The organism is Streptomyces sp. NPDC058653 (genome assembly GCF_042716895.1).
In the GTDB taxonomy this organism is placed as follows: Bacteria; Actinomycetota; Actinomycetes; order Streptomycetales; family Streptomycetaceae; genus Streptomyces.
In genome coordinates this window covers 1-57671 of the sequence record NZ_JBHXRM010000048.1, presented here as the reverse complement: position 1 = coordinate 57671, position 57671 = coordinate 1, and the positions used below count along the sequence as shown (strand labels likewise).

45 protein-coding genes and 1 tRNA gene (1 of these 46 running past the window's edge) are annotated in these 57671 nt (G+C 71.0%); 18 read left to right on the top strand and 28 right to left on the bottom strand.

Features of this window, described 5'->3' with window-relative positions; genetic code table 11:
- The 4 genes from ACFWU9_RS30800 to miaA all read right to left on the bottom strand — a co-directional run.
- A protein-coding gene (locus ACFWU9_RS30800) for a RelA/SpoT family protein (RefSeq protein WP_384324253.1) crosses the window boundary here: on the bottom strand, nt 1–325 show its start. It extends 1820 nt beyond the left edge of the window; only the first 325 of its 2145 coding nucleotides appear in the window; it begins with the start codon at nt 323–325; the stop codon falls past the left edge of the window.
- A 160-nt stretch (nt 326–485) separates the two neighbouring features.
- A complete protein-coding gene (gene dapF / locus ACFWU9_RS30795; protein ID WP_384324273.1) occupies nt 486–1466 on the bottom strand; it encodes a diaminopimelate epimerase in 981 nt (326 codons plus the stop codon).
- 87 nt (nt 1467–1553) lie between these two features.
- Nucleotides 1554–1991, bottom strand: coding sequence for a hypothetical protein (locus ACFWU9_RS30790; protein WP_384324251.1), 438 nt, complete (start codon nt 1989–1991; stop codon nt 1554–1556).
- Nucleotides 1992–2098: 107 nt separating this feature from the next.
- Nucleotides 2099–3037 carry a tRNA (adenosine(37)-N6)-dimethylallyltransferase MiaA gene (miaA, locus tag ACFWU9_RS30785; RefSeq protein ID WP_384324249.1) on the bottom strand — a complete coding sequence of 313 codons (939 nt, stop codon included), beginning with the start codon at nt 3035–3037 and terminating at the stop codon, nt 2099–2101.
- Nucleotides 3038–3403: 366 nt separating this feature from the next.
- Here miaA and ACFWU9_RS30780 point away from each other — a divergent pair, with 366 nt between their 5' ends.
- A complete protein-coding gene (locus tag ACFWU9_RS30780) occupies nt 3404–3667 on the top strand; it encodes an antitoxin (RefSeq protein WP_384324247.1) in 264 nt (87 codons plus the stop codon).
- A 153-nt stretch (nt 3668–3820) separates the two neighbouring features.
- Here the strand turns inward: ACFWU9_RS30780 and ACFWU9_RS30775 are convergent, their stop codons facing one another.
- The gene (locus tag ACFWU9_RS30775; RefSeq protein ID WP_384324245.1) at nt 3821–4555 is read right to left on the bottom strand and encodes a class III extradiol dioxygenase subunit B-like domain-containing protein; all 735 of its coding nucleotides are present in this window, start codon (nt 4553–4555) and stop codon (nt 3821–3823) included.
- 68 nt (nt 4556–4623) lie between these two features.
- Nucleotides 4624–6150 carry a tRNA (N6-isopentenyl adenosine(37)-C2)-methylthiotransferase MiaB gene (gene miaB / locus ACFWU9_RS30770; protein ID WP_384324243.1) on the bottom strand — a complete coding sequence of 509 codons (1527 nt, stop codon included), beginning with the start codon at nt 6148–6150 and terminating at the stop codon, nt 4624–4626.
- 471 nt (nt 6151–6621) lie between these two features.
- Here miaB and ACFWU9_RS30765 point away from each other — a divergent pair, with 471 nt between their 5' ends.
- Both ACFWU9_RS30765 and ACFWU9_RS30760 read left to right on the top strand, forming a co-directional pair.
- Nucleotides 6622–8349, top strand: a complete 1728-nt coding sequence (locus ACFWU9_RS30765) for an ATP-binding cassette domain-containing protein (RefSeq protein ID WP_384324271.1) — start codon at nt 6622–6624, stop codon at nt 8347–8349.
- 343 nt (nt 8350–8692) lie between these two features.
- Nucleotides 8693–9694, top strand: a complete 1002-nt coding sequence (locus tag ACFWU9_RS30760; RefSeq protein ID WP_384324241.1) for a TAXI family TRAP transporter solute-binding subunit — start codon at nt 8693–8695, stop codon at nt 9692–9694.
- A gap of 72 nt (nt 9695–9766) precedes the next feature.
- Here ACFWU9_RS30760 and ACFWU9_RS30755 read toward each other — a convergent pair whose 3' ends face one another.
- Together ACFWU9_RS30755 and ACFWU9_RS30750 are read right to left on the bottom strand one after the other, a co-directional pair.
- On the bottom strand, nt 9767–11194 hold the full coding sequence (locus tag ACFWU9_RS30755; protein WP_384324239.1) for an ATP-binding protein: 1428 nt from the start codon (nt 11192–11194) through the stop codon (nt 9767–9769).
- A gap of 6 nt (nt 11195–11200) precedes the next feature.
- On the bottom strand, nt 11201–11914 hold the full coding sequence (locus tag ACFWU9_RS30750) for a response regulator transcription factor (protein ID WP_384324237.1): 714 nt from the start codon (nt 11912–11914) through the stop codon (nt 11201–11203).
- 251 nt (nt 11915–12165) lie between these two features.
- Here ACFWU9_RS30750 and ACFWU9_RS30745 point away from each other — a divergent pair, with 251 nt between their 5' ends.
- From ACFWU9_RS30745 to ACFWU9_RS30710, 8 genes are all read left to right on the top strand, one after another.
- Entirely contained in the window at nt 12166–12951 is a 786-nt protein-coding gene (locus ACFWU9_RS30745) for an amino acid ABC transporter ATP-binding protein (RefSeq protein WP_384324235.1), read from the top strand.
- Between the two features lie 38 nt (nt 12952–12989).
- Nucleotides 12990–13832 (top strand): glutamate ABC transporter substrate-binding protein, encoded by an 843-nt coding sequence (locus ACFWU9_RS30740; RefSeq protein ID WP_384324233.1) that lies wholly within the window; start codon nt 12990–12992, stop codon nt 13830–13832.
- 97 nt (nt 13833–13929) lie between these two features.
- Entirely contained in the window at nt 13930–14598 is a 669-nt protein-coding gene (locus tag ACFWU9_RS30735; RefSeq protein ID WP_384324269.1) for an amino acid ABC transporter permease, read from the top strand.
- The gene (locus ACFWU9_RS30730) at nt 14595–15530 is read left to right on the top strand and encodes an amino acid ABC transporter permease (RefSeq protein ID WP_384324231.1); all 936 of its coding nucleotides are present in this window, start codon (nt 14595–14597) and stop codon (nt 15528–15530) included. The genes ACFWU9_RS30735 and ACFWU9_RS30730 overlap by 4 nt, the downstream gene beginning before the upstream one ends.
- Nucleotides 15531–15704: 174 nt before the next feature.
- Nucleotides 15705–17450 (top strand): FAD-dependent monooxygenase, encoded by a 1746-nt coding sequence (locus ACFWU9_RS30725; RefSeq protein ID WP_384324229.1) that lies wholly within the window; start codon nt 15705–15707, stop codon nt 17448–17450.
- Nucleotides 17451–17522: 72 nt separating this feature from the next.
- On the top strand, nt 17523–17570 hold the full coding sequence (locus tag ACFWU9_RS30720) for a hypothetical protein (protein ID WP_311314449.1): 48 nt from the start codon (nt 17523–17525) through the stop codon (nt 17568–17570).
- A 74-nt stretch (nt 17571–17644) separates the two neighbouring features.
- A complete protein-coding gene (locus tag ACFWU9_RS30715; RefSeq protein WP_384324227.1) occupies nt 17645–18238 on the top strand; it encodes a cysteine dioxygenase in 594 nt (197 codons plus the stop codon).
- A 38-nt stretch (nt 18239–18276) separates the two neighbouring features.
- The gene (locus ACFWU9_RS30710) at nt 18277–18684 is read left to right on the top strand and encodes a rhodanese-like domain-containing protein (RefSeq protein WP_384324267.1); all 408 of its coding nucleotides are present in this window, start codon (nt 18277–18279) and stop codon (nt 18682–18684) included.
- An 87-nt stretch (nt 18685–18771) separates the two neighbouring features.
- Here ACFWU9_RS30710 and recX read toward each other — a convergent pair whose 3' ends face one another.
- Together recX and recA are read right to left on the bottom strand one after the other, a co-directional pair.
- Entirely contained in the window at nt 18772–19356 is a 585-nt protein-coding gene (gene recX, locus ACFWU9_RS30705; RefSeq protein WP_384324225.1) for a recombination regulator RecX, read from the bottom strand.
- A gap of 9 nt (nt 19357–19365) precedes the next feature.
- Nucleotides 19366–20505: a recombinase RecA gene (gene recA / locus ACFWU9_RS30700; RefSeq protein WP_384324223.1), complete on the bottom strand. Its 1140-nt coding sequence runs from the start codon at nt 20503–20505 to the stop codon at nt 19366–19368.
- 345 nt (nt 20506–20850) lie between these two features.
- Between recA and ACFWU9_RS30695 the strand changes: the two genes are divergently transcribed.
- A complete protein-coding gene (locus tag ACFWU9_RS30695) occupies nt 20851–21306 on the top strand; it encodes a hypothetical protein (protein WP_384324221.1) in 456 nt (151 codons plus the stop codon).
- A gap of 57 nt (nt 21307–21363) precedes the next feature.
- On the opposite strand, the gene ACFWU9_RS30690 is transcribed toward ACFWU9_RS30695, so the two are convergent.
- Together ACFWU9_RS30690 and ACFWU9_RS30685 are read right to left on the bottom strand one after the other, a co-directional pair.
- Nucleotides 21364–23958 (bottom strand): FtsX-like permease family protein, encoded by a 2595-nt coding sequence (locus ACFWU9_RS30690; protein WP_384324219.1) that lies wholly within the window; start codon nt 23956–23958, stop codon nt 21364–21366.
- Nucleotides 23952–24677, bottom strand: coding sequence for an ABC transporter ATP-binding protein (locus ACFWU9_RS30685; RefSeq protein ID WP_384324265.1), 726 nt, complete (start codon nt 24675–24677; stop codon nt 23952–23954). The genes ACFWU9_RS30690 and ACFWU9_RS30685 overlap by 7 nt, the downstream gene beginning before the upstream one ends.
- A 294-nt stretch (nt 24678–24971) precedes the next feature.
- On the opposite strand from ACFWU9_RS30685, the gene ACFWU9_RS30680 reads away from it, so the two are divergent.
- Both ACFWU9_RS30680 and ACFWU9_RS30675 read left to right on the top strand, forming a co-directional pair.
- Nucleotides 24972–26339 (top strand): sensor histidine kinase, encoded by a 1368-nt coding sequence (locus ACFWU9_RS30680; protein WP_384324217.1) that lies wholly within the window; start codon nt 24972–24974, stop codon nt 26337–26339.
- Nucleotides 26339–26983: a response regulator gene (locus tag ACFWU9_RS30675; RefSeq protein WP_384324215.1), complete on the top strand. Its 645-nt coding sequence runs from the start codon at nt 26339–26341 to the stop codon at nt 26981–26983. The genes ACFWU9_RS30680 and ACFWU9_RS30675 overlap by 1 nt, the downstream gene beginning before the upstream one ends.
- 46 nt (nt 26984–27029) lie before the next feature.
- Here ACFWU9_RS30675 and ACFWU9_RS30670 read toward each other — a convergent pair whose 3' ends face one another.
- The 5 genes from ACFWU9_RS30670 to ACFWU9_RS30650 all read right to left on the bottom strand — a co-directional run bounded on the left by ACFWU9_RS30670 (nt 27030) and on the right by ACFWU9_RS30650 (nt 30880).
- The gene (locus tag ACFWU9_RS30670; protein WP_384324213.1) at nt 27030–28286 is read right to left on the bottom strand and encodes an AI-2E family transporter; all 1257 of its coding nucleotides are present in this window, start codon (nt 28284–28286) and stop codon (nt 27030–27032) included.
- Nucleotides 28287–28311: 25 nt separating this feature from the next.
- Nucleotides 28312–28506 carry a DUF3046 domain-containing protein gene (locus ACFWU9_RS30665; RefSeq protein WP_329380739.1) on the bottom strand — a complete coding sequence of 65 codons (195 nt, stop codon included), beginning with the start codon at nt 28504–28506 and terminating at the stop codon, nt 28312–28314.
- A 136-nt stretch (nt 28507–28642) separates the two neighbouring features.
- A complete protein-coding gene (locus ACFWU9_RS30660) occupies nt 28643–28954 on the bottom strand; it encodes an AzlD domain-containing protein (RefSeq protein ID WP_384324211.1) in 312 nt (103 codons plus the stop codon).
- The gene (locus tag ACFWU9_RS30655; protein ID WP_384324263.1) at nt 28951–29682 is read right to left on the bottom strand and encodes an AzlC family ABC transporter permease; all 732 of its coding nucleotides are present in this window, start codon (nt 29680–29682) and stop codon (nt 28951–28953) included. Before ACFWU9_RS30655 ends, ACFWU9_RS30660 begins: the two co-directional genes overlap by 4 nt.
- 247 nt (nt 29683–29929) lie before the next feature.
- On the bottom strand, nt 29930–30880 hold the full coding sequence (locus ACFWU9_RS30650) for a LysR family transcriptional regulator (protein ID WP_384324209.1): 951 nt from the start codon (nt 30878–30880) through the stop codon (nt 29930–29932).
- Between the two features lie 334 nt (nt 30881–31214).
- Here ACFWU9_RS30650 and ACFWU9_RS30645 point away from each other — a divergent pair, with 334 nt between their 5' ends.
- On the top strand, nt 31215–32369 hold the full coding sequence (locus ACFWU9_RS30645; protein ID WP_384324207.1) for an aldo/keto reductase: 1155 nt from the start codon (nt 31215–31217) through the stop codon (nt 32367–32369).
- A 26-nt stretch (nt 32370–32395) separates the two neighbouring features.
- Here the strand turns inward: ACFWU9_RS30645 and ACFWU9_RS30640 are convergent, their stop codons facing one another.
- The gene (locus tag ACFWU9_RS30640; protein ID WP_384324205.1) at nt 32396–33226 is read right to left on the bottom strand and encodes an AraC family transcriptional regulator; all 831 of its coding nucleotides are present in this window, start codon (nt 33224–33226) and stop codon (nt 32396–32398) included.
- A 202-nt stretch (nt 33227–33428) separates the two neighbouring features.
- On the opposite strand from ACFWU9_RS30640, the gene ACFWU9_RS30635 reads away from it, so the two are divergent.
- Together ACFWU9_RS30635 and ACFWU9_RS30630 are read left to right on the top strand one after the other, a co-directional pair.
- Nucleotides 33429–38129: an ATP-dependent helicase gene (locus ACFWU9_RS30635; RefSeq protein WP_384324203.1), complete on the top strand. Its 4701-nt coding sequence runs from the start codon at nt 33429–33431 to the stop codon at nt 38127–38129.
- 138 nt (nt 38130–38267) lie between these two features.
- Complete coding sequence (locus tag ACFWU9_RS30630; RefSeq protein ID WP_384324201.1) at nt 38268–39020, top strand: DNA-formamidopyrimidine glycosylase family protein; 753 nt, start codon at nt 38268–38270, stop codon at nt 39018–39020.
- A gap of 599 nt (nt 39021–39619) precedes the next feature.
- On the opposite strand, the gene ACFWU9_RS30625 is transcribed toward ACFWU9_RS30630, so the two are convergent.
- The 9 genes from ACFWU9_RS30625 to ACFWU9_RS30585 form a co-directional block, all read right to left on the bottom strand.
- On the bottom strand, nt 39620–40090 hold the full coding sequence (locus ACFWU9_RS30625) for a Dps family protein (RefSeq protein ID WP_384324199.1): 471 nt from the start codon (nt 40088–40090) through the stop codon (nt 39620–39622).
- Nucleotides 40091–40268: 178 nt separating this feature from the next.
- Complete coding sequence (locus ACFWU9_RS30620; protein WP_189108968.1) at nt 40269–40652, bottom strand: helix-turn-helix domain-containing protein; 384 nt, start codon at nt 40650–40652, stop codon at nt 40269–40271.
- 109 nt (nt 40653–40761) lie between these two features.
- Entirely contained in the window at nt 40762–41265 is a 504-nt protein-coding gene (locus ACFWU9_RS30615; protein ID WP_384324261.1) for a CinA family protein, read from the bottom strand.
- Nucleotides 41266–41312: 47 nt separating this feature from the next.
- Nucleotides 41313–41978, bottom strand: coding sequence for a CDP-diacylglycerol--glycerol-3-phosphate 3-phosphatidyltransferase (gene pgsA, locus ACFWU9_RS30610; RefSeq protein WP_384324197.1), 666 nt, complete (start codon nt 41976–41978; stop codon nt 41313–41315).
- On the bottom strand, nt 41975–43561 hold the full coding sequence (gene rimO, locus ACFWU9_RS30605; RefSeq protein WP_384324195.1) for a 30S ribosomal protein S12 methylthiotransferase RimO: 1587 nt from the start codon (nt 43559–43561) through the stop codon (nt 41975–41977). The genes pgsA and rimO overlap by 4 nt, the downstream gene beginning before the upstream one ends.
- A gap of 174 nt (nt 43562–43735) precedes the next feature.
- Nucleotides 43736–44590, bottom strand: a complete 855-nt coding sequence (locus tag ACFWU9_RS30600; protein ID WP_384324259.1) for a helix-turn-helix domain-containing protein — start codon at nt 44588–44590, stop codon at nt 43736–43738.
- A gap of 209 nt (nt 44591–44799) precedes the next feature.
- Complete coding sequence (locus ACFWU9_RS30595) at nt 44800–47727, bottom strand: DNA translocase FtsK (protein ID WP_384324193.1); 2928 nt, start codon at nt 47725–47727, stop codon at nt 44800–44802.
- 215 nt (nt 47728–47942) lie between these two features.
- Nucleotides 47943–48608 (bottom strand): response regulator, encoded by a 666-nt coding sequence (locus ACFWU9_RS30590; protein ID WP_356592002.1) that lies wholly within the window; start codon nt 48606–48608, stop codon nt 47943–47945.
- A gap of 279 nt (nt 48609–48887) precedes the next feature.
- Complete coding sequence (locus ACFWU9_RS30585; protein WP_384324191.1) at nt 48888–54437, bottom strand: HAMP domain-containing protein; 5550 nt, start codon at nt 54435–54437, stop codon at nt 48888–48890.
- A 280-nt stretch (nt 54438–54717) separates the two neighbouring features.
- On the opposite strand from ACFWU9_RS30585, the gene ACFWU9_RS30580 reads away from it, so the two are divergent.
- Nucleotides 54718–57369, top strand: coding sequence for a SpoIIE family protein phosphatase (locus tag ACFWU9_RS30580; protein ID WP_384324189.1), 2652 nt, complete (start codon nt 54718–54720; stop codon nt 57367–57369).
- Nucleotides 57370–57437: 68 nt separating this feature from the next.
- Here the strand turns inward: ACFWU9_RS30580 and ACFWU9_RS30575 are convergent.
- A tRNA-Thr gene (locus tag ACFWU9_RS30575) sits at nt 57438–57513 on the bottom strand.
- Nucleotides 57514–57671: the final 158 nt, after the last annotated feature.

The following is a 57671-nucleotide window of genomic DNA, read 5'->3' as shown; positions in this document are numbered from 1 at the left end:
GAGAGGCCGTCAAGGTCGTCGTCTCGGCGCCCAGTTCGGCGAGGATCAGGGTCACGGCCAGCGGATGGGTGATGTACGGCTCGCCGCTCTTGCGGAACTGGCCTCGGTGCGACATCTCCGCCAGCACGTACGCCTTGCCCAGCACGAGCAGGTCGGCGTCCGGATGGTGCGCGCGGTGCGCCTCGGCGACATGGCCGATCGCGTCCGGCAGCCGGTCTCTGGCCCCGGGCCCCAGCAGCGCGGCCTTGCCCAGTCGGCGCAGGTCAATGCTGGTACGGCCGCGCCTGCGGCTCCGGGCACCAGGGCTGTTCGCCTCCGGGCTCATGGGGCACCTCCGGCATCTTCGACCGGCGGTGGGAGGGACAGGAGCGCCCTCCCGGCCGGTGCTTGATGCTACCGACCCCACCACGTGCCTCTGTCCACCTCTCCCCCCGCGTGAACCGGATCACCCATTCGAGGGAATCCACAGGCGAGTTCGGCGGAGTTCAGAGCGTGTCGGGACGCTCCGTCCACTCCGCGTCGAGCACGCCTTCGGCGACGATGACGGCCGGGCCCGCCATCTCGATCTCGCCGTCGGGACGTTCGGTGATGACGAGTCGTCCGCCGGGCACGTCGACCGTGTACGTGACGGGCTCTCCGGTCACCGAGGGGTCGACGCCGTCCCTGCGGGCCGCCGCGACGGCGACGGCGCACGCGCCCGTACCGCAGGACCGCGTCTCGCCGGAGCCGCGTTCGTGGACGCGCATGGCGACGTGGCGCGGGCCGCGAGCGACGACGAACTCGACGTTCACACCGTCCGGATAGACGGACTCGGGGGTGACTGACGGCGCGGTGAACAGATTCCCCGCGTGGTCGAGATCGTCGACGAAGGCGACGGCGTGGGGATTGCCCATATTGACGTTACGCGCGGGCCAACCGCGCTCTCCCACAACGACGGTGACGTCGTCTTCGGTAAGGAGGGCGCGACCCATATGGCTGGTGATCGCTCCCGCGGCGGCCGCCGCGTCGTCGCTCGTCCCGGAGCCGGAGGCCTTTTCGCTCCCGGAGGCATCGGCGGTCTCGGAGTCCTTGGCGATGTGCACCTGCTTCACGCCCGCGCGCGTGGCCACGGCGAGGTCGCCCGCGTCGACGAGACCCGCGCGCCGCAGATACCGCGCGAAGACCCGGAGCCCGTTGCCGCACATCTCGGCGACGGACCCGTCGGAGTTGCGGTAGTCCATGAACCACTCGGCGCGCTCTGCCATCGACCGGGCGTCGGGGTGCGCGGCGGACCTCACGACGTGCAGCAGCCCGTCGCCGCCGATACCGGCCCGGCGGTCGCAGAGCTTCACGACGGCGGAGGCGGACAGGTCGAGGGCGTTGTCCGGGTCGGGGATGATCACGAAGTCGTTCTCGGTCCCGTGGCCCTTGAGGAAGGGGATCGGTGACGACTGCGCGGGGGGCCGGTAGGTACTCACGAGGTCAATCGTACGAGGTGGGACCGGCAGCGCGAACGCGGAGGCGGTCGGGCAGCCCAGGCCGGAGCGGACCGGACCGCGTCGGACCTGGTCGCCTCAGCGGAGGCGGGCGACGCGCCAGACGGCGAGCGCCACGAGGGCGGCGGCCCCGGCCACGTGCAGCGCGAGCACCCGCCAGTCGGGGCGCTCGCCCGACCCGCGGGCGGGCAGACCGGGCCACACGTGGCCGACGCGGCGCGCGGCCATCATGCCCCAGCCCGCGGCGCAGCAGCTGATCAGCAGACCGAGCATGGCGACGACCGCCCCGCCGTCACCGGTGCCGAAGGCGAGGGGGAAGGCGAACATCAGCGAGCCGATGGCGGCGAGCGTCACGATGGGCGCCAGCTGCCAGATCCGCAGACGTCGCTGCGGGCGCAGCTCGACCTCGACCTCGGGGGTCACCGCGTCTTCGTCGGGTCCGTCAGGACTCAGCCGCGGAGCTTCGTCCCGCGGGTCCTGAGTCCCCTGTTCTGTGTTGCGAGGGCCGGCCTCCATCGCCACGCGCCCTCCCAACTCGGACTCCACTGGTCGATCGATGCTCGATGATGGCACGGCCCCGGGCACCGGATTGACGGCCTGAGCGTCCCGATGCCATCACGTGATCAGGCTGTGACCGCTCGTTCGACCAACCTCAGCGCGAGGTGCGGGAGTTCCTCCCTGTCGGTGGCCGCGCCACTCAGCCAGTGCACGCGCGGGTCGCGGCGGAACCAGGAGTCCTGACGGCGCGCGAAGCGCTTCGTGGCGCGTACGGTCTCGGCGCGCGCCTCCTCCTCGGTGCGGTCCCCGGCGAGGGCCGAGAGCACCTGCTGGTAGCCGAGCGCGCGCGAGGCCGTACGGCCCTCACGCAGCCCGCGCGCCTCCAACTCGCGCACCTCGTCGACGAGCCCGGCCTCCCACATACGGTCCACGCGGAGGGCGATGCGCTCGTCGAGTTCGGGGCGCTCCACGTCGACGCCGATCTGCACCGTCTCGTACACGGCGTCATGGCCCGGCAGATTGGCGGTGAACGGCTTGCCCGTGATCTCGAACACCTCCAGCGCGCGGACGATACGGCGACCGTTGCTGGGGAGGATGGCGCGGCCGGCCGGCGGGTCGGCGGCGGCGAGCCGGGCGTGCAGGGCGCCGGAACCGCGCAGCCTCAGTTCGTCCTCCAGCCGGGCGCGTACCTCGGGGTCGGTGCCGGGGAAGTCGAGGGCGTCGATGGCGCCCCGTACGTAGAGGCCGGAGCCGCCGACGAGGACAGGTGTACGGCCCGCAGCGAGGAGCCGGTCGATCTCGATCCTGGCCAGCCGCTGGTACTCGGCGACGTTGGCCGCCTCGGTGACGTCCCAGATGTCGAGGAGGTGGTGCGGGACGCCGCGGCGCTCCTCGCTCGTCAGCTTGGCGGTTCCGATGTCCATCCCCCGGTAGAGCTGCATCGAGTCGGCGTTGACGACCTCACCGTCGAGTTGCCGGGCGAGATGGACGCCCAGGTCTGATTTGCCGGCCGCGGTGGGGCCGACGACGGCGATGACCCGCGGTGCGCTCGCTGCAATTCTCACGGCCCCAGTCTCGCAAACCCGGTGGCAGGTTCCCGAACGAGTTACGTGACGGGCCCCCTGCGGGGTCGTTGGCCGGTGCGAGATTCCGGCTGCCGGTTTTCGGGCCGGTGCCGTGGGGCAGCGCGGCGGGATGCTCAGGGCTACGCGGAATTTCGCCCGCACGAGTAGCATATGGAGTGGATATGGGTGCTTTTGAACTGCTTCGTCGGGAGTCCAAACGGACAACCGAGGAGGCCGGGCCGGTTTCCGCTCCGGCGAGCGGCCGATCAGCGGAAGGCGACGAAGGCGCCCGTAGGTGACAACCGCAGCCAGAAGTAAAACGGCAGCGAGCCGATCGCCCCGACGGGCGACGAGGGAAGGTGACCCATGAGCTTCCGTGACTCACTGAAGGCCAGGCTCTCCCCGGCCAAGGACAAAGTCTCCGACCTCGCGCAGCAGCACGGGGGAAGGATCGGAGAGGGCCTGGACAAGGCCGCGAAAACGGTCGACCAGCGGACCAAGGGCAGGTACAGCGAGAAGATCGAGTCCGGGACGGGCAAGGCCAAGGACGCTCTGGAGCGCATGGCCCACAAAGGCGGCGACGACATGGGCAGCCCGCCCTCGTCCCCTCCCCCGCCGCCCTCCTCCTGAGACCCGACGGCGACGACGGCCCGCGAGGCCCGAAAGGACACCTCGCGGGCGTCGACGTGCCTCGGGGGCTCTAGGTGTCCTGGCCGGCGGACGGAAGGATCTTCAGACCCTCGTCGGCGGTCCCGCAGAGACGCGGCGAGTCCCTCTGAGCCCCTACGACCAGGCCGCGACCAGGTACCCCACGCCGTACGGGGCCCCGTCGTAGAGCAGGGCGCCGTTCAGGCCCGCGCCCTCCGCCGCGCCCGCGAGGACCTGCCAGCACGCGCGGCCGGCCGCCTTCAGGTCGGTCGCGAGCGTCTCGTCCAGGGCGGCGAGCGCCTCCACGTCCGCCGTCGCCAGTGCCCGTGCGACCTCGGCGTCGAACGCGGCGGCGCGCGCGTCGAGATACCCGGGAGCCTTGAGCGTGCGGCACGCGCTGGCGTCGCCCATCACCAGCAGCGCCACCCGTTCGTCGGCGGTCGCGATGTCCCTTCCGGTTCTGATACACCGCTCGGCGGCGAGTGGTTCCCGAATGCCCAGGCCCTCGATCGGGGAGGCGGACCAGGCGACGCGCGCGAGGAGCCAGGCGGCGACGGCCAGCGAGGCGGGCAGTTCGTCACCGGTCCGCGCCTCGCGGTCCCCCGGTCCCGCCCGCGTCCCGTCGAGCGTGACGTCGAGATCCACCCCGTAGCCCCGGAAGGAGCCGTACGCGCCCTGCGGATACGGCTCCACGTCGCCCGGGCCCGCCGAGGGGCCGACGACCGCCAGCCGGTCCGGCCGGGATGCGGCGAGCACGCCGAGAGCGTCGGCGCACGCGTCCCGCGCGGCGTCGAGTTCGCCCGCGGCGCCGGCGGCCACGGCGGGGACGAGCAGAGGCGGACAGGGGCACACGGCGGCGGATACGAGCATGCTGCGCAGACTAGGCCCTGCCCGGGCACGGAGGGCGCTTGCGGGGACCGGCGCGAACGGCCGGCCCGTCAGACGGCCGAGCAGCCACCCGCCGGCTCGGGCAGCGGCGGCGGCACACCGATCGACGGCAGGCCGAGCAGCACACCGGCGGGCTGGGGCGGGGCGGCGTTGCGCCTCTCCCAGGCGTCACCCGCGCGGGTACGCCGTATCCGCGTCGTGGGCCCCTCGGCGAGCAGGTGGTGCGGGGCCGCGTATGTGATGTCGACGGTCACCACGTCGCCGGGCCGCACCTGCTCGTCGGGCGCGGTGAAGTGCACCAGCCGGTTGTCGGGGGCGCGGCCGGAGAGCCTGCGGGTGGCCCCGTCCTTCCGGCCCTCGCCTTCGGCGACCATGACGTCGAGCGTCCGGCCGACCTGCGTCTTGTTCTCGTCCCAGGAGATCTCCTCCTGGAGCGCGACGAGGCGCAGATAGCGCTCCTGCACGACCTCCTTGGGAATCTGCCCGTCCATGTCGGCGGCGGACGTTCCGGGGCGCTTGGAGTACTGGAAGGTGAAGGCGTTCGCGAAGCGCGCCTCACGCACGGTGTGCAGCGTCTGCTGGAAGTCCTCCTCGGTCTCACCGGGGAAGCCCACGATGATGTCGGTGGAGATGGCGGCGTGCGGGATGGCCGCGCGGACCTTGTCGATGATCCCGAGGAATCGCTCCTGCCGGTACGAGCGACGCATCGCCTTCAGGACGGTGTCCGAGCCGGACTGGAGGGGCATGTGGAGCTGCGGCATGACGTTGGGTGTCTCGGCCATCGCGGCGATGACGTCGTCGGTGAAGTCGCGCGGGTGCGGCGAGGTGAAGCGGACGCGCTCCAGGCCCTCGATCCTCCCGCAGGCCCGCAGGAGCTTGGAGAAGGCCTCGCGGTCGCCGATGTCGGAGCCGTACGCGTTGACGTTCTGGCCGAGCAGTGTGATCTCCGAGACGCCTTCGGCGACGAGCGCCTCGACCTCGGCGAGTACGTCGCCGGGGCGCCGGTCCTTCTCCTTGCCGCGCAGGGCGGGGACGATGCAGAAGGTGCAGGTGTTGTTGCAGCCCACGGAGATGGAGACCCACGCGGCGTAGGCGGACTCGCGGCGCGTCGGCAGCGTGGAGGGGAACGCCTCCAGCGACTCGGCGATCTCGACCTGTGCCTCTTCCTGTACGCGGGCGCGCTCCAGCAGGACGGGGAGCTTGCCGATGTTGTGCGTACCGAAGACGACGTCGACCCAGGGCGCCCTCTTGACGATGGTGTCGCGGTCCTTCTGCGCCAGGCAGCCGCCGACGGCGATCTGCATGCCGGGGCGCCGGGTCTTCATCGGGGCGAGCCGGCCGAGGTTGCCGTAGAGCTTGTTGTCCGCGTTCTCGCGAACGGCGCAGGTGTTGAAGACGACGACGTCGGCGTCGCCGTCGGCGTCGGCGGGGGCCCGGACATAGCCCGCGTCCTCCAGGAGACCGGACAATCGCTCGGAATCGTGGACGTTCATCTGGCACCCGTAGGTGCGTACCTCGTACGTCCGCTCGACACGCACTTCGTCCACGGCTCCGGCCCGGTCACTGCTGATGGTCACTCGTCAAGGGTACGGGGGTGCCCGAGGTGGCCCCGCCAGTGGCTTGCGCGGGTGCGCTCCGGAGCCCTGAGGCCCTGAATCCCGTCCGTCACTGGCGTATCGCCATCGGCGATTCGGACAGCGGCGGGCCGGGGGCCCTCCCGGCGCCCCAAGGGCCGAGCGATTCGACGCGCCGCGCGCACCGCGCCCCGTACGGAATCCGCTCCGTCTCAAACACGTGTGTTCGATATGGCGGCTCGTCTCGTTGAACCCGACGACAGCGACCGGACGGCACCGGACGCAGGCGACGAAACACGTAGGGGAGATCAGTTGACCTCGACAGAAAGCCGGTACAAGCGATCAGTGACACCACCGCCGCCGCCTCCCGCCGAGATCGTCTACTCCGGCGAGTACTCGGTGAATCCGCTCGGGGAGGTCTCCTTCGGCAAGCTGTGCGCCCAGCTCCCGTCGGTCCTGCGGCGTATCGCCTCCATGTCGTGGGCCATGGACCGCCGGGCCGTCGTGCTGCTCCTGGCCTGTCAGCTGGTGACGGGTGTGGCCGCGGCCGTCCTGCTGACCGCGACGGCCAGTGCCATGCGTCCGATCCTCGGCGGCGGCGCGGTCGCCGACCGGCTGGAGCAGGCGCTGCCGGCCCTTCTCGTCGTCGGCACGGCGACGGCACTGACCCGTGCCGCCTCCGCCGTGTCCATGTACGCGTCGCGACGTCTCACGCCCAAGCTGACGACCGCGACGGACACCGCCCTGGTGGAGGCGGTCTGCCGCGTCGAGGCGGCGGCGTACGCGGTGGACGGGTTCGCGGACCGCCAGGAGGCCGCGGAGATGGGGGTGGCGCGTACGCATGTGATGGTCACCGACGCCCAGCGGTTCATGTCGGCCCTCGTCAGGATGGTCACCGCCACCGCCGTCCTGTCGCTGCTGAACGTACTGATGCTGCCGCTGCTGCTCCTCGCGGTGCTCCCGGCCGGCGTGGGCGCGGTGCTCACCGCCCGCGTCGACTACGAGATCCACTACGCGAACGTCGCCGACCGCAATGTGCGGGGCATGATGCGCTGGTGGTCGACGACGCCCAAGTACGGCGACGAGGTCCGCGCCAACGGCATGACGGACTATCTGCTGTTCTGGTACCGATCGCTCTCCGAACGGGTCGACCGGCGCACGCTCGCCGCCGCCCCTCGAACGCTGCGGATCGCGCTGCTGTCCTCACTCGTGGGCGGGGTGTTCCTGGTCGCCACGTGGGCGGCCCTCGCCTGGCTGGCGGGAACGGGCAGGGTGGCGCTCGCCGTCGCGGCCACGGCCGTCGTCGCCGTGCAGACCACGCTGGCGGCCCTGTCGCAGGTGATCGTCAACGGCGCCGCCGTGTTCCATACGAGCCTCTATCTCAGCGACATGCAGGCGTTCCTCGACGACGCCGGGAAGCGCGCTCCGGAGCGTGGCGAGTTGTCGGTGAGCGCGCCGGTGGACGAGATCAGGCTGGAGGAGGTCAGCTACCACTACCCGGGCAAGGAGAAGCCGGCCGTCGACTCGCTCTCCCTGACCATGCGGCGCGGAGAGATCCTGGCGATCGTCGGTGTGAACGGCTCCGGCAAGTCGACCCTGACCCGTCTGATCACCGGCATCTACCTGGCCGACAAGGGCCGGGTCCTGTGGAACGGTGCGGACCTCGCCTCCGTGGACAGGTCCACCGTGTGGCGGTGCACCGGGCTGGTGCCGCAGATCTTCGCGCAGTGGCCGCTGCGCGTCCGCGAGAACGTGACGCTGGGTCAGCCCCGGACCTTCGACGACGGGCCTGTGTGGGAGGCGCTCGACGCGGTCGGCATGCGCGACGCCGTCGAGGAGCTGCCGAACGGTCTCGACACCCTCCTCGCGAGGGAGGTGTTCGGCGGGGCCGAGCTGTCCGGTGGACAGTGGCAGCGTCTGGCCTGTTCCAGAGCGCTGTACCGGCGCCCGCCACTGCTGATCCTTGACGAGCCCACCTCACAGATGGATCCGCGCGGCGAGCATCAGATCTTCGAGGAGATCAAGGCGATCGCCGGTGACCGCATCACCATCGTCGTGACGCACCGTCTGGAGAACACAAGGGTCGCCGATCACATCGTGGTGATGGAGCGGGGCCGGATCACCGAACAGGGCCGCTACGACGACCTCGTCCACGCGGGCGGCACCTTCGCCGAACTCCTCGCGCTCTCCCAGGACCGCTGACCGGTGGAGGCCCGTCGGGACAGGTCAGCCGGCGGGCCGGATCCGATCAGGTCCGACCGATCAGGCCCGCGGAATCCGGGGTGTTTGGCCTCCGAAGTCCTGGGTACGCGCTCCGGGCTGCGCCCGGCGCCAGGCCTGGGGAGGTCTGGGGCGCCGGTCAACCCGGTCCTCGATCCCGCGAAGGACGTGGACCGGGGCGCAGTCCACACGTCGCGGGCCTGCCCGACACCGGAGCGGAGGACGGCCCGGAACGATCGTCCCGGGCCCCGGCGTCGCCGGGGCGGAAGTCAAGCCGGGACTCCAGGCCTGGCCTTTACGGCGAGTGAGCTGGCAGGATCGCCACATGTTCCCCCTTCCGCCCCGTATGAGCCGTCGCACCGCCTTCGTAGGAGGCGTGGCCGCCCTGGTGGTGGCCGGGCTGCTGGCGTGGTGGCTGGTACCGCTCGGGGAGAAGGCTCCGAGCGGCTCCGTCAAGTTCAGTACGGGCGTGACGAGCGGGGTCTACGAACGCTACGGGTACCTCCTGAAGGAGGACCTCGCCAAGGATCTGCCCAATGTGTCGATAGGGCTTCTGACCAGCCAGGGATCGCAGGAGAACATCTCACGGGTGGCCACGGGGAAGGCCGACTTCACCATCGCCACCGCCGACGCCGTCGCGAAGTACCGGCGGGACAACGGACCCGGCGCCGACCGGCTGCGTGGTTGCGCACGGCTCTACGACGACTACGTACAGCTGATAGCGGCCAAGAGCTCCGGCATCAAGACGGCGCGGGATCTGCGCGGCAAGCGGGTCGGCGTGGGCCAGGAGGGCTCCGGCGTGCGGCTGATCGCCGACCGTCTGCTGACAGCCGCCGGGCTGCATCCCAAGAAGGCCGTCAGGTCGGTCTCCGCCGGCATCGACACCATGCCCGGCCTTCTGGAGTCGGGGGACCTCGACGCCTTCTTCTGGTCCGGCGGGCTGCCCACCGCCGCCGTGCAGCAGTTGTCGGAACGCTTCGACATCAGCCTGGTGCCCCTCGACGACGCCCTCGTCGACAGGCTGCACGACACGGCCCCCGTGGACACCCGCTACTACCGTTCGGCGATGATGCCGGCCGACGCGTACAAGAGGGCGCAGGACGGTACGGCGGTGCCGACGGTGGCCGTGGCGAACCTGCTGGTCACCACCGACCGGATCGACGCCGATCTGACCGAGGGCTTCACCCGCACCGTGATCAAGAGCCGCGACCGCATCGGTAAGAAGGTCCACCCGGCGCAGCTCGTGGATCTGCGGACGGCGATCTACACCGATCCGCTCCAACTGCACGACGGCGCGCTGCACTACTACCGTTCGGTCAAGCCGTAGGGGCCGCCGAGCCTCGTACCCCTCGGCCCTCACCCCTCAGCTCCGGGCGCCCCGGCCCCGAGCCCTCACCTCTCAAGAGGAGGCCGGTGAGGACCTCGGCACCGACAGCGTCACCCGCAGCCCGCGAGGCTCGGCCTGCTCGTACGCGATCGTCCCGCCGCCCGCCGCCAACAGCGCCCGCGAGATGGACAGACCGAGCCCCGACCCCTTCACGTTCTGGTGCCGGTTGCTGCGCCAGAAGCGGTCGCCGATCCGGTCCATCTCGTCGTCGGAGAGTCCGGGCCCCCCGTCGGTGACGGTGATGGTGGTGCGGTCGGAGCCGGCGCGTTCAACACGTACGTCCACCCCGCCGCCCTCCGGCGTGAACTTCAGGGCGTTGTCCACGACGGCGTCGAGCGCGCTGGAGAGCGCGACGGGGTCCGCCCAGCCGGTGACCGCGCCGGTGCTCTCGGTGAGCCGTACGCCCTTCTCCTCGGCGTACGCCCGCCACGCCGCCACGCGTTCGGACGCCAGCGCCCCGACGTCGGTGAGCCGCAGATCGGCGGGAGCGTGTTCGGCGAGGGCCAGGTCCAGCAGATCGTCCAGGACCTGGCCGAGCCGCTTGCCCTCCGTACGGACGGAGGCGATCTCCTCGTTCCCGGCGGGCAGTTCGAGTGCGAGCAGTTCGATCCGCAGCAGCAGTGCGGCGAGCGGGTTCCTCAACTGGTGGGAGGCGTCGGCGACAAAGGCGCGTTGCTGTTCGAGCACGTCCTCGACGTTGTCGGCCATCTCGTTGAAGGAGTGGGCCAGCCGCCGGAGTTCGGGCGGGCCGCCGGCGGCGGCCACACGGGACTTCATCCGCCCCGTCGCGATGTCGTGCGTGGCGGCGTCCAGCACCCGTACCGGACGCAGCACCCACCCCGTCAGCCGGAACGCCGCCCCCACGGCGAGCAGCATGGCGGCGGCCTCCCCGGCGGCGATGTACATCCAGCCTTCGAGGATCCGCGACCGCATCCGCCCGGTGGGCGAATCGGTCACCACGACCGCGACGACGTCGCCGTCCCGTACGACCGGGGACGCGACTATCAGCCTGCCGTGCCGCTGCCAGGGCCAGACCTGCTGGGGATCGTCGCTACGACGCCCCAGGAGGGCCTCCTGGAAGGCCAGGCGCCCCTCCCCCGTCCGGGGCACCGTCCAGCCCTCAGGGGCCCGCGCCATGGCCTCTCCGTCGCGGTAGAAGACGCCCGCCCGGATGCCGTACACCTTGAAGTAGCGCTTGAGCTCTTCCTCCAGCAGGGTGCCGCGCTCGTCGGAGCCGATGGCCGCGCCGGAGCTCGCGCCTCCGGTGTCGCCCTCGCTGACGAACTGCGCGAGGGCGGCGACGCGCGCCGTGTCGTCGATGCGGTCGACGACGACGTCCTGCTGCTGCGCCGAGGCCAGGCTCACGGCGAGCGGGAAGCCGAGCGCGAGGAGCACGCCCGCCATGAGGACGATCAGCAGGGGGAGAAGTCGGGTACTCACCGGGAGTTACGGTCCTTGATGAGCGGCGGGGGCGACGAGACGGTAGCCGACGCCCCGCACCGTCTCGATCAGGGCGGGCATCCGGAGCTTGGAACGCAGCGACGCCACATGCACTTCGAGCGTGCGCCCCGTCCCCTCCCAGCTGGTGCGCCACACCTCGCTGATGATCTGCTCCCGCCGGAAGACGACGCCGGGACGCTGCGCGAGGAGGGCGAGCAGGTCGAACTCCTTGCGGGTCAGCTGGATCGGGGCGTCGTCCACGGTGACGCGGCGGGTGGACAGTTCGATGGCGACCGGCCCGAGGCGCAGCGAGTCCCCGGCGCCCGCTCCGGCCTCCTCGCCGCCGACGCTGCGCCGGCTGACGGCGTGGATGCGGGCGAGCAACTCCCCCGTGTCGTAGGGCTTGGTGACGTAGTCGTCCGCGCCGAGGTTCAACCCATGGATCCGGGAACGGACATCGGCACGCGCCGTCACCATGATCACCGGGGTCGAGCAGAGTTTGCGGATCTTGCCGCAGACCGCGTAACCGTCCTGGTCGGGGAGTCCGAGGTCGAGGAGTACGACTCCGTAAGGAGACTTCGTCCCGTCGGTCACCGGGAGCAGCGCCTGGAGGGCCTCTTCGCCGCTGCGCGCGTGCGTGACGTCGAAGCCGTGCCTGGCCAGTACGGCGGCGAGGGCCGCCGCGACATGATCGTCGTCCTCGACGAGCAGCAGCCTCATGGCCCTCCTCCGTGGTGTGGCCGTCACAGTACGTACCAGGGCATCCACGCCCATGGCGGCCGCACCAGTCAAGCCACTTCCCGTTAAGGGACAGTTTCCGTTACCCACCCGGTACTCCGAACCGGCCAGCTTCACACGGTGTGTCCGGTTGCGGCCGGATCGTTATGCTCAATTTCCCCTCAGATGTAATGACGCTGGTCGCAGTGCGTGACTAAGGTCCTCCCAACCGAGGAGGACGGAGCAAGAAGCCGATGAGCGGAGTTTCAGTGACCAAGGAAACCGAGGGCGCCGGGCAGGCGTCGGGCGACCTGGTCGTGCTGAGCAACGTCAACAAGCACTTCGGCGCGCTGCATGTGCTCCAGGACATCGACCTGACCATCGCCCGTGGCGAGGTCGTCGTCGTGATCGGGCCCTCGGGGTCCGGCAAGTCCACACTGTGCCGCGCCATCAACCGTCTGGAGCCGATCGACTCAGGCAGCATTTCGCTCGACGGGAAGCCGCTGCCCGCCGAAGGCAAGGAGCTGGCCCGACTGCGCGCCGACGTCGGCATGGTCTTCCAGTCCTTCAACCTCTTCGCGCACAAGACCGTCCTGGAGAACGTCACTCTGGGGCAGATCAAGGTCCGCAAGAAGGACAAGCGGGCCGCGGACGAGTTCGCACGGACCCTGCTGGACCGAGTCGGTGTGGCCAACCAGGCGGACAAGTACCCCGCTCAGCTCTCCGGTGGTCAGCAGCAGCGCGTCGCGATCGCCCGCGCGCTGGCCATGGAGCCCAAGGTGATGCTCTTCGACGAGCCGACCTCGGCGCTCGACCCGGAAATGATCAACGAGGTGCTCGAAGTCATGCAGCAGCTCGCACGTGACGGCATGACCATGGTCGTGGTCACCCACGAGATGGGCTTCGCGCGGTCCGCCGCGAATCGGGTCGTCTTCATGGCGGACGGCCAGATCGTCGAAGAGGCGACGCCGGAGCAATTCTTCACGAACCCTCGCAGCGACCGGGCCAAGGACTTCCTGTCAAAGATCCTGCACCACTGAGCTGCCCGTAACTTTCGAGACAACGAAGGATGTTGACCATGAATCTCCGTAAAGCAAGCGCTGCCGCCGCCGCCGTACTGGCCCTTTCACTGACCGCGACCGCGTGCGGTTCCGACGACGGCGACTCGTCGAGCGAGGGTGACAGCGGCGGCAAGAAGGTCACCGTCGGTATCAAGTTCGACCAGCCCGGTATCGGTCTGAAGACGCCGGACGGTTCCTACACCGGCTTCGATGTCGACGTCGCGACGTACGTGGCGAAGGAACTCGGTTACGCCGAGGGCGACATCGAGTGGAAGGAGACCCCGAGCGCCGACCGTGAGACCGCTCTTGAGCGCGGCGACGTCGACTTCATCGTGGCCTCCTACTCGATCACCGACGAGCGCAAGGCGAAGGTCGACTTCGCCGGACCGTATCTGCTGGCCCACCAGGACCTGCTGATCCGCTCCGACGACAACATCGCCAAGGGCGCGGACCTGAACGGCAAGAAGCTCTGCTCGGTCGCGGGCTCCACCTCGGCGCAGAACGTGAGCGACGAGCTGGCTCCCAAGGCCCAGCTGAAGGAGTACGGCACGTACTCGGAGTGCATCGACGCCCTCGCCAGCGGCGCGGTCGACGCGCTGACCACCGACGACTCGATCCTCGCCGGTTACGCCTCGCAGGAGCAGAACAAGGGCAAGTTCAAGCTCGCCGGCCTCAGCCTGAGCAACGAGAACTACGGCATCGGTGTCAAGAAGGGCGACACCAAGATGGTCGACGACATCAACGCCGCTCTCGAGAAGATGGTCACCGACAAGGCCTGGGACAAGGCCGTGACGGACAACTTCGGCCCGGCCGACTACAAGAACGAGCCCGCCCCGAAGATCGGCAACATCGTCAGCTGAATCGGCACGGGCGTCAGCTCGTACGGCGCAGATGTGGCGCGCCGCCCCCTGAGGGTGGCGCGCCATGCCATCAACAAACGCGAGAGCGCGGGAGATCGTGTTCGACTTTCTTGAAGGTTACGACCTGCTCGGGGCGTTCTGGGTAACGGTGCAACTCGCCGTCTTCTCCGGAATCGGCTCCCTCATCCTGGGCACCATTCTTGCCGCGATGCGGGTGAGCCCGGTTCCGTTGATGCGCGGATTCGGCACGGTGTACGTCAACGTCGTCCGGAACATTCCGCTCACCGTCATCATCGTCTTCTCCTCCCTCGGTCTCGCCGATGTCTTCGGCATCACGCTGGGGGCGGCCGACGACTTCGACGCGCTGAGCTTCCGGCTGGCCATTCTCGGACTGACCGCCTATACGGCCGCGTTCGTCTGTGAGGCCATCCGGTCCGGCATCAACACGGTGCCCGTCGGGCAGGCGGAGGCCGCGCGGGCCATCGGGCTGAACTTCACCCAGGTCCTGACGCTCATAGTCCTTCCCCAGGCGTTCCGCTCCGTCATCGGGCCTCTCACCAACGTGCTGATCGCCCTGACGAAGAACACGACGGTGGCCGCGGCCATCGGTGTGGCGGAAGCAGCCCTCCTGATGAAGGAGATGATCGAGAACGAGTCGCAACTCATCCTCATCTCGGCGATCTTCGCCTTCGGGTTCGTGGTCCTGACACTGCCGACCGGTCTTCTCCTCGGCTGGGTCGCCAAGCGAGTGGCGGTGAAGCGATGACTTCCGTTCTGTACGACGCGCCGGGTCCCGGCGCCAAGCGGCGCAACATCGTCTACACGGTGCTGTTCCTGATCGTCCTGGCCCTCGGTGTGTGGTGGGTCTACTCCGCCATGGACGACAAGGGACAGCTGGAGTGGGCGAAGTGGAGCCCCTTCACCGAGTCCCAGGCATGGTCGACGTATCTCCTGCCGGGCCTCGCCAACACCGCCAAGGCCGCGGCGCTCGCGCTGGTCATCGCGCTGCCCCTGGGAGCGCTGTTCGGCATAGCCAGGCTCTCCGACCACCGCTGGATCAGGGTTCCCGCCGGTGTGGTCGTGGAGTTCTTCCGCGCGATCCCCGTGCTGATCCTCATGGTGTTCGCGAACCAGTTCTACGCGACGTCCACCGACATCAGTACGGAGACGCGCCCCCTGTACGCGGTCGTCACCGGCCTCGTGCTGTACAACGCGTCCGTGCTGGCCGAGGTCGTCCGCGCGGGCATCCTGTCCCTGCCCAGGGGACAGACGGAGGCCGCCAAGGCGATCGGTCTGCGCAAGGGCCAGACGATGCGGAGCATCCTGCTGCCGCAGTCGGTGACCGCGATGCTGCCGGCACTCGTGAGCCAGCTCGTCGTGATCGTGAAGGACACCGCGCTCGGCGGTGCCCTCCTCAGCTTCCCGGAGCTGCTCAACGCCCGGAAGACGCTGGCCGCGAACTACTCGAACGTCATCCCGAGCTTCATCGTCGTCGCGGTGATCTTCATCGTGCTGAACCTCCTGCTGACGACCTTCGCGTCCTGGCTGGAGAAGCGGCTGCGCCGCGCCAAGAGGAGCACCGGTGCGGTGCTGACCGGCGAGGCGATGGAGGACCTGACCCCGACGGGTACGCCGGAGAGGCTCACGGACGCCCGCAAGACGGACGGCGGGGGCGGCGGAAGCGGCGCGGTTCCCTAGCCGTGAGGGCCCCGCGAACGGGGCCGATGGACTCGACGGAGGCAGCGGCGCGCGGCGTCGCTGCCTCCGTCACTTGACGCAAGCACCCGCAGTAGGTTGCATACGTTCTGTGATCGCTCTCCGGGTTCCAACCGCCAATCGCCACCTGACCGTACGGGCCGGAGGGGTCGCGCCGTGGACCCGGTGATCGTCGTAGGCGCGGGCCCCGTGGGGCTCGCGCTCTCCCTCTGTCTCGCCACCCAGGGGGTTCCCGTCGTCGTGCTGGACGAGGGGGCGGGGAAGGACGAGCCGCGCCCGGCCCGCACGGCGGTGCTGCGGCCCGACACCGCCGCTCTGATGGCGCGGCTGGGCTGCTCCACGCTCCGTGACGAAGGTGCCTGGTGGGTCGGTTGGCGCCAGCTGCGACGCAAGCAGCAGATGCGACAGCTGCCGCTCGGTGATGCTGAGGAGGCGGGTGGCGCGAGTGGGGCCGGTGGTACGGGTGCCGGTGGTCCCGGCGCCGGTCCCGGTCCGGGCGGCGTCGGTGCGGGGGGCTCCGCCGGGGCCTGCGCCGGCGACGGGGACCGTGCCGAGCCGGTGTTCCCCTCCCCGTTACATCTCCCCCAGCACGCCCTCACGCGCGGTCTCAGGGACGCCGTGGCGCGCCACGGCCTCGTACGGCTGGTGACGGACAGCCGGCTCGACTCGCTGGAGCAGGACGCGCGGGGCGTCACGGTGCACACCCGGGGCCCCGGGGCAACCTGGTGGCGGGGGAGCCATGTGGTGGGCTGCGACGGCGCCAGGTCGACCGTCCGCAAGCTTCTGGGGGTCCGTTTCCCGGGCCGTACGGCGGTGGAGCGGCACGCGGTCGCCGCGCTCCGCGTCGAACTGCCCTGGCCCGGCGAGGCCGTGCTGCACCGTCAGCCGCCGTGGCGGGGCGGCGGCCAGGAGGTGTCCGCCAGGCCGCTCGCCGACGGTGTGTGGCGGCTGGACTGGCTGCTGCCCGCCCGGGGCGATCTGGTCACGCCGGAGGCGCTGTTGGCGCGGGTACGGGACACCCTGGCCGGGTGGTGCGGCGAGACGCCGCAGTACGACCTGCTCGACACCGGCGTGTACACGCTGCACCACCGGCTCGCGCGGCGCTGGCGCGTCGAGCGGGCCTTCCTCGCCGGCGACGCCGCGCATCTGCTGGGCGCGCTCGGTACGCAGGGCCTCGACGAGGGGCTGCGGGACGCCGACAATCTCGGCTGGAAGCTGGCGCACGCGTGGCACCACGGGGCGTCGGAGACGCTGCTCGACAGCTACCAGGCGGAACGCCGGACGGCGGTCGCCGCCCGGCTGCGCGCGGCGGACCAGTCGCTGACGATACTTCGCGGCGGCGGAGGGCTGCGTACGTATCTGGGCAGCGCGCGCGGCCACGACGCCCTGCTCGCCGACGGGCATCTGGGGCACGGGCCGCTGGGCGCGCCCCCCGCGTACCCGCACTCCCCCCTCGCGCCTCCGTACACCGAGGCGCACACGACGGTCGACACCCGGACGGGGGCCCCGGTCGAGGACGTGCTCGTGACGGCCCCCGACGGGACGACGGTGCGGCTGCGGGACCGGCTCGGCAGGGGCAGCATGCTGGTGGTGCTGGTCGCGCCGGGGACGGGCGTGTGGGACCGGCGGCACTGGCTGACCGCGGGCGTGATGCCTCGGCTAGCCGAGGCGGTGGCGGCGCTGCCGGCACCGGCCGAGCTGCTGGTCACCGAGAGCTACCCGGGGGCGTCCGCGCACTCGGTGCTGCTCGTACGGCCCGACGGGCATCTGGTCGCGGCCTTCGGCGGAGTACGCCCCGACGAGCTGTACGCGGCGGCCGACGCCGCACGTGGGGGTGTGCCCGAGTCCTCTCCGGCGAAAGATCGCTCCGACCGCACGGGTCGGACCGCGAACATCAATTGACCGTCGTCCTGATCACATGGTGTACTCCGGAGCGTGACTGACACGGATGTACGCCTGTGGCGGAGGGTCCATATGGACCTGCTCCGCTACGCGGGCTGCGTGTGTCGTCCGTCCTGTTGAATTCGCCCCCCTCTCTCAGCGCTCGTCGTGTCGGTAATGACGGCGCGCCTCCGCGAACTTCCAGGACGGTCCTCATGTCTCCCTCTCTCGACACCCCCACGCCCGCCGCCCCGGCGTCAACTGCCGCCGGTTCTCCGGCTGTTGACTCCACCGCTCCGGCGCCCACCACGTCGGGCGCTCCCACGCAGGCCGAACTGCTCGCCTTCGTACGACGCACGGCGGCCGACGCCGAACTCGTCTCCACCCTCCCCCTCGACCCCGAGGGCCGCACCTGGATCCGTCTCGACGGCCCCGCCGGCAGCGAGGCGTGGATCATCAGCTGGCCGCCCGGCACGGGGACCGGCTGGCACGACCACGGCGGCTCGTACGGCGCCTTCGCCACGGCGGCGGGTGCGCTCCAGGAGGACTCGCTGGCCGCCCGGCTGCCGACCGAGGGCTGGAAGACGCTGGAGCTGGCCGAAGGGGTGGACCGGGCACGGAAGTTGGCGAAGGGCGACGCCAGGGCGTTCGGCAGCCACCATGTGCACGAGGTGCGCAACGAGTCGGACGCGGAGCACGCCGTCTCGGTGCACGCCTACTATCCGCCGCTGCCGCTGATGCGCCGCTACAGCCGCACGGGTGCGGTGCTCCGCCTTGAGCAGGTCGAGCGTCCCCAGGAGTGGCAGTGAGCGGGCCGGGCGAACAGTCGGCGGAGAGCGCGCCGCCGGTGCCCGAGGCGCCGGTGGGGCCGGTCGCGCCGGTGGGGATCGACGAACTGCTCGACCGGGTCCGCGAGGGACTTGACCGATTCGGGCCGCGGGAGGCCTTTGCCGCGGCCGAGAACGGCGCGCTGCTGGTCGACATCCGCTACGCGGAGCTGCGAGAACGCGACGGGCTGATCCCCGGTGCGCTCGTCGTGGAGCGCAACGAGCTGGAGTGGCGCCTCGACCCGCAGGGCAGCCACCGGGCGCCGGAGGCCACCAGCCACGATCTGCGGGTCGTGGTGATCTGCAACGAGGGCTACGCGTCGAGTCTCGCGGCTGTCTCGCTGCGCCAGTTGGGGTTGCACCGCGCGACGGACCTTGTCGGCGGCTTCCAGGCATGGAAGGCGGAAGGCCTGCCGGTCTCGCACTGAGCCGGCTCCCGAGCCCGGCCGCCCCCGCGCGGGCCGGGTTCCGTTCACCGTTCCTTCGGCTGCCCTGTGCTCCCGGCTCCCCGGGCCTCAGTAGACGCTCTCCTCGTCCAGTCCCTCCGTGTCCTCGCCCTCGGCCTCCAGTGCCTGCTTGACCACCCGCATGGCCATTCCCTGTGGATACCCCTTGCGCGCCAGCATGCCCGCCAGCCTGCGCACCCTCCGGTCCCGATCCATCCCCCGGGTGGAACGGAGCCTTCGGGCGACCAACTCCCGTGCGGTCGCCTCCTCCTGGTCGGAGTCGAGCTGCCCCACCGCCTCGTCGATCAGGTCCGGGTCCACCCCCTTCGTACGCAGTTCATTCGCCAGCGCGCGCCGGGCCAGGCCCCGGCCGTGGTGCCGGGACTCCACCCATGCCCCGGCGAACGCGGCGTCGTTGATCAGTCCCACGTCTTCGAAGCGGGAGAGGACCTCCGCCGCGACATCCGCGGGGATGTCGCGCTTCTCCAACGCGTCCGCCAGCTGCTTCCGGGTGCGGGGTGTCCCGGTGAGCAGGCGCAGACAGATCCCCCGCGCCCGCTCCGCCGGATCCTGGGGCGGCAGCTCCTTCTCGGCCCTCGACGAGTCGGGGCTGCCGCCCGGCTTCTCAGTTCGCCGCCTCTTCGCATAGGGCACGGCGCCGAACTAGCTCTTTACCGCCGCCGCCTTGGCCGACTTGGCCTTGGTGGCGGGAGCGGGCACCGTCTTGGCCGTGTCCGCCGCCGGGGCACCGGCGGCGGCAGGGCCACCGGCCGCGTCCGCTCCGGGCTCGGCCGCGGGGTCCTCGGGCTTCACGCCGACACCCAGCTTCGTCAAGATCTTCTTCTCGATCTCGTCGGCGAGATCGGGGTTGTCCTTGAGGAAGTTGCGGGCGTTCTCCTTGCCCTGGCCGAGCTGGTCGCCCTCGTACGTGTACCAGGCGCCGGCCTTGCGGACGAAGCCCTCCTCCACGCCCATGTCGATCAGACCGCCCTCGCGGCTGATCCCCTGGCCGTAGAGGATGTCGAACTCGGCCTGCTTGAAGGGCGGCGCGACCTTGTTCTTGACGACCTTGACGCGGGTGCGGTTGCCGACGGCGTCGGTGCCGTCCTTCAGCGTCTCGATTCGACGGATGTCGAGCCGCACCGAGGCGTAGAACTTGAGCGCCCGGCCACCGGTCGTGGTCTCCGGCGAACCGAACATCACGCCGATCTTCTCGCGGAGCTGGTTGATGAAGATGGCCGTGGTCTTGGACTGGTTGAGCGCACTGGTGATCTTCCGGAGCGCCTGGCTCATCAGCCGCGCCTGAAGACCCACGTGCGAGTCGCCCATCTCGCCCTCGATCTCCGCGCGCGGCACCAGGGCCGCGACGGAGTCGATGACGATGAGGTCGAGCGCCCCGGAGCGGACCAGCATGTCCACGATCTCCAGGGCCTGCTCACCGTTGTCCGGCTGGGAGAGCAGCAGGCTGTCGATGTCGACGCCGAGCTTCTTCGCGTACTCCGGGTCGAGGGCGTGCTCGGCGTCCACGAAGGCCACCGTGCCACCCGCCCGCTGGGCGTTCGCCACCGCGTGCAGCGTCAGCGTCGTCTTGCCGGACGACTCCGGCCCGTACACCTCCACCACGCGGCCACGCGGGATGCCGCCGACTCCGAGCGCGACGTCGAGTGCGGTCGACCCGGTGGGGATGACCTCGATGGGCTCGTTCGGCCGCTCGCCGAGGCGCATCACCGCGCCCTTGCCGAATTGCCGTTCAATTTGGGCGAGAGCGGCGTCCAGCGCCTTCTCGCGGTCGGATCCTGCCATGGGTTCCACCCGATTTGCTTGTGTCGATCGCTTCACATCGAAGACGCTATCCCCTGCCACTGACAATGGGCCTCGACGTCCTCCCGGCCTGTGGAAAACTCCCGGCTCCCGGAACACCGACCAACCGGCCTCACCCCCATAAGAACGTCTGTTCGATTTTGGTGTCAAGCGTCTCCCGTGGGCGTGTCGGGGAGCGGTTGGGGCGGTCCTGTGACCCCGGAGGCCTCGGCTGTTCGACCGGGGGTCGCGCGGGGTTCTCCCCGCTGCCGGAAGGTGCGGGCAGGGGGCGGCCGGCACGGTTCGGAGGGCCGACGATCCCGGGATCCGGGTTGGAGGGGGGAATCAGTGGATGTCACCTTCGGGCGGCTGGGCCGGGTGTTCCTGCTGGCCGGTGGCGCCGCCTCGGTCCTCGCGCTGATCAGTCTCGCCGTGCTCGGCGGCGTGGCGAGAGCGTCGGTGGCGGGGAGCCTCGGGGTCGTCGGCGTCGTCGGACTGATACAGGGCCTGGTCTGGACCCTGGTGCAGCACCGAATGTTCGGCAGCGTCACCGCCCTGCGGCAGGTGGCCGCGACGGGAGTGCCGACAACGGCCGTGATCGTCGCCGTCAGGAGCACGTCGAGCGCGATCGGCGCGGAGCCGATCGTCCGGCTCGACCTGGTGATCCACGGCCAACCGGTCACCCGGCACGTGCGCGTGCCGTTCAACCACGCCGCCGAGGTCCGGCCGGGCAGGACCCTTCCGGTGCGGATCGATCCCGCCGACACGCGCGCGATGTTCGTCGAGTGGGAGCGCCTCCCCTGACGAACACCCGCTGCTCGCAGGCCGGTTCGACCATGAGTTCGGGGCGTCCCCACGCGGCTACTCACGCGTCCCCGCGACCTCGACCGGCCTCGTGCGCAGCGCGGCGAGTGCCGGTACGACGGCGGCCACCACCGCCAGTACGGCGCTCGCCGCCACCATCGCTCCCAGACTCGCCCACGGCACGACCAGGGACGACGGGACGGAGAGCAGCGCGAGGGCGCCTCGCAGCCCGAGGAGGTTCAGGCCGGCCACGGCGGCGCCGAGGAGCGAGCCCACGGCCACGACCACCAGGGCCTCTACGGCGACCAGGCGGAGCACCTGTGGTGCGGTCGCGCCGGCCAGCCGGAGCACCGCCAGGTCGCCGACCCGGTCGGACGTCGCCATGACAAGGGTGTTCGCCAACGCGATCGCCGTGTAGAGCAGGGCGATCCCGAGAATCAGCAGCATGCCCAGCCGGGTGTTCCCGCCGGTGCGGGGGTGGCTCCGCTCCAGCCAGGCGTCCTTCGTCAGGACGGTCGTTCCGGTCGCGCGCCCCGCTTCGCGCAGTGCGGCGTCGGCGGCAACGGCGTCGCCGCCGTCCGCGCCGTCCACGCCGCCCCGCAGTGCGATGTCGACGCGGTCGACCGGGGCGCCGGGGGCGTTGCGCGGGGTCACGTACACACCGTTGTCGCCGGTGCCGGTCCGCAGGACCGCAACGATCCGCAGGGTCGCCTCGCGGCCGTCGCCCAGCCAGACCCTCACCCGCTGCCCGACGGTCCGCTCCAGCCACTCCTCGTTGACGACGATGCCCCCGTCGTCGAGATCGGCGACCCGGCCGGACGCCACCGGGAGCCGGGACACCGCGGCGAGACCGGCCGGGTCCACGGCCCTGGCCGCCGATGTCACGAGGGCGACGTCCTCTTCGAGCACGGTCACGGCGGTGGAACGGGACGCGCTCACGGCCGCGCCGGGGATGCTCCGCGCCCGGGTCACGAACGCCGCGGGCAACGCGCCCTCTCCATCCGGCGCCGTCACCACGTAGTCGGCGCGCGTCTGCGCCGCCGCCTCGGCCGCCTTGGCCTCGTTGATCGTCGCCGTCGTACCCAGGAGAGAGGCGGCGAGCGCGACGGTGATCAGTACCGGAGCGGCGACGGCCGCCGTACGGCGCACCCCGGTGGCCGCGTTCTCCCGCGCCAGCAGTCCCGTGGCGCCCGGCAGCCGGGCCGGCAGCCAGGTGACGAACCTGACCAACGGCGGCACGAGCACGGGCGCGTACAGGGCGAAGCCGACGATCAGCAGCATCGGCCGCGTGATGTAGGTCTTCCTCTTGAGGGCCTCGCCGGGGTCGGTGGCCAGTGACCAGACGAGCAGTCCCAGGCCGGCCAACAGGACGAGCGCTCCGAGGAGCCGGCGGCTCGGGGGCATCGCCCGGCTGTCCACCGCGGCCTCGCGCAGCGCCTCTGTGGGCTTGATCCGTCCCGCTCGCCAGGAGGACGTCAGGACGCCGGCCGTCGCCACGCACAGACCCGTCCAGAAGGCGGTGTGCAGGGGCCAGGTCTGGTCGCCGATGCCGAACCAGGAGGGCGCGACGCCGTTGTCGACGAGCCACGCGGCGAGCGGCGGCGCCCCGAGGTCGCCGAGCAGGCAGCCCGCCACCGACGCGGGTACGGCGACGAGGACCGCCTCAAGGAAGACCGTCCGGCGTATCTGCCGGGGTGTGGCGCCCGCCGTACGGAGCAGACCGAACTCGCGTCTGCGTTGGGCCACCGCGAAGGCGAAGGTCGACGCGACGACGAAGACGGAGACGAAGCAGGTGATGCCCGCCGCCGTACCCAGCAGCGCGTTGACCGCCATGAGTGCCTCGCTGTCACGGTCGGGGTCGGGATCGGCCCTGCGCCGCTCGTCGCCGGTCAGGACCTCGAACCCGGGCCGGTCGGCGGACTCCGCGCCTGCTGCGGCCCGTACGACTCCGCGTACCGCCGTCGAGTCCGCGCGCACCACCAACGCGTCGATACGGGGCGAGAGTTGGGCGGCTTCGGCTTCGGTGAAGAACACGGCATTCTCGAAGTCCGTCGCGCCCACGGTGCCGACCACGGTGCGGCTGCCGACCCCGTCCGGGGTCACGACCCGCACCCGCTCGCCGACCTCCACGCCGCCGGGGCGGGCCCCCGCACGGGGCGCCACCGCGACGACGATCTCGTCGGACGCCGCGGGCGGGCGGCCGCCGGTAAGGCGGTACGGCGTGGCCGCCGCGACCGACCATGGATGCCCGACCGCGCCGACCGCGTCACCCGCCCCGTGATCCGCCCCGCGGCCCGCCCCGCCGGTGCCGCCTCTCAAGGAGGCGTCGGCGAACGACACCGGGAACGTCCGGTCCTCCACCGTGGGGCCGAGCCGCGCGAGTTCGCCGGCCAGCTCCTCCGGTACCGCCCGGGGATCGGTGAGTCGCTCCGTATCCTCCCCGTTCGGGGTGGCGACCCTCAGAGTGTCGGATGGCCTGACGACCACCGGGGCCGCCGCGAAGCGCTCCGGTCCCCGGTGCGGGGCCTCGAACGTGGCGGCCAGGGCGAGCCCCGTGGCCGCGATGAGCCCGACGCCCAGGGCGAGAGCGACGAACGAGCCGGTGAAGGTGACCCAACGGGCCCGCATCCCCTGAAATGTGAACCTCAGCACGGGGCCACCGCCAGGGCGGTCATCCGCTCCGCGACCCGGTCCGCGGTCGGGGAGTCCAGCGCGCCCCGTACGCGGCCGTCCGCCAGGAACAGCACCCGGTCCGCGTACGACGCCGCCATCGGGTCGTGCGTCACCATGATCACTGTCTGGCCCCCGTCGACCATGCCGCGCAGCAACGTCAGCACCTCCCCGCCCGTCCGGGAGTCCAGCGCACCCGTCGGCTCGTCCCCGAACAGGACGTCGGGGCGGGTGACGAGCGCCCTGGCGAGCGCCACGCGCTGCTGCTGCCCGCCGGACAGCTCGCTCGGCCGGTGCCCCGCGCGATCACGCAGCCCCACCCGCTCCAGCACATCGAGAACCGCGCCCCGTTTCGGCCTCCGGCCCGCCAGACGCAGTGGAAGGGCGACATTCTGTTCGGCGGTGAGCGAGGGCAGCAGGTTGAACGCCTGGAAGACGAAGCCGATCCGTTCGCGCCGCAGCAGGGTCAGCCTGTTCTCACTGAGCGAGGTGAGGTCGCGGTCCCCGAGCAGCACCGTCCCGCTGGTCGGCCGGTCAAGTCCGGCGGTGCACTGGAGCAGCGTGGACTTGCCGGAGCCGGAGGGCCCCATGACGGCGGTGAAGGTGCCCTTGGGTATGTCGAGGGTGACCCGGTCGAGCGCGGTCACCGCCGCCGCGCCCTTCCCGTAGGAGCGGCTGACGGAGACGAGCCGTACCGCCATGTCCCGTGCGGCGATGCGGTCCCCGCCGCCGTCGTCGTGCGCCGCGAGGTCCGTCCTGCCGCGCACGTCCTGCGCATCCTGCGTGCCGTTGACCGCGTTCTTGTCGCTCGTGTCTTTCATGGCGATCACTCAAGCCGCGCCCGACGCGGCGCACATCACAGCGGGACGCCATGCCCGTGGTGGAGCTGTCTCCACCCCCTGCCTGGTGGAACGGCTGGGGTGGGGGTGCGTACGGGGCGAAAGGTGGAGGTAGCTGGGTGGTCGCCCCGTACGGAGCCCGCCTACCGTGCGTCCATGCACTCCCCCAGCCTCTGGCAGGCGCTCCGGGCGCCCCGTTATCTCCTCGGCGGATGGCCGTGGCGCTCCGCGGCGTACCTGCTGAGCGGCGTGCTCGTCGGTTTCGCGACCCTGGTCTCGCTGCTCCTGCTGGCGCTCACGGGCGGCGCGCTGGCGGTGGTCCTGATCGGTCTTCCGCTGCTGCTGATGTTCGCCCTCGCGGGCATCCCCCTGGCCGCGCTGGAGCGCCGCCGACTGCGGCTGATCGACCCCGTCGTACTGACCGATCCGCACCGTGAGCCCGACCGCACCGGCCTCGCCGCGTGGGTCCGGCTCCGGCTCCAAGAGCCGACTACGTGGCGGGAGTTGGGCTACGCGCTGCTGTGCGCGTTCGTGCTGTGGCCGGTGGAGGCGCTGGTCGTCGGCACGGTGCTCGTCGGCTGCGGCGGCCTGCTGGCCACGCCCGTCGTCATGGCCACATTCGGAGGTGGCGAGGAAGTCCGCGTACTGAAGATCTGGCTGGCCGACTCGTATCCGCAGGCGTTCGCGGCGGCGCTGGTGGGCGCGCTTCTGCTGCCGGTCCTCGCCTATCCGTTGGGGGTGGTGGCCGCCGGGCGCGCGGCGCTGGCCGGACAGTTGCTCTCCTCCCGTGCGGCGGCCGTCGATTCCCGCATCCAGGAGCTGGGCCGTTCCCGGATGCGGCTGGTGGACGCCTTCGAGGCGGAACGCCGGCGGATCGAGCGCGACCTCCACGACGGGGCGCAGCAGCGCCTGGTGGCCCTGTCGATGACGCTCGGCCTCGCGAGGCTGGAGAACCCCGGTGAGCCGCTGGGCGGCCTCCTGACCAGAGCACACGACGAGGCAGACACCGCGCTGGTCGAGATCAGGGAGCTGATCCGCGGCATCCACCCCCAGGTGCTCACCGACCGGGGGCTGAAGGACGCCGTGGAGGACATCGCCGACCGGTCGACGGTGCCGGTCGATGTACGTTTCGAGCTGCCGGGGCGGCTTCCGGAACCGGTCGAGACGGCGGCGTACTTCGCGGTCTCCGAGGCCCTCGCCAACGTCGCCAAGCACAGCGGGGCCGACCGCGCCGAGGTGCGGGGCGAGATCGCCGGCGGCGAGCTGGTCGTGGAGGTGACGGACGACGGGGCCGGCGGCGCGGACTTCTCCGGCGGCACCGGCCTCCAGGGGGTCGCGGACCGGATCTCGGTGCTCGACGGCGATCTGCTGGTCGCCAGCCCCGCCGGCGGGCCCACGGTGTTCCGTCTACGGATCCCCTGCCGCCCCGCCGCTTCACGCGCCCACGGAGCCGCGCCGACCGGACCGTCCGCCCACGCCGCCACCCCCGTCACCGCGACCGCTCCCACCCGAACGAGGACCTGATGTCGCGCATCGTGCTGGCCGAGGACAGCGTGCTCCTGCGGGACGGACTCAAGGGTCTGCTCGAACGCTTCGGGCACGAGGTCGTGGCCGAGGCCGGCACCGCCGAGGAGCTGACCGCCGCGGTGACGGAGCACCGGCCCGACATCGTGGTGACGGACGTGCGCATGCCGCCGGGGTTCTCCGACGAAGGCCTGCGGGCCGCGCTGGAGTTGCGGGAGCGGCAGCCGCAACTGCCCATCCTGGTGCTGAGCCAGTACGTTCAGCGCGCCTACGCCGAGGAACTCCTCGACTCCTCCGACGGCACCAGTGTCGGCTATCTGCTCAAGGAACGGATCGGCCACGTCGAGGAGTTCGTCGACGCCGTCCGCCGCGTCGCCGACGGAGCCACGGTGGTGGACCCCGAGGTCGTACGGCAACTGCTGAGGCACCGGCGCGACCCTCTGTCGAGGCTGACGCCGCGCGAACAGGAAGTACTGGCGCTGATGGCGGAGGGCAGGTCCAACGCCGCCGTCGGCGCGGCGTTGCACGTCAGCGAGGGGACGGTGAGCAAGCACTTCGGCAGCATCCTCACCAAGCTCGACCTCTCACTGACGGACGCGACGAACCGCCGCGTCCTGGCCGTGCTCGCCTATCTGCGCGGCTGAGCCCCGCCGAGGAAGCCCCGTCACGGACTCAGATCCTCAAGCGGGGTCAGGCGTCGCCGTCCGCGCGGGGCGGCGGCACACGCAGGCGGCCACGGCGCAGCACGCCGCGCCGCCATGCCCCGCGCATCCTCGCCAGCGCGCGCCCGCTGCCGCGTCGCCGGTGACCGTGCACGCGCGGGTCGTCCGTCACGTCGTAACGCTTCACGTACGCCCCCAGGAAGGCCTGGAGCGTCGCGACCGCGGGGATGGCGATCAGGGCGCCGACGGCGCCGAGCAGCGCCGTACCGGCGACGACCGAGCCGAAGGCGACGGCGGGGTGGATGTCGACGGTTCTGGCGGTGAGTTTGGGCTGGAGGACGTAGTTCTCGAACTGCTGGTAGATCACGACGAATCCGAGCACCCACAGCGCGTACCAGGGGGCCACGGTGAAGGCGAGCAGCATCGGCAGGGCGCCCGCCAGATACGTGCCGATGGTCGGCAGGAACTGCGAGACGAGGCCCACCCACACGGCCAGTACCGGCGCGTAGGGGATGCCGAGGATCTCCAGCAGGATGTAGTGCGCGACGCCGGAGATGAGGGCCATCAGACCGCGCGAGTAGATGTAGCCGCCGGTCTTGTCGACCGCGATCTCCCAGGCGCGCAGCACCTCGGCCTGCTTGGCCGGGGGGAGGAGGGAGCAGACGGTGCGGCGCAGCCGGGGGCCGTCGGCGGCGAAGTAGAACGAGAACAGGAAGATCGTAAGAAGCCGGAAGAGGCCGCCGAGCACGGTGGTGGAGATGTCGAGCACACCGCTCGCACTGCTCTGGACATATCTCTGGAGCCAGTCGGAGTGGAGCAGGCTGTCCTGGACGGCCACCCGTGACAGCTCGGTGTGGAAGCTCCGGTTGATCCAGTTGATGAGGGAGTCGAGGGACCTGGGGAAGTCCTCGACCATCTCGATGATCTGCCCCGCGAGCATCGAACCGAGCAGGACGACGAAGCCGACGCTCGCGACCACCACGGCGAAGAAGACCAGGAAGGTGGCGAGTCCACGCCGTACACCGTGGGATGCCATCCGGCTGACGGCCGGCTCGATGGCCAGGGCCAGGAAGAAGGCGATCAGGATGTTGGTCAGCAGCGAGAGGAGCTGGTGAAAGGCCCAACTGCCGAGCTGGAAGCACGCGACGAGTGTCAGCGCGAGCACCATGGCACGAGGCAGCCAGCGGGGCATACGGGCCGCCCCTCCGATGTCCGCCGCAGTGGGAGGGGGCGGCGGAGGAGGGGACGGCTGGGGGTCCGGGGCTGTTTCGTCGGTCAGCGGCACTGGGCAAGTGTCGCGTACGCGCACCTCACCGTTTGTCGGCGGGCACTCCCATGGCGGTACAGACCGCCCTCCAGACGTCCTTGGCCTCCCAGCCGGCGTCGAGTGCCTCGTGCACCGTACGGCCGCCCAGCTCCGCCATCACATGGTCGCGGGCGAAGGAGTCCGCGTACGCGGGGCCGAAGTGGTCCGCCATCCGTTCCCAGAAAATCGTCAACCGCATGACTCCAGTATCCCGCTCCCGGGAGTGCGGCCGAGGCCGTCCGCCTCTCGCCCGCGCGGAGCGCCTCATGTGGCCGACCGCGCGGATACTCGAACGGCGACGGTTCGCCCGTCACCGGACGGGCCGCAGCCCGGGGTCAGCCGCCGAGGGCGCGTACGCCCGCGGTCACCGCGACCGCCGCGGCGATGACGACCAGGAACGGGGCGCGCAGCACCAGCGCGAGCCCCGCCGCCCCGAGCCCCGCCACCCTGGCGTCGACGACCAGCGCCCCGTCGGGGCCGCCGAAGGCCTGCTGCGCCGTGAGAGCCGCCAGCAGCGCCACGGGAAGCAGCGCGGAGAGCCGGTGGACGAGGGGGCGTTCCAGCACGCCCGCCGGTACGAGCAGCCCGAGCAGCTTGACGAGATAGCAGCCGACCGCGGTCAGCCCTATGGCGATCCAGATACTCAACGGTCCGTCTCCTTCCGAGCCCGGTCGGTGGCCCCCCGGCCTTCGAACCAGAGCACCGCCGGGGCGGCGAGCGCCGCGACGAGCACCGGCACTCCGGCCGGGAGCAGCGGCAGGAAGCCGAGTCCGAGGACCACGGCGACGGCGGCGACGGCGCGCTCCGTCGTCGTCCGCAGCATGGGGGCGAGCAGGGCGAGGAAGACGGCTGGGCCGGCGGCGTCCAGCCCCCAGGCGTCGGTGTCGCCGATGGCCTCGGCCCCGAGCGCCCCGAGCAGTGTGGTGAGGTTCCACAGCACGTAGAGGGTGAGTCCCGTGACGGTGAAGCCCAGCCGCGCGGCACGGCGCGTGGGCTGCGCGAGCGCGACGGCCGCCGTCTCGTCGATGACCCATTGCGCGGCGAAGGGCCGTACGAATCGCGGCAGAGCCAGCAGTTGGGACAGGCGCAGACCGTAGAAGGTGTTGCGTACGCCGAGGAAGAAGGCACCGGCGGCGGCGGTGAAGGGGTTGCCGCCCGCCGCGAGCGCGCCGACGAGCGCGAACTGCGAGGCGCCGGTGAAGACCAGCAGACTGAGCGCGCAGCTCTGTAGGAGGGTGAGTCCGGCCCCGGCGGAGGTCACGCCGAAGGCGAAGCCGGAGAGCCCGACAGCGACACCCACCCCGAGCGCGTCGCGGACGACGGCCGAGTCCGGCTTGGTCTCGCCCCTCGGCCCGCCCCCCGACCCGTCACTCAGCCCGTCCCCCGGCTCGTCCCTCAGGGCGTCACCGGACCCCGCTCCAGGCACGGCTGGGGGCACCGTAGGGACGAACGCGGCGCCCGTGCCCCCGGCGCCACCCACGCCGCCACCGCTCGCCCCCAGGCTTGATCCGGCGGCCGCCCGCAGGGGGTCGGCCCCCGCTGCCACCGCTCTCTGTTCCGCCACGTCGTCCGCTACGTCGTCGGCCACGTCACCCGCCACTTCTTCTGCCACGTCGCGGACGCTACGGGGCGGGCTCGGGCCCCGTCTTGTACGTTCTTGCGCGCCCCGTCACGCGTCCGGGCAGCCACCCTTCCTGCCGGGCGAGCCGACGCGCCGTGTGTACGAGCGCGCCGACGGCCTCCGGGGCGTCGCGCGGCCAGGCCAACTGGAGTTCGATGACCGGCAGTTCGTCGAGCAGCGGCACAGCGACCATGCTCGGGGGCAGATGCTCACGCAGCGGGCTCGGCAGGATCATGAAGTCCCGCCCGCTGAGGGCCGACCCCAGGGTGCGCAGCCCCGGCAGCCGGTTCTCCCAGACGTCGAAGGTCTCCCCCGACGCGCCCAGGGCGGCCAGGACGCCGTCGTAGTAGCGCGGCGCGACGGCGCGGGGGAAGAACCGGAGCGTCTCGCCCCGTAACTCCCGGAGGGCCACCGCGGGGCGATCGGCGAGCGGATGCCCCACGTCGAGCACGGCGGTCAGCGGATCGCGCCGGATCGTGGCGGTGCGGTGACCGGACGGTATCTGCACCAGTCGCCCGAGGAGCACATCGATCTCGCGGTCGCGCAGGGCCCCGGTGAGCTCGGTGTCCCAGGCTTCCCGGGCGTCGACGTCGATGCCCGGATGGTGCTCGCGCATCGCGGCGAAGAGTTTGGGCATCTCCTCGAACGCCGTGGTGACGGTGTAGCCGACCCTTACGGTGCCCTTGCCCGCCCCGCCGATCAGCCGGACCCGCTCGACGGCCTGCTCCGTCTCCCGCAGGATCCGCCGGCACGACTCGACGAACACCAGGCCCGCCTCGGTGGGCCGGGTCGGCCGCCGGTGGAAGAGCTGAACCCCCAACTCCCTTTCGAGGGAGCCGATCTGACGGCTCAGCGGCGGCTGCGTCATGTGGAGCGCCTCGGCCGCGCCCTCGAAACCCCCCGCGTCGGCGATCGCGATCACGTACCGCATGAGCCGCAGGTCGACGGACATACCCGGAGGGTATCCGAGCATTCCCAACGGGTCAGCGCAGTCCGTCGACATCCCCGAGGCCCGGCTGTCAGGGTGTGATCAAGGGCTCCGGACCGGTCTCGGACCGGCTACGGCTCACTCGCCCCCGCAGCCTCACCACCCCCATGGACAGACGTACGCGTCGGTGCCGCACGCGCCGAGGCGCCCTCGGACGACCCATCGGCCCACCCCGAACGACGCGCCCGAGACAGCGCATCCGAAACGACGCCCGAAACAGAGCGGAAAGACCGCGAAAGACCACATCCGTAAGGAAGCGCGGCCGAAGAGGCGCGCACCGAGCAGGACGGAGTTCTCCATGGACCACCAGCACGCACAGGGCTCACCGGCACCGAGCCGCCGCACCGTCGTCGCGGGCGCGGCGGGAGCCCTGGCCGGCGCGGCCGGCCTCCTCTCGGCGACGGGGCCGTCGGCCACCGCCGCCGCCCACGGGCGCGGCGAGGGCGCCGGTACGTCCCCGGGCGCGGCCTCCGGCGCGTCGCCCGGCGCCGCCCCCACCGACCTCATTCTCAAGACGGTGCCCCGCACGGGTGAGCGGCTGCCGGCGATCGGGCTGGGCTCCTTCATGACGTTCGACGCCCCGACGCCGCACACGCCCCGCGCGGTGCGCGAGGTCGTCCGCACCCATTGGGAGGGCGGTGGCCGGGTCTTCGACTGCTCGCCCCTGTACGGCATGGCGGAGTCGACCCTCGGGGGCGCCACGGAGTCACTCGGCATCGGCGAGCGGATGTTCATCACGGACAAGGTGTGGACGACCGGCGAGTACCTGTGGGAGACCGGGCAGGCCGAGTCCCTCCTCAAGCGCTCGCAGAAGCGTCTGCGGCGCGACCGGCCGATCGACGTCCTCCAGTGCCACAGCCTGGTGAACATCGACGTGGCGCTGCCCCTTCTGCACGCCCTGAAGAAGGAGGGCAAGATCCGCCACCTGGGCATCTCGCACCACGACCCCGCCCACTACGACCTCATGACCGGCTGGGTGGAGCGCGGCGACCTGGACTTCGTACAGGTCCACTACTCGATCCACACCAGGGCCGCCGAGAACACCGTCCTGCGGGCCGCCGCCGAACGCGGCGTGGCGGTCCTGGTGAACATGCCTCTGGAGAAGGCGCGGCTGCACCACGCCGTCGAGGGGCACCGACTGCCCTCGTTCGCCGCGGAGTTCGGGATCGAGACCTGGTCCGCCTTCTTCCTGAAGTGGGTCATCTCGCACCCCGCCGTCACGGTCGCGCTCCCCGCCACGTCCAACCCCGAGCATGTCCTGGAGAACCACGCGGCCATGCGCGGACCGTTGCCCGACCCGGACACGCGTGAGCGGATGGTGCGCCACATGGAGACGATCCCCGACTTCGGACGCATCGCCACGACGCCCTGGTACCCGGGCAGGAACTACCCGGGCGTCATCAGCACAGCCCAGAAGAAGCTGCGCGACCGCAGCCCCTGGTGGCCCTCGTAACATCCCCGCGCCGCCCCCCTTCGTACTCAGGTGCCGCCCGACACCCGCTCCCTGCGGTACGCGCCGGGCGGCACCCCCACGATCCGGGTGAAATGCCGGTTCAGGTGCGGCTGGTCGGTGAATCCGACGAGACCGGCCACCTCGGCGGGGGTCGTCCCGGCGTCCAGCAGATGGCGGGCCCGGCGCACCCGCGCGTCGGTGAGCCAGGCGTGCGGAGGCATCCCGTACGTGTCCCGGAAGGCCCGCAGCAGCGCGAAGGGGCTGGTGCCCAGTTCGGCCGCGAGCCGCTCCAGCGACGGCGGGTCGGCGAGCCGCGCCTCCAGCACGGCACGCGCGCGTGCCGCCGTCCTGGCGCCCGCGCCCCGCACCGTACGTAGCGGCAGCGCGCCCCCGTTCACCCGCAAGAGGCGGGTGACGGCGACCCGCAGCAGCGTGTCTGCCGCGAGGGCGTTGCCCTCCTCGGTGGCGCGCAGGACCTGGTGGACGAGGCGGACGGCGTACGGGTCGTCGACGACGGGCGCGACGAAGCCGGGGGTGCCGCTGATCCGCGTCGTCTCGGCGGCGATCTCCGCGACGAGGTCGGGCGGCGGGTAGACGGCCCCGTAGCGCCAGCCTTCGGGGCCCTGCGCGTGGCCGGTGTGCGGGGTGTCGGGGTTGACCAGCGCGAGGGAGCCGGGGCCCGCGTACTGGTCGCCGCCGCCGTGGTGGAACACCTCCACGCCGTCGGTGATCGCGGCGATCACGAACGTCTCGTGGGTGTGCCTGACGAAGGTCTTGCTGATGTATCGGGCCCGCAGGAGGTCGACACCGGGCAGCTCCGGGTAGCGCCAGTGCCGTGCCTGCTCCCCAGCCGCCATACGCCCAGTCTGCACCGGCCGCGCGGAACCCCACCTCCCGTTTTCCTCCCGGGCCCGGGCCCCCACCGGCCACCGCCCCGTGCCCGGCAACCCGCCCGGCAACCCACCCGGCCCCCGCCCGGGGCCCCGCTCTCCCGCCACATGGACCCGTCCGTTTCCGCAGGTCCGGGCGATTGTCAGTGGCTGGGTGCACGATGGGGGAATGTCCGGCAGCGCACTCGACTCGTTCTCCCCCGCGACCCGCAACTGGTTCTCCGGGGCCTTCTCCGCGCCCACCGCCGCGCAGGAGGGCGCCTGGGGCGCCATCGCCGAGGGCTCGGACGTGCTGGTCGTGGCCCCGACCGGCTCCGGCAAGACCCTGGCCGCCTTCCTCGCCGCCCTCGACCGACTTGCCTCGGTGCCGCCGCCGGCCGAGGCCCGGAAGCGCTGCCGGGTGCTGTACGTGTCCCCGCTGAAGGCCCTGGCGGTGGACGTGGAGCGCAATCTGCGCAGCCCGCTCACGGGCATCCGGCAGGAGTCCGTACGCCTCGGAGAGCCCGAGCCGGAGATCCGGGTCGGCATCCGTTCCGGCGACACCCCGGCCGCCGAGCGGCGCTCGATGTCGACCAAGCCGCCGGACATCCTGATCACCACCCCCGAGTCCCTCTTCCTGATGCTCACCTCCTCGGCGCGCGACGCGCTGGCCGGGATCGAGACGGTGATCCTGGACGAGGTGCACGCCGTCGCGGGGACGAAGCGCGGCGCGCACCTCGCCGTCTCCCTGGAACGGCTCGACGAGCTCCTGCCGCGCCCGGCCCGCCGTATCGGGCTCTCGGCCACGGTGCGCCCGGTGGACGAGGTCGCCCGCTATCTCTCCCCCCAGCGCAGGGTCGAGATCGTGCAGCCTCCCTCCGGGAAGGAGTTCGATCTCTCCGTGGTCGTCCCTGTCGAGGATCTGGGCGAGCTGGGAGGCTCCCCCGCAGCCGACACCGGGAGTGAGGGAGGCGACGGCGACAAGCCCTCGATCTGGCCCCATGTCGAGGAGCGGATCGCCGATCTCGTCCAGGCGCACCGTTCGACGATCGTCTTCGCCAACTCCCGCCGTCTCGCCGAGCGCCTGTGCAACAGGCTCAACGAGATCGCGTACGAACGGGCCACGGGCGAGGCCATGCCCGAGGCCCACTCCCCCGCCGAGATCATGGCCGAGTCGGGCGCCGCCAAGGGCGCCCCGCCCCTCCTGGCCCGCGCGCACCACGGTTCGGTCTCCAAAGAGCAGCGCGCCCGGGTCGAGGAGGACCTCAAGGCGGGCCGTCTGCCCGCCGTCGTGGCCACGTCCAGCCTGGAGCTGGGCATCGACATGGGCGCGGTGGACCTCGTCATCCAGGTCGAGTCGCCGCCGTCCGTGGCCTCCGGTCTCCAGCGCGTGGGCCGGGCCGGCCACCAGGTGGGCGCCGTCTCCACAGGTGTCGTCTTCCCTAAGTACCGGGGCGATCTGGTGCAGGCCGCCGTCGTCACCGAACGGATGCGCTCGGGATCCATCGAGGCCCTGCGGGTCCCCGCCAACCCGCTGGACGTCCTGGCCCAGCAGCTCGTCGCGACGGTCGCGCTCGACACCTGGCAGGCGGACGACCTGCTCGCCCTGGTCCGCCGAGCGGCGCCGTTCGCCTCGCTGCCCGAGTCCGCGTTCACCGCCGTTCTCGACATGCTCGCGGGCCGCTATCCGTCCGACGCGTTCGCCGAGCTGCGCCCGCGTGTGGTGTGGGACCGCGTGACGGGCACGGTCACGGGCCGCCCCGGCGCCCAGCGCCTCGCCGTCACCTCGGGCGGCACGATCCCCGACCGCGGCCTCTTCGGTGTGTTCCTCGCCGGGTCCTCCGGAGCCGGCTCAGGCGCGTCCGAGGACGGCAGGAGCCGCAGGGGCGGCGGCCGGGTGGGCGAGCTGGACGAGGAGATGGTGTACGAGTCGCGGGTCGGCGACGTCTTCACGCTCGGCACGACCTCGTGGCGTATCGAGGACATCACCCGCGACCAGGTGCTCGTCTCCCCGGCCCCCGGGGTGCCCGGCCGGCTCCCCTTCTGGAAGGGCGACCAGCTGGGCCGTCCGCTCGAACTGGGCCGCGCGGTGGGCGCGTTCCTGCGCGAGGTGAGCGCGCTGTCCCCGGAGGACGGCCGGCTGCGGTTGGTCGCCGCAGGGCTCGACGCCTGGGCGGCGAACAACGTCCTGGCGTATCTGGACGAGCAGCGCCGCGCCTGCGGCCATGTCCCGGACGACCGGACGATCCTGGTGGAGAGGTTCCGGGACGAGATGGGCGACTGGCGGGTCGTCATCCACTCCCCGTTCGGTGCCCAGGTGCACGCGCCGTGGGCACTGGCCCTCGGCGCCCGGCTGTCCGAGCGGTACGGCATGGACGCCCAGGTCATGCACGCCGACGACGGCATAGTGCTCCGGCTGCCCGACGCCGACCTGATGAGCCTGGACCTCCTCGACCAGGACCCGATGTCGCCCGACACGACGTACGACAACGAGCAGGCACCGGTCGGCGCCGGTGACGTCGCCTTCGACAAGGGCGACATCGGGCAGATCGTCACCGACCAGGTCGGCGGCTCCGCGCTGTTCGCCGCCCGCTTCCGTGAATGCGCGGCGCGCGCCCTGCTGCTGCCCCGCCGCAGCCCGGGCAAGCGCACACCCCTCTGGCAGCAGCGCCAGCGGGCCTCCCAACTGCTCCAGGTGGCGAGCGAGTTCGGCTCCTTCCCCATCGTCCTGGAAGCCGTCAGGGAGTGCCTCCAGGACGTCTTCGACGTGCCAGGACTCACGGAGCTGATGGGCGACATCGAATCCCGCCGGGTCCGGCTGGTCGAGGTCACGACGGCCGAGCCGTCCCCGTTCGCCCGCTCACTCCTCTTCGGGTATGTCGCGCAGTTCCTCTACGAGGGCGACTCCCCGCTCGCGGAGCGGCGCGCCGCCGCCCTCTCCCTCGACTCCCGGCTGCTGGCCGAGCTGCTCGGCCAGGCGGAGCTGCGCGAGCTGCTGGACGCCGACGTCCTGGCGGAGCTGGAGCGCGAGCTCCAGTGGCTCACCGACGACCGCCGTATCAAGGACGTGGAGGGCGTCGCCGATCTGTTGCGGGTCCTCGGACCGCTCACCGACGCGGAGTTGGCGGAGCGCGGGTCCGAGCCGCGGTGGCCCGCCGACCTCGCCGGCTCACGCCGCGCCATCCGGGTCCGGATCGGCGGCGCCGAGTACTGGGCGGCGATCGAGGACGCGGGCCGACTGCGCGACGCGCTCGGCACCGCCCTGCCCGTCGGGGTCCCCGAGGCGTTCACCGAGCCGGTCAAGGACCCGCTCGGTGATCTCCTGGCGCGTTACGGGCGCACCCACGGCCCCTTCACCTCCTCCGCCGCGGCCGAGCGCTTCGGGCTCGGCCCCGCCGTCACCGAAGGCGCGCTGCAACGTCTCGCGGCGAGCGGCCGTGTCGTCCAGGGCGAGTTCCATCCGTCCGGGATCGGCCAGGAGTGGTGCGACGCCACGGTCCTGCGGCGGTTGCGCCGCAGGTCGCTCGCGGCCCTGCGCCACGAGCTGGAGCCGGTGCCGCCCGCCGCGCTCGCCACGTTCCTGCCGCAGTGGCAGCATCTGGGCAGCCACAGCCTGCGCGGCATCGACGGACTGGCCCGCGCGATCGAGCAGTTGCAGGGCGCGCCCATCCCCGCGTCCGCACTGGAGAAGCTGGCGCTCCCCTCCCGGGTCTCGGGGTACGCCCCCACGCTCCTGGACGAACTGACCACCACCGGTGAGGTCCTCTGGGCCGGTGCCGGCGCCCTCCCCGGCAAGGACGGCTGGATCTCCCTCTATCTGGCCGACTCCGCACCGCTGCTGCTCCCGCCCCCGCGTCCGTTGGAGCTGACGGCGCTGCACGAATCGGTACTCACCACCCTCTCCGGCGGGTACGGCCTGTTCTTCCGTCAGATCGCCGACCAGGTCCGGGCCACCACCCACCCCGACGCCACCGATCCCCAACTGGCCGACGCCGTCTGGGACCTGGCGTGGTCGGGGCGGCTGACCAACGACACCCTGGCGCCGCTGCGCTCCCTCCTCGGCTCGGGGCGTACGGCGGGCTCCACGGCCCACCGCGCCAAACGGACCGTCCCACGCGGGCGTTACGGCACCCTCACCGCCGCCGCCCGGCCCGCCACCCGTACGGGGCCACCGACCGTGAGCGGACGCTGGTCCCTGCTCCCGGCCCCCGACCCGGACGCCACCCGCCGGGCCCACGCCCTGGCCCGTACCTTGCTCGACCGGCACGGAGTGGTGACCCGTGGCGCCGTCGCCTCCGAGGGAATCGAGGGCGGCTTCTCGGCCGTCTACCGAGTGCTGTCGGCCTTCGAGGACAGCGGGCAGGCCCGCCGCGGCTATGTCGTCGAGGGCCTGGGCGCGGCCCAGTTCGCCATGGACGGCGCGGTGGACCGCCTCCGCGCGGCCTCCACCGCCCGTGACCGCGCCGCGTCCGATCCCTCGCCGCGCGCCGTGGTCCTGGCGGCGGCGGACCCCGCCAACGCCTACGGAGCGGCGCTCCCCTGGCCGGACCCGCCGACGGGCGCCGGCCACAAACCGGGCCGCAAGGCGGGCTCCCTGGTCGTCCTCGTCGACGGCGCGCTGACCCTGTACATGGAACGAGGCGGCAAGACCCTTCTCGCCTGGCCGGGCGATCCGGCCACCCAGCCCGACCCGGGACATCCGGACGTCGCCGACGACCCCCAGCTGCGTTCGGCGGCGGAGGCCCTGGCGGCAGCCGCCCGCGCGGGCGCGCTCGGTACGGTCACGGTGGAACGGGCCAACGGAGAGCAGGCGCTGAGCTCACCCGTGGGCCGGGTCCTGGAGTCGGCGGGCTTCCACGCCACCCCGAGGGGACTGCGCCTGCGGGCCTGAGCCGCCGCCGGACGCCCGGCCGCACGACCGGTGCCACGGGCGCCTCCACGCGGAGACCCGCGCCCCGTCCCCGTACATCTCCGCACGCCACACCCCCTGCGCCGCCCGTCACGGGGCCCTCTCGCGCATGATGGAGACATGCCCGAAGGTGACACCGTCCTGCAGACCGCCCGGCGCCTGCACACCGCCCTTGCCGGGCGGCCCCTGACCCGGTCCGACCTCCGCGTCCCCCGGTTCGCGACCTCCGACCTCACCGGCCGGACGGTCCTTGACGTCACCCCGCGCGGCAAGCACCTCCTGACCCGCATCGAGGGTGGTCTCACCCTCCACTCGCATCTGCGGATGGACGGGGCCTGGCGGGTGTACGGCGCCGACGAACGCTGGCGCGGCGGCCCCGGCCACCAGATCCGGGCGATCCTCGGCAACGACCGGCGCACCGCCGTCGGCTACCGGCTCCCCGTACTCGAACTCATCCGCACCGCCGACGAGGCCGATATCGTGGGCCACCTCGGCCCGGACATCCTCGGGCCCGACTGGGACCCCGACACCGCCCTGCGCAATCTGCTGGCCGACCCGGCGCGCACCGTCGGGGACGCGCTGCTCGACCAGCGCAATCTCGCGGGCGTCGGCAACGTCTTCCGGTGCGAGATCTGTTTCCTCACCCGCACCACCTCCTGGCTGCCCATCGGGGACCTGCCGGCCCCCGAACGGCTGGTGACGGCCGCGAAGAAGCTCCTGGAGGCCAACCGGGAGCGCTCGCGCCGTCATCTGTACGTATACGGCCGCGGCGGCCTCCCCTGCCGCCGCTGCGGCACTCCCATCAGCAAGACGACCGAGGACGAACGCCCCGTCTACTGGTGTCCCCGCTGCCAGCTCGGCCCCGTCCCCTGAGAACCGTCCGGCCTCTCCGGCCCGTCCCGGCGACCGGGACAACCCCACCCGTCCGGATAGCCCCACCCGTCGTACCCGTCCCGGCCGCCCCCCTCGTCCCACCGGTCAGAGTCGTCCCACTGGTCATGACCGCCCCACCCTCCCCGGCCGCCCCACCCCTCAGAGCCGTCCGAGTGAACCGCTACCGACCCGTGCCCCCCAGCCGGCCGGTGGCCCCCCACCGGCCGGTCCCCCTCCACGCCCACGGCACCGCCCTTCCCGGCGCGACCCGGCGTACGAGCCGCCGCGTGCACCGGCAGCAGGCTCAGCCCCCAGCCGCCCGCCGCCACCGCCCCCTCGATGACCCCCGCGTGCTCGGGCACGAGAGCGAGCCGCAGTACGGCCCACCACCAGAGCCCGCCCAGAGCGAGTGCCGGCAGAAGGATCCGTCGCCGTGCCATGGCCGCCTCCTCAGACCGACGCTAGACCGGCCCGCGTATCCGGCAAAAGGGCGCATCGGAGGCATGCGAGGCGCACGGCCGGGCTCCCCGAGTGCCACGACGGAGCCCGGCAAGGAGGCACACCACCCGATGGACCCGCACGTGGCTCACCGGCGCCCCCTACGCGCTCTCCGCCTGGAACATCCACGAATGCTTCTCGAGCTCGGCCGTCAGCCCGATCAGGATGTCCTGGGTGATCGGGTCGGGTTCGTCGGTCGCGATGATCCGCTCCCGCATCCGGACGATCACCACCCCGAGGGCGTCCACCAGCGTCCGTACGGCGTCGGTGTCCTTGATCCAGCCGTCCGGGACGTTGCCGATCGCGCTCTGCGTCGCCACCGTCGCCGCGCGGCCGTCCGGCGTCACGCCGAGGGCCGAAGCCCTCTCGGCCACCGTGTCCGAGTGCTTCCGCGCGGTGGAGACGACCTCGTCGAGCTGGAGGTGCACGGACCGGAAGCGCGGCCCCACGATGTTCCAGTGCACCTGCTTGGCCACCAGCGAGAGATCGAGCAGATCGACGAGCGCGCCCTGCAGCGCCTCGCCGACCAGCTTCAGATCCGCCTCGGGCAGTGAACTCTTGACGACAGCCATGGCGGTTCTCCAGTTCCGGGTCACACGCATGTCAGCGTTCCCATTCACACGTACGCCCACCATGACACAAGACCCCAAAAGGGTCATTTCGGAGAAAACCACCAGCCTGCACCAAGCAGAAGCCCCGGGCCGGTCCTAAGGACCGCCCGGGGCTCAGGCCTCGGTCACGCCGTACAGATCAAGCGGCGACGACATCCACCGCTTCCGTTGGCGCCTTGATGGTCACCCGCTCCGTCGGCACACCTGCCACCGACGTCACGGAGACGGAATTGAGCATCGGACGTACCGCTGCGGGCACCGGCTCGCTCGCCGCTGCGGACGCAGCCAGCTCGGCCAGCGACAGTTCGTCGCTCACTTCGCGCATGAGCTCGGACATCCGTACGTCAAGCGCGTCGCAGATAGCGGAGAGCAGCTCGGAAGAAGCCTCCTTCTGCCCCCGCTCCACCTCGGAGAGATAGCCGAGCGAGACTCGGGCGGACGAGGAGACTTCGCGCAGAGTACGGCCCTGGCGTTGGCGCTGCCGACGCAGCACGTCACCAAGCAGGCGACGGAGCAGGATCATCGGTGGCTCCCTCCTCGGACCGCGTAGCCGCATCCTTCTCGCCCCACCGTACCGCCTCGCGCTGCGGCCGTGCGGGGAGCGATGTCGTGTTCACTCAGGGCTGCAAACATCAAGTCCCCCCGTTCCGTTCCGTATCCTGTGTCCGCCCGTTCCCGGTCAGTTCGCCGGAGAGCAGTTCCAGCACGCTCCGTACACTCTCTCTACGGATTTCCTCCCGGTCACCGTTCAACCGCAGCGCCGCCACTTTCTCGGCGCCGTGCGGCCCGCTCACCGCCACGTAGACGGTGCCCACGGGCTGCCCGTCCTGCTGGTCCGGACCCGCGACCCCCGTGGTCGCGAGGCCCCAGTCGGCGGCCAGCAGACCCCGTACGCCGACAGCCATCTGCCGTGCGACCTCCGGATCCACCGCCCCGCGCTCGGCCAGAAGTGTTCCGTCCACACCGAGGACGTCCCGCTTGACGTCCGTCGCGTAGGCCGTCACGGCCCCGCGGAGCGCTCGGGAGGCGCCGGGGACGGACGTGAGCTCCCCGGCCACCAGACCGCCGGTCAGGGACTCGGCGACGGCCAGGGTCGCACCGTCCCGCACCAGCAGGTCCAGCACCCGGGCCGCCACACCTCTTAAGAGAACGTCGCCGGCCGCCGCATCCTTCCCCGCGGCCGTCACGGTGCGCTCCCCGCCCGGTCACGCTCCGCGGCCAGCCCCGCCCTGCGCAGGACGACCGCCTGGCGTACGTAGTCCAGGCCGGTCACCACGGTCAGCACGACCGCGACCCCCATCACCCAGAACCGCAGCGTCGCGAGCGGCCCCGTCAGCGCCAGCACGTACATGCCGACCGCCGTCCCCTGCGCGAGCGTCTTCATCTTGCCGCCGCGGCTGGCCGGAATGACCCCGTGCCGGATCACCCAGAAACGCATCAGCGTGATCCCGAGCTCACGGAAGAGGATGACCCCGGTCACCCACCACGGCAGGTCCCCGAGGACGGAGAGGCTGATCAGCCCCGCCGCCATGATCGCCTTGTCGGCGATCGGGTCGGCGATCTTCCCGAAGTCGGTGACCAGGTTGTACGTACGGGCCAGATGCCCGTCGAAGATGTCGGTGATCATGGCCACGGCGAACGCGGCCCACGCCCAGGCGCGCCAGGCCGGGTCGTACCCGCCGTCCTGGAGCAGCAGCGCCACGAAGGCCGGTACGAGCACCAGCCGCATCATGGTGAGGATGTTGGCGATGTTCCACACGCTGGCCTGATTGACGGCCGCAGCCCCCAGCTTGCCACCGGGCGCCGGCCTACCCTGGCCGCCCTCGGCCGATGCCGGGACTCCGGTCATCTGGCTGCCTCCTCGACGGGGCTCCGGGGCTCGTCCCCGGTGAAGCCGCAGTACTCGGCCACCAGGTCGACACCCTGCGTACCGACCACCTTCGCCTCGACCATACGACCGGGACGCAGCCCCTCGCCCGATGTGAAGATCACCTGGCCGTCGGTCTCGGGCGCCTGGTGTGCCGCCCGGCCCACCGCGGCCTCGTCGGCGTCGTCCTCGGACTCCAGGGACTCCACGAGCACCGTCAGGGTCTCGCCCAGGCGCTCCTCGGCCCGTTGCGCCGTCAGTTCGTCGGCCAGCCGCGACAGATGCGCCAGCCGCTCGGCCACGACGTCCTCGTCCAGCTTGTGCTCGTACGTCGCCGCCTCGGTGCCGTCCTCGTCCGAGTAGCCGAACACACCGATGGCGTCGAGCCGCGCGCTCGTGAGGAAGCGTTCCAGCTCGGCGAAGTCGGCCTCCGTCTCACCGGGGAAGCCCACGATGAAGTTGGAGCGCACACCGGCCTGGGGGGCCTTGCCCCGGATCGTCTCCAGCAGTTCGAGGAAGCGGTCGGTGTCCCCGAAGCGGCGCATCGCGCGTAGCACGGACGGGGCGGAGTGCTGGAAGGACAGATCGAAGTACGGGGCGACGCCCGGCGTCGACGTCAGTACGTCGATGAGCCCGGGGCGCATCTCGGCGGGCTGGAGATAGCTGACCCGGACGCGCTCGATCCCGTCGACCGCGGCAAGTTCGGGCAGCAGCGTCTCCAGGAGGCGGATGTCGCCGAGGTCCTTGCCGTAGGAGGTGTTGTTCTCGGAGACGAGCATGACCTCCTTCACGCCCTGCTCGGCAAGCCAGCGTGTCTCGCCCAGCACGTCGGAGGGACGGCGCGAGATGAAGGAGCCCCGGAAGGAGGGGATGGCGCAGAAGGTGCAGCGCCGGTCGCAGCCGGAGGCGAGCTTCACGGAGGCGACGGGGCTGTTGTCGAGACGCCGGCGCAGGGGGGCGCGCGGACCGGACGCGGGCGCCACTCCCCGCGGCAGATCCGCGGGGGCGGGAATGACGTCCTCTGTAGAAGACGGCCCGGAGTGAGAGTCCTCCGTGGGAGAGTCCGCCGACGAAGAGTGCGCGGACGCGGCGTCGGAACCGTGTCCGGGCAGGGCCACACCGGTGGCGCCCTGTCTGTCCGCGGGGCTGAGGGGGAGCAGCTTGCGCCGGTCGCGGGGCGTGTGCGAGGCGTGGATACCGCCGTTGAGGATGGTCTGCAGGCGGTCGGAGATGTCCGCGTAGTCGTCGAACCCGAGCACGCCGTCGGCCTCGGGGAGCGATTCCGCGAGTTCCTTGCCGTAGCGCTCGGCCATGCATCCGACGGCGACGACGGCCTGCGTTCTGCCGTGATCCTTGAGATCGTTGGCTTCCAGCAGGGCGTCGACGGAGTCCTTCTTGGCGGCTTCGACGAACCCACAGGTGTTGACGACGGCGACGTCCGCGTCGGCGGCTTCCTCGACGAGCTCCCAGCCGTCCGCTGCCAAGCGGCCTGCAAGCTCCTCCGAGTCCACCTCGTTACGGGCGCAGCCGAGCGTGACAAGGGCGACGGTACGGCGTTCGGGCATGGGCTCAAGACTACTTTGTCCTGGCCGCCCTCCCGCCGTGCAGGGCGCTCCCGCCGGTCGGGTGACGACCGGCCGCTCGCCGGACGGCTCCAGCACACCGTCCGGCACCACTCCCCGACACCGCCGACGCCTCGGGTTCCGCCCTGCGGACGGGCCCTCGGCGCCGGCTCCGTATCAGCCCGCCTCGGGGTCACCCTTCGTGTACGAAGGCCGCTCCACCTGGCCGGGCTCGAAGTCCTCGTCGACCTGCTTGCCGTTGACGAAGATGTCGATCACTCCGGCGTTGCCGAGGATGAAGTCGATCTGCTCGTCGTCCTGGAAGGTCTTCGACTCCCCCTTCAGAAGCAGTCCGTCGAAGATCAGTTCACCGTTGGGGGACTTGGCCGAGATCCAGCTCTTGTCCTCGACGGCGGAGAGCTTGACGGTCACCTTGTCGGCCGGGGCCGCGGCGATGGCGCTGTCCGAGGGGTCGGGCTTGGGGTCGGCGGGCTTCGAGGCGCTCGGCTCGGAGGTGGTCTTCTCCGGCGCCGGACCCTCGGCGACCTGCTTGCCCCCTCCCTCGTCGTCACCACCGCTGAACATGGTGAAGCCGACGAAGCCGATCACCGCGACGATCGCGGCGACCATGGCCGCGGTCCAGTTGGGACGGCGACGCTCGGGGCGGATCCGTTCGGCCTCGAACAGCGGGGCCGCGGGCGTCGGCGACGGGCGCCCGCCGTGCTCGGAGTCGTACTGCGTGACGAGAGGTTCGGGATCGATGCCGACGACACGCGCGATCATGCGGATATGGCCGCGGGCGTAGACGTCGCCGCCACTGCGCGAGAAGTCGTCCTGTTCGATCGATTGCACGATGGGCACGCGCACCCGGGTGGCGGCGCTGACGTCCTCGAGCGTCAGACCTGCGGCGGAGCGTGCTTGCTGGAGGACGTGGCCGACCGAAGGCTTGTCCTCTTCGGGGGCGGGCCGCTCGTCCTCATCGGGTTCGACGGCGGAAGGCTGGTCGTCTTCGGGGGAGTTGCCGATGGACACGGGAGTGCCTTTCGAGCGTGTAGCCACCTGCTGGATGTTCAGTCTATGGGTGGTACGAAAGGGTGGGGCAACCGGGCGGATGGACTCTTTACGCCATCAGAATGGCCGGACGGCGTGTCGGCGGGACACAGCGTGTCTCCTCCTCCACGTTGACGCGCGACCGGGGGAAAGAGTTGCCCCGGGTATCCGTCGGATCGCCTCAGGTTCCGTCAATTTCCGTCAGCTCCTTCGGGAGCGGGCACACCGCGGATCACAGCGAGCACTCCGTCCAGCTCGTCTGCCTTCACCAGCACATCACGCGCCTTGGAACCCTCGCTCGGACCGACGATGTTCCGTGATTCCATCAGGTCCATAAGTCTGCCCGCTTTGGCGAAACCCACGCGCAACTTCCGTTGAAGCATGGATGTCGAGCCGAACTGGGTGGAGACCACCAACTCGGCCGCCTGGCACAGCAGATCGAGATCGTCGCCGATGTCCTCGTCGATCTCTTTCTTCTTGGCCGTGCCGACGACGACGTCCTCCCTGAAGACCGGCGCCATCTGGTCCTTGCAGTGCTGGACGACGGCCGCGACCTCCTCCTCCGTGACGAAGGCGCCCTGCATACGGGTCGGCTTGCTCGCCCCCATGGGGAGGAAGAGCCCGTCGCCCTTGCCGATCAGCTTCTCGGCGCCGGCCTGGTCGAGGATGACCCGGCTGTCGGCGAGCGAGGAGGTCGCGAAGGCGAGCCGGGAGGGCACGTTCGCCTTGATCAGACCGGTGACGACGTCGACCGACGGGCGCTGGGTGGCGAGCACGAGGTGGATGCCGGCGGCGCGGGCCAACTGGGTGATGCGCACGATCGCGTCCTCGACGTCGCGCGGCGCGACCATCATCAGGTCGGCCAGCTCGTCCACGATCACCAGCAGATACGGGTAGGGCGTCAGCTCGCGCTCGCTGCCCTCGGGGGCCTTGACCTTGCCGGTGCGTACGGCCTGGTTGAAGTCGTCGATGTGGCGGTAGCCGTACGCCGCCAGGTCGTCGTAGCGCAGGTCCATCTCCCGCACGACCCACTGGAGCGCCTCGGCGGCCCGCTTGGGGTTGGTGATGATGGGGGTGATCAGATGCGGGATGCCCTCGTACGCCGTGAGCTCGACCCGCTTGGGGTCGACGAGGACCATCCGGACGTCCTCGGGGGTCGCCCTGACCATCACCGAGGTGATCAGACAGTTGATGCAGGAGGACTTGCCGGATCCGGTGGCGCCGGCGACGAGCAGGTGCGGCATCTTGGCGAGGTTGGCCATCTCGTAGCCGCCCTCGACGTTCTTGCCGAGCGCCACCAGCATCGGGTGGTCGTCCTCGGCGGCGTCGGCGAGCCGCAGGACGTCGCCGAGCACCACCATCTCCCGGTCGGAGTTCGGGATCTCGATTCCCACGGCGGACTTGCCGGGGATGGGGCTGATGATGCGGACGTCGGGGCTGGCGACGGCGTACGCGATGTTCTTGGTGAGCGCGGTGATGCGCTCGACCTTCACGGCGGGGCCGAGCTGCACCTCGTAGCGGGTGACGGTGGGCCCCCGGGTGAAACCGGTGACGGTGGCGTCGACCTTGAACTCCATGAAGACGTTGGTCAGCGAGTCGACGACCGCGTCGTTGGCGGCGCTGCGGGTCTTGCCGGGGCCGCCGCGCTCCAGCAGGTCCAGCGACGGCAGGGAGTAGGTGATGTCGCCGGAGAGCTGGAGCTGCTCGGCGCGCGGGGGCAGCGGGCGGTCCTGGGCGGGCGGCGGCTTGGTCAGATCGGCGACGGCGCCGGACGGCGACCGCGCGGCGGCGGTGCCGTGCGGCTCGGACTCACGCGCCGACGGTACGGAGCGCTCCCCCGAGCCTGATCTCGACCCGGAACCCGATCCCGACGCCGGCCCCGATCCGGCTCCGGCGCCCGACCTGCCGCCGGACGCGCCGCGCGTGCGCTCCCCCGGCCGCGCCCTCGCCGCGTCCCGTGTCCGGTCGGCCGAGACGCCCTGGGTGAGGTCGGCGACGATCGGCGAGGGCGGCATCCCGTTGAGTACGGCTCCGTCCAGCGCGGCGGCAGCGGCGGCGGCCACGTCGACGGCGTCCATGGGCCGGTCGTGGCCGGGCTGCACCGACCGCCTGCGTGGCCGCCGGCGGCCTGCCAGTGCCTCCACCTCGGCCTCGTCGGGGTCGTGGTCGGCGGGCGCCGCGCCGCGCCGTGAGGACGAGCGGCGCGTCCGCGCGGGCAGGGCCTCACGCCACTGGTCGTCGTACCGCTCGTCGTCGCTCTCGTACTCCCGCCCCCCCTCCTCGTCGTCCTCGCCGTCCGAGACCGGGTCGAGGATGCCGAGGCGGACCGCGAGCTGTCGCAGCCGCTGCGGAATGGCGTTGACGGGTGTGGCCGTGACGACGAGCAGCCCGAAGACGGTGAGCAGGACCAGCAGCGGTACGGCGAGGACCTCGCCCATGGCGAAGATCAGCGGTTTCGACGCGGCCCAGCCGATGAGCCCGCCGGCGTCCTGCATGGCTTCGGTGCCCGCGTCCCTGCCCGGGGAGCCGCAAGCGATGTGGACGAGCCCGAGGACGCCGATCACCAGCGCCGAGAGGCCGATGACGATGCGGCCGTTGGCCTCGGGCCGCTGCGGATAGAGGATGAGCCGTACGGCGATGACGGCCAGCAGTATCGGGACGAGCAGGTCGAGCCGCCCGAAGGCGCCGGTGATGAGCATCTCGACGAGATCGCCGACCGGACCCCGCAGATTGGACCACGTACCGGCGGCGACGATGAGGGCGAGGGCGAGCAGCAGAAGAGCGCTGCCGTCCTTGCGGTGCGCCGGGTCGAGCCCTTTCGCGCCCCGCCCTATGCCGCGGAACATGGCGCCGACCGCGTGCGCGGCCCCCAGCCAGACGAGGCGTACGAGACGGTAGACGCCGTTCGTCGGCGAGGGCGCGGGCTTGGGTGCCGGTTTGGCAGCGGACTTCTTCGCGGCGGCCTTCTTGGCCGGTGCCTTCTTCGTGGGCGCTGTCTTCTTCGCCGCGCTCTTGGCGGCGGGGGCCGCCTTCTTCGCGGCACCGCTCGCACGCCCGGCACGCGGTTTCGCGGTGCCCGCCGCGCCCTGGGAACCCTTGCCGGACGTACGTGAGGCCATGGGGGTGAGGTTACCGGTGTGAACGTCGGTGGACACGTGTGCCTACCGCTTCACCCGATCGTGTCGCCCGGCATGGGCGCGAAACTGACGCGCCGTCAGAGTTCACCGCCGGCGTTACGGGAACAGGCGGGCTCAGGCGGAACCGGCGGTCGGCAAGAGACCTTCCCGACGGATACGGGCCGCCCACGGGCCTGTTGGAGCCCGGGGCGCGCCCGTCAGTTCGGAGAGGGAAGCGGAGAGCCGCCTCCGCTGCCCGGTTCCAGGGCGTCCAGCGCCCGGCGGAGCCCGGTCAGTTTGCGCTCCAGATGTGCGGCGGTGGCGACGGCCGCCGCGTCCGCGGACTCGTCGTCCAGCTGCTTGGAGAGCGCTTCGGCCTGCTCCTCGACAGCGGCGAGCCGCGCCGACAGCTCTGCCAGGAGACCGGCGGGTTCCTTGACCTCGCCCGCTCCGGCCAGTTGCAGTCTGAGCAGCTCGGCCTGCTCCTTCAACTGACAGTTCTTCATGTACAGCTCGACGAAGACCGAGACCTTCGCGCGCAGCACCCAGGGGTCGAACGGCTTGGAGATGTAGTCCACCGCGCCCGCGGCGTATCCCCGGAAGGTGTGGTGCGGACCGTGGTTGATGGCCGTGAGGAAGATGATCGGGATGTCCCGTGTCCGCTCACGCCTCTTGATGTGCGCGGCGGTCTCGAAACCGTCCATCCCCGGCATCTGGACGTCCAGCAGAATGACCGCGAAGTCGTCCGTCAGCAGCGCCTTGAGCGCTTCCTCCCCTGACGATGCCCGCACCAGCGTCTGATCGAGCGCGGAGAGGATGGCCTCCAGCGCCAGCAGATTCTCCGGCCGGTCATCGACCAGGAGGATCTTGGCCTTCTGCACCATGGCCCGCCCTCCTCGCCCCGGCTGTGCACCGGGCGCCGCCCCAGGGGACGACTCCCTTACGCCGTCCGTCCTTGTGCCGGTCATGGTAGCCGCACCCCGCCTATCGCCACACCCTGTCACCGCGATGTCACTGTGCACGTAGCAAAAACGTCACAGGAGCTCGGAAAGTTCCCCGATTACTTGTGCCTCACACGTGTTCAACCGCAGGAACTCGTCTTCCGCCACAGGTTCGCACAGCCGTCGCTCACTTCTGAAGCCGCCTCCGCCGTCACTTCCGTGTCACTTCTGATGCATCCACTGCTCCATCACTGACAGAAGATGATCGGGATCGACCGGCTTTGTCACATAGTCAGACGCACCGGAGTCGATCGCCTTCTCTCTGTCGCCCTTCATCGCCTTCGCGGTGAGCGCGATGATCGGCAGCCCGGCGAACTGCGGCATCCTGCGGATCGCGGTCGTCGTCGCGTATCCGTCCATCTCCGGCATCATGATGTCCATCAGAACCAGCGTCACATCGTCGTGCTGCTCCAGCACCTCGATGCCCTCACGCCCGTTCTCGGCGTAGAGCACCGACAGGCCGTGCTGTTCGAGGACGCTCGTCAGCGCGAAGACGTTGCGGATGTCGTCGTCCACGATCAGCACCTTCTCGCCGCCGAAGGAGAACGTACGCCGCTCCTCCGGTGCCTCCGGCGACTCCGCCGTCCAGGGCTCCTCGGTCCCCGAACCACCCGACATCCGCGAGCCGTTGGCCGCCCCCGCCGGACCGCTCCCGTTCCCCGGCATACCGGCGGACGGCCCCGCGGGCCGCGGGGACAGCGAGTTCAGCTGGTCGGGACCGCTCAGGGCCTTGCGACGGCGCCGGAAGAGCGTGGCGGGCCCCGTACGGGTCTCCGTCGGCGCGGCGGGCCGGTCCCGCCGCGTCTGCTCCGCCGACAGCCCCGCCGCGCCGCCGTTGGCACGCCCCGGCTCGATGCCCGGGGTCAGCTGCGGGAAGCCCTGCGGAGGCAGTTCGCTGGCGTGCAGCGGCAGATAGAGCGTGAACGTCGAGCCACGGCCCGGCTCGCTCGCCGCGTGGATCTCGCCACCCAGCAGCCGGGCGATCTCCCGGCTGATGGACAGGCCCAGCCCCGTACCTCCGTACTTACGGCTCGTCGTACCGTCCGCCTGCTTGAACGCCTCGAAGATCACCCGCATCTTGCTCGCCGCGATCCCGATCCCGGTGTCGGTGACCGAGAAGGCGATCAGATCGGCGTCCGCGTCACGCAGCGAACCCGCCTCCAGGAGCTGCTCCCTGATCGCGTTGGGCACATCAGCCCCGGCCGGCCGGATCACCAGCTCCACAGCGCCCGTGTCGGTGAACTTCACCGCGTTGGACAGCAGATTGCGCAGCACCTGGAGCAGCCGCTGCTCGTCGGTGTGGAGCGTCGCCGGCAGCTCCGGGGAGACCCTTACCGAGAAGTCGAGCCCCTTCTCCGCCGTCAGCGGACGGAACGTCGCCTCGACGTAGTCCACGAGCTGTACGAGCGCGATGCGCGTGGGGCTGACGTCCATCTTGCCCGCCTCGACCTTCGACAGGTCGAGGATGTCGTTGATGAGCTGGAGCAGGTCGGAGCCCGCACCGTGGATCGTCTCGGCGAACTCCACCTGCTTCGGCGAGAGATTCATCTCCGCGTTGTCCGCGAGCAGCTTCGCCAGGATGAGCAGCGAGTTCAGCGGCGTACGCAGCTCGTGCGACATGTTCGCCAGGAACTCGGACTTGTAGCGCATCGACACCGCGAGCTGCTCGGCGCGCTCCTCCAGCACCTGCCGCGCCTCTTCGATCTCGGTGTTCTTCACCTCGATGTCACGGTTCTGACGCGCCAGCAGCTCCGCCTTCTCCTCCAGCTCGGCGTTGGAGGACTGAAGGGCCTTCTGCCGGTTCTCCAGCTCCGCCGAGCGCTCCCGCAGCTGCTCCGTCAGCTCCTGCGACTGCTTGAGGAGCACCTCGGTCTTGGTGTTGACGCTGATCGTGTTGACGCTCGTGGCGATCATCTCGGCGATCTGGTTGAGGAAGTCGCGCTGGATCTGGGTGAAGGGCTGGAACGACGCCAGCTCGATCACACCGAGGACCTTGCCCTCGAAGAGCACCGGCAGCACGATCACATACGCCGGGGACGCCTCGCCGAGCCCCGAGGAGATCTTCAGATAACCCGGCGGCACATTGACCTGGATCGTGCGCTTCTCCTCGGCGGCCGTACCGATGAGCGTCTCACCGGGCCGGAAGGACGTCGGCATCGAGCCCGCCGAGTAGCCGTAACTGCCCCGCATGCACAGCTCGTACGAGCCGTCCCGGCCTCCCGTCCCCAGCTCGGAGACGGTGCCCGTCGGCATCGCGAGGAAGAACGCGCCGTGCTGCGCCGACACCACCGGGGTGAGCTCGCTCATGATCAGCGAGGCGACGTCGTCCAGGTCGCGGCGGCCCTGCATCAGACCGGAGATACGGGCCAGGTTGCCCTTGAGCCAGTCCTGCTCCTCGTTGGCGAGGGTGGTGTCGCGCAGGTTGGCGATCATGGTGTTGATGTTGTCCTGGAGGACCTGGATCTCGCCCGCGGCGTCGACATCGATCTTGAGGTTCAGATCGCCGCGCGTCACCGCGGTGGCGACGGCGGCGATCGCCCGCACCTGACGGGTCAGGTTGCCGGCCATCTCGTTCACCGACTCGGTCAGGTCCCGCCAGGTGCCGTCGACGTCCCGGACCCGCGCCTGGCCGCCCAGCTGCCCGTCCGTGCCCACCTCACGGGCCACGCGTGTGACCTGCTCGGCGAACGAGGAGAGCTGGTCGACCATGGTGTTGATGGTGTTCTTCAGCTCCTGGATCTCACCGCGGGCGTCGATGTCGATCTTCTTGGTGAGATCACCCTTGGCGATGGCGGTGGTGACCGTGGCGATCTGGCGCACCTGACCGGTCAGGTTGGACGCCATCGAGTTCACCGACTCGGTGAGGTCCTTCCACGTACCGGAGACGCCCGGGACGCGCGCCTGGCCGCCCAACTCGCCCTCGGTGCCCACCTCGCGGGCCACCCTGGTCACCTCGTCCGCGAAGGACGAGAGCGTCGTCACCATGATGTTGACGGTGTCGGCCAGCTCGGCGACCTCACCGCGCGCCTCGACCGTGACCTTCTTCGTCAGGTCGCCGTTGGCGACGGCCGACGAGACCCGGGAGATGTTCCGCACCTGGCTGGTGAGGTTGTTGGCCATCGTGTTGACGTTGTCGCTGAGGTCCTTCCAGATGCCCGTGACGCCACGCACCCGGGCCTGGCCGCCGAGGATGCCCTCGGTGCCCACCTCACGGGCCACCCTGGTCACCTCGTCGGCGAAGTTCGACAGCTGGTCGACCATCGTGTTGACGGTCGTGACGAGGTCGAGGATCTCGCCCTTGGCGTCGACGGTGATCTTCTTCGACAGATCGCCCTTGGCGACCGCGGTCGTCACCTCGGCGATGTTGCGGACCTGGGAGGTCAGGTTGTTCGCCATGAAGTTGACGGACTGCGTGAGGTCCTTCCAGGTGCCGGAGACACCCTGCACCTCGGCCTGGCCGCCGAGCATGCCCTCCGTACCGACCTCGCGGGCGACCCGCGTCACCTGCTCCGCGAAGTTCGACAGCTGGTCGACCATCGTGTTGAGGGTGTTCTTCAGCTCCAGGATCTCGCCGCGCGCGTCGACATCGATCTTCTGCGACAGGTCACCGCGCGCCACCGCCGTGGCGACCTGGGCGATGTTGCGGACCTGGGAGGTCAGGTTCCCCGCCATGCCGTTCACGGAGTCGGTCAGATCGCGCCAGACACCGGCGACGCCGGGCACCTGGGCCTGACCGCCGAGCCTGCCGTCCGTGCCCACCTCGCGGGCGACGCGCGTCACCTGCTCGGCGAAGGCCGAGAGCTGGTCGACCATCGTGTTGATGGTGTTCTTCAGCTCCAGGATCTCGCCGCGCGCGTCCACGTCGATCTTCTGGGACAGGTCGCCGCGCGCGACGGCCGTGGTCACCTGGGCGATCTGGCGCACCTGGTCCGTCAGATTGCCGGCCATGAAGTTGACGGAGTCGGTCAGTTCCTTCCACGTACCGGAGACGCCGTCGACCCGGGCCTGGCCGCCCAGCCTGCCCTCCGTACCCACGTCACGCGCCATCCGCGTCACCTGGTCGGCGAACGACGACAGTTGCGCCACCATCGTGTTGACGGTGTTCTTCAGTTCGAGCATCTCGCCCGCGACGTCGACGGTGACCTTCTGGGAAAGATCGCCGTTCGCCACCGCCGTGGTCACCTGCGCGATGTCCCGCACCTGACCGGTGAGGTTACGGAACGCGGTGTTCACCGAATCGGTGAGGTCCTTCCACGTACCGGCGGCGCCCGGGACCTCCGCCTGGCCGCCCAGTTGACCCTCGACACCGACCTCGCGGGCGACCCGCGTCACCTCGGAGCCGAACGAGTTGAGCTGCCGCACCATCGTGTTGACGGTGTTCTTCAGTTCGAGCATCTCGCCGGCCACGTCGACGGTGACCTTCTGGGAGAGGTCACCGTTGGCGACCGCAGTCGTCACCTGCGCGATGTCCCGGACCTGGGTCGTCAGATTGCGGAAGACGGTGTTGACGGAGTCCGTCAGGTCCTTCCAGGTGCCCGCGGCGCCCGGCACCTGCGCCTGGCCGCCCAGCACACCGGAGCCGCCGACCTCGCTCGCCACCCGCGTCACCTCGTCGGCGAACGTACGGAGCGTCTCGGTCATCTGGTTGATCGTCTCGGCGAGCTGCGCGACCTCTCCGCGCGCGCTCACGGTCACCTTCTGGGAGAGATCGCCGTTCGCGACGGCGGTGGTGACCTCCGCGATACCGCGCACCTGGCTGGTCAGGTTGCCGGCCATCGTGTTCACCGAGTCGGTGAGGTCCTTCCACACACCGGCGACACCGGGCACGGTGGCCTGGCCCCCGAGCTCGCCCTCGGTGCCGACCTCGCGGGCCACCCGCGTGACCTCCGAGGAGAAGGACGACAGCTGGTCCACCATCGTGTTCACGGTGTTCTTCAGCTGAAGCATCTCGCCGGCCACATGCACGGTCACCTTGCGCGACAGATCGCCCTTGGCGACGGCCGTGGTGACGAGAGCAATGTCACGTACCTGAGCCGTGAGCCGGTACGCCATCGTGTTGACGGAGTCCGTGAGGTCCTTCCACGAACCCGACATTCCACGCACTTTGGCCTGGCCGCCGAGCTTGCCCTCCGTACCGACCTCGAGCGCCACGCGCGTCACCTCGTCGGTGAACGCGGACAGCTGGTCGACCAGGTTGTTGACGGTCCTCGCGACCTTCAGGAACTCGCCGCGCAGCGGGCGCTCCGTCCCCGCCGACCCCTCGGCGAAGTGCGAACGCAGCTCCATCCGCTGCTCCAGGTCACCCTCGGCGACCGCCGACAGCACCCGGCCCACCTCGGACACGGGACGCGCCAGGTCGTCCACCAGCGCGTTCGACGCGTCGATGGCCGCGGCCCAGGACCCCTCGCAGGCGCCCGTCTCCAGCCGCTCCGTGAGCTTTCCCTCGCGGCCCACCATGCGCCGGACCCGGGCCAGCTCGCCCGTGAGGTGCAGGTTCCGGTCCGCCACCTCGTTGAACACGGCGGCGATCTCCGCCATGACATCGTCACCGGAGACGGTCAGGCGCTTGCGGAAATTGCCGTCCCGCATCGCCACCAGGGCCGTCAGCAGTCTGTTCAGAGCCGCCGCATCGACCTCGGTGGCCCCGTTGTTCCGGGACCGTCCGCCCTTCGCGCGCGTGCTGTTGCCACGCGCCGCCACGCCAGACTCCACCGTGTCCCTCCCGCGGGGGTTGACCGTACTGCTCAGAAGTTACTCAGACTGTCTCTGGAATCCTGCCCAGTGTTTCACCACGGCTGAACCTGGCGATAACAGTTCGGCAGCTTCGCATAGCGTCCCCACCCCCGGTAGGCGGAAACAGTGGCGACCGGCATCCGCCCTCGCAGCGAAGGTAAGTAACCTGGCATCCGGCTGTCCAACCGTCCCCGTCTGCCCGGCGGGGGCGGCGTGGCGAACGTACTACCACCGGGCACCGGGAGGGCGGGGCCGCATCATGGCAGAGCCGGGCGTCGAGACGCGTACGAGGAGTTCTGTGATCACCGCGCGGGCGGCAGCCAGCTTCGACCCTGTCGGGCGGTCCGTCGCGACCGCCCGCGCCTTCGTCCGCGACACGCTCCAGGGCTGGGGCTACTCCGATGTCGTCGACGACGCCGTGGTCCTCACCAGCGAACTCGTCACCAATGCCGTGATCCACGCCGGCACGTCGGCGGACGTGCTCTGCCTCCGTACGGAGGACGGCGTCCGCGTCGAGGTCTCCGACCGCTATCCCGAACGTGAGATCCCCATGCAGGGCACGGGGCTGTCGCTGGGCAGCCCCGACCGGGAGAACGGCCGCGGGCTGCTCCTCTGCGCGGCGCTGGCCTCCCGCTGGGGCGTCGACTACACACCGACGCACAAGCAGGTCTGGTTCCAGCTCGACCTGCCCGACCGCCCCGTGGGCGCCCGGTCCGCCGGCCCCGTCATTCCGAACGCGCTCCTCCCCGTCACCGACGAACGCGTCAGGGTCGCCGTCGTCCAGATCGACCGGTCCGGTTCGATCTCGACGTGGAACGAGGACGCCGAGCACCTCTTCGGCTACCCGGCCGACCAGGTCACCGGCAAGCCCCTGACGGACTTCGCCGCCTGGCCCCACACACCGGGCATCGGCACCGGCATCGTCGAGGCGCTGCTGCTGTCGCGCTGGGAGGGCAGCTACGGGATCCGGGGCAGCGACGGCCGGGTCATCCCCGTGTACGCCTCCCACCTCCGCGTACGCGACACCAACGGCGAGCCGTCCACCGTCTGCCTTCTCGTACGCGACGACGAACGCGCCGTGATCCAGACCCCGCAGCGCGCCCCCGTGACCGAGGCCGGCGCCGAGAGCCGCACCGTGGACCCCTTCGAGGTCTTCATCGGCTCCCCGGCCCCCGAGGACCTCGACGGACTGCTCCAGCGCACCGTGGAACGCGCCCGCGACATGCTCGAAGGCGACTCCGCGTTCCTGCTGCTCGCCACCGACGACGAGACGGAGCTGGAGGTACGGGCCACGACCGGCCTGCCCTCGGCCCGGCAGCGCTTCGCCCGCGTCCCGGTGGAGGCGGGCACGGGGCGGTACGGCTCCGCGCGCATGCCCGCCGTCCACGAGGACCTGGCCATCGTCCCCGGCGCGGTCCCGCTGCTCAACGGCACCGGCATGCGCTCGGTCGTGACCGTTCCGCTCAAGGTCGAGGGCCGGCTCACCGGCTCGCTCGGCGTCGCCGCCGAATCGGCGGGCCGGTACTCCAACGAGGAGGCGCTGCGCCTCCAGTTCGCCGCCGACCGCATCGCGCTGGCCGTCGAATCGGCCCGTCTCGGCGAGCTCGAACGTCTGCGGCGCGGCTCGCTCTCCTTCCTCGTCGAAGCCTCCGACCTGCTGGCCGGCACTCTCGACCGGGACCAGACGCTCGCGCTGATGGCCCAGATGACGGTGCCGACGCTCGCCACCTGGTGCGCCGTCTACACGATCGCCGACCAGGCCTCGGACCCGTACCTCTCCTACGTGCTGCACGAGGACGAGGAGCGCATCGACGGCCTCAAGGCCCTCCTCTCCAAGATCGATCCGCCCGACCCGGTCCCGACCCCGGGCGCCCGCGTCTGGACCGGCCCGGCGGACGCCGCGCACCAGGCCGCGCTCCGTACGTCCATGAGGGAGCTGGGAGGGGCCTCCACGCCCGTCTCCTCCGGGATCGGCACCACGCTTGCCACGGCCGCCGCGGTGGGCGGAGAGACCGTCGTGCTGCCTCTCGTCGCCCGCAACCGTGTGATCGGGATGCTCACCCTCGGCAAACCGTCGGACGACCATTTCCGCCAGGAGATCCTGGAACTGGCCGAGGACCTGTCCCGCCGTGCGGCGCTCGCCCTCGACAACGCGCGCCTCTACTCGGAGCGCATGGCGATCAGTCAGTCCCTCCAGCGCAGCCTGCTGCCGCCGGAACTGCCTCAGGTGCCCAACGTCGAGGTCGAGGTCATCTACCGCGCCGCGGGCGAGGGCAACGAGGTGGGTGGCGACTTCTACGACCTCTTCCCGATCCGCGACGGCGCGTACGGCTTCGCGATCGGCGACGTGTGCGGCACGGGCCCGGAAGCGGCGGCGGTGACGGGCCTCGCCCGGCACGCGCTCCGTCTCCTCGCCCGCGAGGGCTTCAGCGGCCCGGCGGTACTGGAGCGCCTGAACGCGGCGATTCTCGACGAGGGCGCCCGCAGCCGCTTCCTGACGCTGCTCTACGGGGAGTTGTGGCCCCAGAAGGACGGCAGCGCGGTCCTCAAATTCGTCTGCGCCGGACATCCGCTCCCGTTGCGTCTGCGTCAGGACGGCTCGGTGGAGGCCGCGGCGGACCCGCAGCCGCTGCTCGGCGTCATGGAGGACCTGGAGCTGTACGAGCAGACGGTCACCCTCGAACCGGGCGACGTCCTCCTCTGCGTCACCGACGGCGTCACCGAACGCCGGGAGGGGACAAGGATGTTGGGCGACGACGGCCTTGTCGACGTACTGACGGGCTGTACGGGCCTCACGGCCGGGGCGGTGGCCTCGCGGGTGCTGCGAGCGGTGGAGAGGTTCGCCGCGGAGCCGGCGTCGGACGACATGGCGATCCTGGCGATGCGTGTGCCGGAGCCCCAGAAGAGCTGACGGCGGCAGACGAACTGACGGACAAACGAAGAAGGGCCCCGCCATCAGGCGGGGCCCTTCTCTTGTGCTGGAGCCCCAATACGGAATCGAACCGTAGACCTTCTCCTTACCATGGAGACGCTCTACCGACTGAGCTATTGGGGCGCGGCAACGAGAGAAATCATACCCGATGCGGCGGGCGCTGAAAACCTCGACATAGTTGCCATAAACGCGAAAATGCCCCGCACCTGAAGGTGCGGGGCATCCCCACAAAAATTGTTCGGCGGCGTCCTACTCTCCCACAGGGTCCCCCCTGCAGTACC

Excerpts from the sequence above, each read along its gene's own strand:
- ACFWU9_RS30765 (WP_384324271.1), top strand. The coding sequence starts at position 6,622 with ATGTCGTGGGCCATGGACCGCCGGGCCGTCGTGCTGCTCCTGGCCTGT.
- ACFWU9_RS30740 (WP_384324233.1), top strand. The coding sequence starts at position 12,990 with ATGAATCTCCGTAAAGCAAGCGCTGCCGCCGCCGCCGTACTGGCCCTT.
- ACFWU9_RS30730 (WP_384324231.1), top strand. The coding sequence starts at position 14,595 with ATGACTTCCGTTCTGTACGACGCGCCGGGTCCCGGCGCCAAGCGGCGC.
- ACFWU9_RS30680 (WP_384324217.1), top strand. The coding sequence starts at position 24,972 with ATGCACTCCCCCAGCCTCTGGCAGGCGCTCCGGGCGCCCCGTTATCTC.
- ACFWU9_RS30595 (WP_384324193.1), bottom strand. The coding sequence starts at position 47,727 with ATGGCCTCACGTACGTCCGGCAAGGGTTCCCAGGGCGCGGCGGGCACC.
- ACFWU9_RS30665 (WP_329380739.1), bottom strand. The coding sequence starts at position 28,506 with ATGCGGTTGACGATTTTCTGGGAACGGATGGCGGACCACTTCGGCCCC.
- ACFWU9_RS30780 (WP_384324247.1), top strand. The coding sequence starts at position 3,404 with ATGAGCTTCCGTGACTCACTGAAGGCCAGGCTCTCCCCGGCCAAGGAC.
- ACFWU9_RS30760 (WP_384324241.1), top strand. The coding sequence starts at position 8,693 with ATGTTCCCCCTTCCGCCCCGTATGAGCCGTCGCACCGCCTTCGTAGGA.
- ACFWU9_RS30675 (WP_384324215.1), top strand. The coding sequence starts at position 26,339 with ATGTCGCGCATCGTGCTGGCCGAGGACAGCGTGCTCCTGCGGGACGGA.
- ACFWU9_RS30715 (WP_384324227.1), top strand. The coding sequence starts at position 17,645 with ATGTCTCCCTCTCTCGACACCCCCACGCCCGCCGCCCCGGCGTCAACT.
- rimO (WP_384324195.1), bottom strand. The coding sequence starts at position 43,561 with ATGCCCGAACGCCGTACCGTCGCCCTTGTCACGCTCGGCTGCGCCCGT.
- ACFWU9_RS30625 (WP_384324199.1), bottom strand. The coding sequence starts at position 40,090 with ATGGCTGTCGTCAAGAGTTCACTGCCCGAGGCGGATCTGAAGCTGGTC.
- ACFWU9_RS30685 (WP_384324265.1), bottom strand. The coding sequence starts at position 24,677 with ATGGCGGTACGGCTCGTCTCCGTCAGCCGCTCCTACGGGAAGGGCGCG.
- ACFWU9_RS30745 (WP_384324235.1), top strand. The coding sequence starts at position 12,166 with ATGAGCGGAGTTTCAGTGACCAAGGAAACCGAGGGCGCCGGGCAGGCG.
- ACFWU9_RS30580 (WP_384324189.1), top strand. The coding sequence starts at position 54,718 with ATGGCAGAGCCGGGCGTCGAGACGCGTACGAGGAGTTCTGTGATCACC.
- ACFWU9_RS30635 (WP_384324203.1), top strand. The coding sequence starts at position 33,429 with ATGTCCGGCAGCGCACTCGACTCGTTCTCCCCCGCGACCCGCAACTGG.
- ACFWU9_RS30775 (WP_384324245.1), bottom strand. The coding sequence starts at position 4,555 with ATGCTCGTATCCGCCGCCGTGTGCCCCTGTCCGCCTCTGCTCGTCCCC.
- ACFWU9_RS30645 (WP_384324207.1), top strand. The coding sequence starts at position 31,215 with ATGGACCACCAGCACGCACAGGGCTCACCGGCACCGAGCCGCCGCACC.
- ACFWU9_RS30620 (WP_189108968.1), bottom strand. The coding sequence starts at position 40,652 with ATGATCCTGCTCCGTCGCCTGCTTGGTGACGTGCTGCGTCGGCAGCGC.
- pgsA (WP_384324197.1), bottom strand. The coding sequence starts at position 41,978 with ATGACCGGAGTCCCGGCATCGGCCGAGGGCGGCCAGGGTAGGCCGGCG.
- ACFWU9_RS30650 (WP_384324209.1), bottom strand. The coding sequence starts at position 30,880 with ATGTCCGTCGACCTGCGGCTCATGCGGTACGTGATCGCGATCGCCGAC.
- ACFWU9_RS30640 (WP_384324205.1), bottom strand. The coding sequence starts at position 33,226 with ATGGCGGCTGGGGAGCAGGCACGGCACTGGCGCTACCCGGAGCTGCCC.
- ACFWU9_RS30750 (WP_384324237.1), bottom strand. The coding sequence starts at position 11,914 with ATGAGGCTGCTGCTCGTCGAGGACGACGATCATGTCGCGGCGGCCCTC.
- recA (WP_384324223.1), bottom strand. The coding sequence starts at position 20,505 with ATGGCAGGATCCGACCGCGAGAAGGCGCTGGACGCCGCTCTCGCCCAA.
- ACFWU9_RS30630 (WP_384324201.1), top strand. The coding sequence starts at position 38,268 with ATGCCCGAAGGTGACACCGTCCTGCAGACCGCCCGGCGCCTGCACACC.
- ACFWU9_RS30790 (WP_384324251.1), bottom strand. The coding sequence starts at position 1,991 with ATGGAGGCCGGCCCTCGCAACACAGAACAGGGGACTCAGGACCCGCGG.
- ACFWU9_RS30590 (WP_356592002.1), bottom strand. The coding sequence starts at position 48,608 with ATGGTGCAGAAGGCCAAGATCCTCCTGGTCGATGACCGGCCGGAGAAT.